Origin of the sequence: Microcoleus sp. B13-B6 (assembly GCF_036705405.1) — a bacterium.
Classification (GTDB): Bacteria; Cyanobacteriota; Cyanobacteriia; order Cyanobacteriales; family Microcoleaceae; genus Microcoleus.
The window spans coordinates 1-42,439 of the sequence record NZ_JAUBUJ010000068.1; the positions used below are offsets into that span (position 1 = coordinate 1).

Annotated in this window: 40 protein-coding genes and 3 pseudogenes; 21 read left to right on the top strand and 22 right to left on the bottom strand. The window is 44.2% G+C overall.

Annotated features, from left to right (window positions below; all coding sequences use genetic code 11):
• Nucleotides 1–29 precede the first annotated feature (29 nt).
• Entirely contained in the window at nt 30–527 is a 498-nt protein-coding gene (locus QUB35_RS25355; protein WP_333144433.1) for a DUF4058 family protein, read from the bottom strand.
• A 404-nt stretch (nt 528–931) separates the two neighbouring features.
• On the opposite strand from QUB35_RS25355, the gene bchM reads away from it, so the two are divergent.
• The gene (bchM, locus tag QUB35_RS25360; protein WP_333144434.1) at nt 932–1,618 is read left to right on the top strand and encodes a magnesium protoporphyrin IX methyltransferase; all 687 of its coding nucleotides are present in this window, start codon (nt 932–934) and stop codon (nt 1,616–1,618) included.
• A gap of 308 nt (nt 1,619–1,926) precedes the next feature.
• Here the strand turns inward: bchM and QUB35_RS25365 are convergent, their stop codons facing one another.
• Nucleotides 1,927–2,049 carry a hypothetical protein gene (locus QUB35_RS25365; RefSeq protein WP_333144435.1) on the bottom strand — a complete coding sequence of 41 codons (123 nt, stop codon included), beginning with the start codon at nt 2,047–2,049 and terminating at the stop codon, nt 1,927–1,929.
• Between the two features lie 104 nt (nt 2,050–2,153).
• Between QUB35_RS25365 and QUB35_RS39260 the strand changes: the two are divergent.
• The 3 genes and pseudogenes from QUB35_RS39260 to QUB35_RS25385 form a co-directional block, all read left to right on the top strand.
• Nucleotides 2,154–2,616 (top strand): annotated as a pseudogene (locus QUB35_RS39260) (IS607 family transposase); the annotation flags it as partial.
• A 67-nt stretch (nt 2,617–2,683) separates the two neighbouring features.
• On the top strand, nt 2,684–2,959 hold the full coding sequence (locus QUB35_RS25380; protein ID WP_333144436.1) for a hypothetical protein: 276 nt from the start codon (nt 2,684–2,686) through the stop codon (nt 2,957–2,959).
• On the top strand, nt 2,916–3,368 hold the full coding sequence (locus tag QUB35_RS25385) for a transposase family protein (RefSeq protein WP_333144437.1): 453 nt from the start codon (nt 2,916–2,918) through the stop codon (nt 3,366–3,368). Before QUB35_RS25380 ends, QUB35_RS25385 begins: the two co-directional genes overlap by 44 nt.
• 178 nt (nt 3,369–3,546) lie before the next feature.
• Here QUB35_RS25385 and QUB35_RS25390 read toward each other — a convergent pair.
• From QUB35_RS25390 to QUB35_RS25415, 6 genes and pseudogenes are all read right to left on the bottom strand, one after another.
• Nucleotides 3,547–4,748, bottom strand: a pseudogene (locus QUB35_RS25390) (ISAs1 family transposase).
• 168 nt (nt 4,749–4,916) lie between these two features.
• Nucleotides 4,917–5,087 carry a hypothetical protein gene (locus QUB35_RS25395; RefSeq protein ID WP_333144438.1) on the bottom strand — a complete coding sequence of 57 codons (171 nt, stop codon included), beginning with the start codon at nt 5,085–5,087 and terminating at the stop codon, nt 4,917–4,919.
• 211 nt (nt 5,088–5,298) lie between these two features.
• On the bottom strand, nt 5,299–6,003 hold the full coding sequence (locus QUB35_RS25400; protein ID WP_333144439.1) for a rhomboid family intramembrane serine protease: 705 nt from the start codon (nt 6,001–6,003) through the stop codon (nt 5,299–5,301).
• Nucleotides 6,004–6,680: 677 nt separating this feature from the next.
• On the bottom strand, nt 6,681–7,778 hold the full coding sequence (locus tag QUB35_RS25405; RefSeq protein ID WP_333144440.1) for a DJ-1/PfpI/YhbO family deglycase/protease: 1,098 nt from the start codon (nt 7,776–7,778) through the stop codon (nt 6,681–6,683).
• Between the two features lie 134 nt (nt 7,779–7,912).
• Complete coding sequence (locus QUB35_RS25410; RefSeq protein ID WP_333144441.1) at nt 7,913–8,671, bottom strand: SDR family oxidoreductase; 759 nt, start codon at nt 8,669–8,671, stop codon at nt 7,913–7,915.
• A gap of 257 nt (nt 8,672–8,928) precedes the next feature.
• Entirely contained in the window at nt 8,929–12,789 is a 3,861-nt protein-coding gene (locus tag QUB35_RS25415) for a PAS domain S-box protein (protein ID WP_333144442.1), read from the bottom strand.
• A gap of 239 nt (nt 12,790–13,028) precedes the next feature.
• Here QUB35_RS25415 and QUB35_RS25420 point away from each other — a divergent pair, with 239 nt between their 5' ends.
• The 4 genes from QUB35_RS25420 (at nt 13,029) to QUB35_RS25435 (ending at nt 19,461) form a co-directional block, all read left to right on the top strand.
• Complete coding sequence (locus tag QUB35_RS25420; RefSeq protein WP_333144443.1) at nt 13,029–15,209, top strand: EAL domain-containing protein; 2,181 nt, start codon at nt 13,029–13,031, stop codon at nt 15,207–15,209.
• A gap of 178 nt (nt 15,210–15,387) precedes the next feature.
• Entirely contained in the window at nt 15,388–16,332 is a 945-nt protein-coding gene (locus QUB35_RS25425; protein ID WP_333144444.1) for an NAD(P)-dependent alcohol dehydrogenase, read from the top strand.
• A gap of 200 nt (nt 16,333–16,532) precedes the next feature.
• On the top strand, nt 16,533–17,378 hold the full coding sequence (gene tatC, locus QUB35_RS25430; RefSeq protein WP_333144445.1) for a twin-arginine translocase subunit TatC: 846 nt from the start codon (nt 16,533–16,535) through the stop codon (nt 17,376–17,378).
• Nucleotides 17,379–18,048: 670 nt separating this feature from the next.
• Complete coding sequence (locus QUB35_RS25435) at nt 18,049–19,461, top strand: calcium-binding protein (RefSeq protein WP_333144446.1); 1,413 nt, start codon at nt 18,049–18,051, stop codon at nt 19,459–19,461.
• Between the two features lie 293 nt (nt 19,462–19,754).
• Here the strand turns inward: QUB35_RS25435 and QUB35_RS25440 are convergent, their stop codons facing one another.
• On the bottom strand, nt 19,755–20,063 hold the full coding sequence (locus QUB35_RS25440) for a carbon dioxide-concentrating mechanism protein CcmK (protein WP_006631236.1): 309 nt from the start codon (nt 20,061–20,063) through the stop codon (nt 19,755–19,757).
• A gap of 52 nt (nt 20,064–20,115) precedes the next feature.
• On the opposite strand from QUB35_RS25440, the gene QUB35_RS25445 reads away from it, so the two are divergent.
• Nucleotides 20,116–20,289 carry a hypothetical protein gene (locus tag QUB35_RS25445; protein WP_333144447.1) on the top strand — a complete coding sequence of 58 codons (174 nt, stop codon included), beginning with the start codon at nt 20,116–20,118 and terminating at the stop codon, nt 20,287–20,289.
• A gap of 185 nt (nt 20,290–20,474) precedes the next feature.
• On the opposite strand, the gene QUB35_RS25450 is transcribed toward QUB35_RS25445, so the two are convergent.
• A complete protein-coding gene (locus QUB35_RS25450) occupies nt 20,475–20,792 on the bottom strand; it encodes a DUF3067 family protein (RefSeq protein ID WP_190661639.1) in 318 nt (105 codons plus the stop codon).
• Between the two features lie 214 nt (nt 20,793–21,006).
• Between QUB35_RS25450 and petC the strand changes: the two genes are divergently transcribed.
• The 7 genes from petC (at nt 21,007) to QUB35_RS25485 (ending at nt 26,414) form a co-directional block, all read left to right on the top strand.
• The gene (gene petC / locus QUB35_RS25455) at nt 21,007–21,549 is read left to right on the top strand and encodes a cytochrome b6-f complex iron-sulfur subunit (RefSeq protein ID WP_333062057.1); all 543 of its coding nucleotides are present in this window, start codon (nt 21,007–21,009) and stop codon (nt 21,547–21,549) included.
• 165 nt (nt 21,550–21,714) lie between these two features.
• Nucleotides 21,715–22,704 (top strand): cytochrome f, encoded by a 990-nt coding sequence (petA, locus tag QUB35_RS25460; RefSeq protein WP_333144448.1) that lies wholly within the window; start codon nt 21,715–21,717, stop codon nt 22,702–22,704.
• Between the two features lie 295 nt (nt 22,705–22,999).
• A complete protein-coding gene (locus QUB35_RS25465; RefSeq protein ID WP_333144449.1) occupies nt 23,000–23,851 on the top strand; it encodes an alpha/beta fold hydrolase in 852 nt (283 codons plus the stop codon).
• A 160-nt stretch (nt 23,852–24,011) separates the two neighbouring features.
• Entirely contained in the window at nt 24,012–24,455 is a 444-nt protein-coding gene (gene psbQ / locus QUB35_RS25470; RefSeq protein WP_333144450.1) for a photosystem II protein PsbQ, read from the top strand.
• Nucleotides 24,456–24,558: 103 nt separating this feature from the next.
• Nucleotides 24,559–24,720 (top strand): hypothetical protein, encoded by a 162-nt coding sequence (locus QUB35_RS25475; protein ID WP_333144451.1) that lies wholly within the window; start codon nt 24,559–24,561, stop codon nt 24,718–24,720.
• Between the two features lie 32 nt (nt 24,721–24,752).
• A complete protein-coding gene (locus QUB35_RS25480) occupies nt 24,753–25,880 on the top strand; it encodes an FAD-dependent oxidoreductase (RefSeq protein ID WP_333144452.1) in 1,128 nt (375 codons plus the stop codon).
• Between the two features lie 51 nt (nt 25,881–25,931).
• On the top strand, nt 25,932–26,414 hold the full coding sequence (locus QUB35_RS25485) for a hypothetical protein (protein ID WP_333144453.1): 483 nt from the start codon (nt 25,932–25,934) through the stop codon (nt 26,412–26,414).
• A 75-nt stretch (nt 26,415–26,489) separates the two neighbouring features.
• On the opposite strand, the gene QUB35_RS25490 is transcribed toward QUB35_RS25485, so the two are convergent.
• The 6 genes from QUB35_RS25490 to QUB35_RS25515 all read right to left on the bottom strand — a co-directional run bounded on the left by QUB35_RS25490 (nt 26,490) and on the right by QUB35_RS25515 (nt 31,294).
• The gene (locus tag QUB35_RS25490) at nt 26,490–26,705 is read right to left on the bottom strand and encodes a MafI family immunity protein (RefSeq protein WP_333144454.1); all 216 of its coding nucleotides are present in this window, start codon (nt 26,703–26,705) and stop codon (nt 26,490–26,492) included.
• Between the two features lie 290 nt (nt 26,706–26,995).
• Nucleotides 26,996–27,196 carry a hypothetical protein gene (locus QUB35_RS25495; protein WP_333144455.1) on the bottom strand — a complete coding sequence of 67 codons (201 nt, stop codon included), beginning with the start codon at nt 27,194–27,196 and terminating at the stop codon, nt 26,996–26,998.
• Nucleotides 27,193–27,390, bottom strand: a complete 198-nt coding sequence (locus tag QUB35_RS25500; RefSeq protein ID WP_333144456.1) for a BrnT family toxin — start codon at nt 27,388–27,390, stop codon at nt 27,193–27,195. Before QUB35_RS25500 ends, QUB35_RS25495 begins: the two co-directional genes overlap by 4 nt.
• Before the next feature lie 84 nt (nt 27,391–27,474).
• A complete protein-coding gene (locus QUB35_RS25505) occupies nt 27,475–27,633 on the bottom strand; it encodes a BrnT family toxin (RefSeq protein WP_333144457.1) in 159 nt (52 codons plus the stop codon).
• Between the two features lie 328 nt (nt 27,634–27,961).
• Nucleotides 27,962–28,378 (bottom strand): NUDIX hydrolase, encoded by a 417-nt coding sequence (locus tag QUB35_RS25510; RefSeq protein WP_333144458.1) that lies wholly within the window; start codon nt 28,376–28,378, stop codon nt 27,962–27,964.
• Nucleotides 28,379–28,663: 285 nt separating this feature from the next.
• Entirely contained in the window at nt 28,664–31,294 is a 2,631-nt protein-coding gene (locus tag QUB35_RS25515) for a M1 family metallopeptidase (RefSeq protein WP_333144459.1), read from the bottom strand.
• Between the two features lie 691 nt (nt 31,295–31,985).
• Between QUB35_RS25515 and QUB35_RS25520 the strand changes: the two genes are divergently transcribed.
• A complete protein-coding gene (locus tag QUB35_RS25520) occupies nt 31,986–33,068 on the top strand; it encodes a class I fructose-bisphosphate aldolase (protein ID WP_333144460.1) in 1,083 nt (360 codons plus the stop codon).
• Nucleotides 33,069–33,516: 448 nt separating this feature from the next.
• Nucleotides 33,517–34,398 carry a CRISPR-associated endoribonuclease Cas6 gene (cas6, locus tag QUB35_RS25525; protein WP_333144461.1) on the top strand — a complete coding sequence of 294 codons (882 nt, stop codon included), beginning with the start codon at nt 33,517–33,519 and terminating at the stop codon, nt 34,396–34,398.
• On the opposite strand, the gene QUB35_RS25530 is transcribed toward cas6, so the two are convergent.
• The gene (locus QUB35_RS25530; RefSeq protein WP_333107428.1) at nt 34,399–34,725 is read right to left on the bottom strand and encodes an antibiotic biosynthesis monooxygenase; all 327 of its coding nucleotides are present in this window, start codon (nt 34,723–34,725) and stop codon (nt 34,399–34,401) included.
• A gap of 123 nt (nt 34,726–34,848) precedes the next feature.
• Entirely contained in the window at nt 34,849–35,832 is a 984-nt protein-coding gene (locus tag QUB35_RS25535; protein ID WP_333144462.1) for an Rpn family recombination-promoting nuclease/putative transposase, read from the bottom strand.
• Between the two features lie 170 nt (nt 35,833–36,002).
• Between QUB35_RS25535 and QUB35_RS25540 the strand changes: the two genes are divergently transcribed.
• Both QUB35_RS25540 and QUB35_RS25545 read left to right on the top strand, forming a co-directional pair.
• On the top strand, nt 36,003–36,470 hold the full coding sequence (locus tag QUB35_RS25540) for a response regulator (protein ID WP_333144463.1): 468 nt from the start codon (nt 36,003–36,005) through the stop codon (nt 36,468–36,470).
• A 100-nt stretch (nt 36,471–36,570) separates the two neighbouring features.
• A complete protein-coding gene (locus QUB35_RS25545; protein ID WP_333144464.1) occupies nt 36,571–36,864 on the top strand; it encodes a DUF2103 domain-containing protein in 294 nt (97 codons plus the stop codon).
• On the opposite strand, the gene QUB35_RS25550 is transcribed toward QUB35_RS25545, so the two are convergent.
• Entirely contained in the window at nt 36,853–37,479 is a 627-nt protein-coding gene (locus QUB35_RS25550; RefSeq protein ID WP_333144465.1) for a HEAT repeat domain-containing protein, read from the bottom strand. The genes QUB35_RS25545 and QUB35_RS25550 overlap by 12 nt on opposite strands.
• A 174-nt stretch (nt 37,480–37,653) precedes the next feature.
• Nucleotides 37,654–39,579 (bottom strand): hypothetical protein, encoded by a 1,926-nt coding sequence (locus QUB35_RS25555; protein ID WP_333144466.1) that lies wholly within the window; start codon nt 39,577–39,579, stop codon nt 37,654–37,656.
• On the opposite strand from QUB35_RS25555, the gene QUB35_RS25560 reads away from it, so the two are divergent.
• Nucleotides 39,578–39,703 (top strand): hypothetical protein, encoded by a 126-nt coding sequence (locus QUB35_RS25560; protein ID WP_333144467.1) that lies wholly within the window; start codon nt 39,578–39,580, stop codon nt 39,701–39,703. The two genes, QUB35_RS25555 and QUB35_RS25560, sit on opposite strands and share 2 nt — an antisense overlap.
• Before the next feature lie 83 nt (nt 39,704–39,786).
• Here QUB35_RS25560 and QUB35_RS25565 read toward each other — a convergent pair whose 3' ends face one another.
• Both QUB35_RS25565 and QUB35_RS25570 read right to left on the bottom strand, forming a co-directional pair.
• Nucleotides 39,787–40,086 (bottom strand): hypothetical protein, encoded by a 300-nt coding sequence (locus QUB35_RS25565; RefSeq protein ID WP_333144468.1) that lies wholly within the window; start codon nt 40,084–40,086, stop codon nt 39,787–39,789.
• Nucleotides 40,087–40,968: 882 nt separating this feature from the next.
• Nucleotides 40,969–42,303 (bottom strand): annotated as a pseudogene (locus QUB35_RS25570) (cobaltochelatase subunit CobN); the annotation flags it as partial.
• Between the last annotated feature and the right edge of the window lie 136 nt (nt 42,304–42,439).

A 42,439-nucleotide genomic window follows, 5' to 3' on the forward strand; every position in this document is an offset into this window, starting at 1 on the left:
GCGGTTATCCAGAAAAAAGGATATCCGGATTAATTTCCGGAGAATCCCCGCTGCTTTAGCACGGGGAGTGTCAAAACATCAACTATTACCAACCCAATTCCCTGGCGCAAATACGTCTCGCACTTAGAAACAAAAGCACCGCGATGAGTAGAACGATCTTTGTTGGCAGGACTTACTAATTCAATTGCACCGGCTAATACCGGGCCGGCTTCAGTGTTAAAAATACTGACTTGCACCGTTTCCGCCGCAGTTAGAAAAGGCACGCTTTGGGCTGGGGGTGACATCCAATTGTTTGGGAAATCTATTGGCAAACGAATTACCGTCTCTGGACAATCAAACTCCGGTAGAGGTTCCTCAAAAGCTGCTACATCAATTTCAATCCCAAACTGCACGTTGGGTTCGGCAAAGTAATTTGCGGGTAATTTGGCATTCAAATCCGATGCAATGTAAGTCGCCCAGGCGTTGTGAAAGGCGTGCCAGTGACGGCGAACCGACAGCGGCGGGCGGAAATGGTCTTGTAGCACCATATTTTTTTAATTTAGGGCTGATTAAAATTATCGCTAGAATGTGCGATCGGCTGAACTCGGTTTTTATGGAATTAGTTTCTAAATTCGGGATTGTTCGAGTTGCGATCGCCCGTATAAGTAAATGTAACTCAATTTAATTGGGTGGGGAGTGTCAATCGATTTTAGATTTTAGATTTTAGATTTTAGATTTTCTATTTTAGATTTGAAGAATTGAAGAATTGAAGAATTGAAGAAAGCGACCCCACGGATGAATCCGGGGGCTTGTGATAATGAGGAGCGAGCTTTTTTCTCCCTCCACGGATGAATCCGGGGGCCCCGGACTAAATTACTTTCGGTCAACAATAACTGTCGCTGCGGCTTTATAATATTTAACCGTTGGCAATCACTCAGCAGCAGGCAGATCGATGAATTTGGTAGACGACAAGACTATAGTTAGACAGTATTTTAACTCGACGGGATTCGATCGGTGGCAGCGAATTTACGGCGACGGCAAAGTCAATAAAGTTCAGCTAGACATCCGCACCGGGCACCAGAAAACGGTGGATACAGTCATCGAATGGCTGCAAGCTGACGGCAATTTACCCGGGCTTTGTGTCTGCGATGCCGGCTGCGGTGTGGGCTCTCTGAGCATTCCTCTGGCTGAGGCTGGGGCGATTGTTTGCGCTAGCGATATCTCTGAAAAGATGGTAGCAGAAGCCTACGCTCGATCGACAGCAGTTCCCGGCAAGCTCTACAACATCTCCTTCGCCGCCCAAGATTTGGAAGCTTTAACCGGCAAATTTCACACTGTTATTTGTTTGGACGTGCTGATCCACTATCCTCAAGATAAGGCTGCGGAAATGATTGCTCACCTAAGTTCGATCGCCCAATCGCGACTAATTATCAGTTTTGCCCCCAAAACTTTAGCACTCACCGCCCTCAAAAAATTTGGCGAACTTTTCCCCGGCCCGAGCAAAACTACCCGCGCTTACCAGCACCGCGAAGCTGATATTATCAAAATCCTAGAAAACAACGGTTTTGTGATTAACAGAACAGCGATGACTAGCACTAGCTTTTACTATTCTCGCTTGCTGGAAGCTGTGCGAAAATAGGTTAAAAATATCTGCCAATTCTGAGGTCAGTTTAGATCGTTTATTGGCGTAGTGGGGAGGGTTTATACAATTTGTTGGTGGGGTGGGGGCGGGTTTATATAATTTGTTGATGGGTGTCAAAAATTTTGGCGAACCCGCCCCTACATGGTAAAATCGCGGACAAATTTGTAGATACTGTCTTGACCTGTCAAGGGGTAGCAGTCAAATAAGTAGGTAAACAAAATTAATTGCCGACTGAGTTGACTTGAAACCCTTGATACCTCTAAAGAGTAACAAAGTCGGATGTGTAATTAATTTTGTGTAGGTACTTAATTAGGGTCGAAAGGCTTTTGGGACTTTAAAATCCCAAAAGCCAAATGCACCAATTTCCGCATCAAAGCACCAATAACCTGCATTTTGACCTTTCCACGACCCAATAATCGCTCGCTCATCGCTTTCAACAAAGGGGTGGATGCTGGATGATTTTTTTAGACATAGCTTAACATTCTTTCCTGATTGGGTAACTATTGAGTTGTATTATTAGAGGTAAGCAACCTTGGAGACTCAATCAGACGTGACACTTTCAATTGGAGAGGCGGCTAAGGAATTAGGTATCTCGACAAAAACACTAAGACGCTGGACTGATGCAGGAAAAATTAGGTTTGAACGCTCCCCCACTGGACAGAGACGATTCTAAGTAACCACACAAAATTAATTACATAAAAACTCCTTGCTAGGCAAGGGTTTCAGTAGAAATATTGTGTAATTAATTCGGAACTACTACTTATCTTGCGGATATCAAGCGAATCGTTCCCAGAGACTTGAACCAGGCAGATGAGCGAATTACTATCAACTATGCCAGAGTTTCCAGTCATGACAAAAAAGATGATTTAAAGCGTCAAGCTGCTGTTTGGGAATCGTTTAGTGCTGCTAACGGCTGGCAATTTGAAACAATTCAAGACTTAGGTTCTGGATTTAATTACAAGAAAAAAGGACTGACAAAGTTACTCAAACGAATTAGACATCTCCAAAAATAGTAACAGTTCGTGGTAATATCACATCATAAAGCTTTTTTGACACAGAAACATGAGCGACATACTCAATCATATTGAAGAGCATCCTAAAGAAACACAGCGATTAATGGGTCTGGATTATGAGCAGTTACAACAATTAATCCTAAACGCGGAACGATTACATCATGAAAAACAAGCTTTACTAGAATCAAAGAAAGTTAGAATTATCGCTGGTGGAGGCGGTAGAAAACCCAAACTATCTCGCTCGCGAACAAATAATTTTAACATTGGTCTATCTGAGACATATGACAACATTTCAACTTCTGGGCATCCAGTTTGGAGTAAGTGAGTCTACAGCTAATGATACATTTAACTATTGGTTGCCTCAATTGCGAGAATTGCTACCATGTAGCTTACTTGAACAAGTAAAAAAAAACGCTGCTGACTATGAAATAGTCAAGGAAATACTCACAGAATATGAATTAATAGTAGATACCTACGAACAAGTCAGAGAGAGACCTGGAACTCAGGATGAACAAGAAAAATACTTTTCAGGCAAGAAGAGTAATCATACATTTAAAAGTCAAATAATTGTCATGCCAGATGGTAGAGATATCGTTGATGTTGTGGCAGGGAAACCTGGACCTAAAAGCGATATAACTTTATTCCGAGAAGAACGCTCACGGTTTGACCCTCAACTCATATTTAAGGGAGATAAAGCTTACGTTGGAGAAGCTTTAATTACAACTCCCGGGTAAACGCATCTAAATTAAGTTGACAGAAAATCATATTTGTGCGTGAGTCTTGTTCGGGAAAAATCCTTCTTAAAACTCTTAAATCCGATGGAATTAACCCAGTAAAAATCGAGCTTTAAGAACTTCTAAATTCTCGAAGCTGAATCAATTTAGATCGGGAATCTGTTTGAGTTTTCTAGCGTTAACTGGCAGAGTTTAAGATTTGGACTAAATAATTATTATCCATTCCCGCCAGATACCGCTTCATTTTTAAACTTCCTTTAAATCCTTTTTCTTGTTTCAGTAAATTGATGGCACTCGCGACGTAGAAGAGCAAAGTTTTCAGGAAAATTATCTTTACGAATCCGACTCTTGTCTTCACAAAAAGTAACATCCCATGTCCAATGTAAGCTATTTTCAATACCCCAATGACTGCGGATTGCTTGAGAAATCTTCTCGGCATTACTGGCTAAACTACTCAAATAAAAGCCAACTTCTGTGGTTGTTTTATTCCACAAACGTCTTTCACTTACGATCATCATAACCGTTTTCAATCCAGCCCATAATGATTGATTATGAAGAGATGGAAGCTCTGAGACTGCCACCGTCCAAATTTGTCTTTTTTCAACTCGATGATGCCCGGCTTCTATTTGTTGATAATAGCTATGCTCTCTGCCACCAAACTCTTCTTTTCTAGCTAATTCAAACCAGTTTTTTACGTCTTCATGAAGAAGTTTTTGATTCCCTTTTAGCGCTAAAAGATAATCTCCTTTCTTCTTAATTATCAGCGCTGCTATTTCTTTCTGACATCCCAAAGCATTGATGGTTATTATGCTTCCAGCAATTTCTAGCACCTCTAACAAAGCCGGAATTGCCGTCACTTCGTTAGATTTCTTATTGACTTTTTTTGCCCTAAAACTAATTGATGGGATGAAGACCATGCACTGACTATATGCAATGGTTTTTGGCTGTGATTCCGGTCATAAGATTGTTTCATTGTTTTGCCATCTATGGCTAGGACTTCTAGCTCCAACTTTTGGGTTATTGAATTTATCCAACTCAAAAAACACTCTTGAAACTGCTGCGGTTCAATTCGAGCAAAGAAGGAGACTAAATGTATCATGAGAAGGAATTCCATTCGGCAGTTCTAGAAAACCTTTCAGCCATTCATATTTGGTTGTTCCATAGAGTTCTATTGCTTCCCATCCATCTGCACCGCGTCTGGACAGCTAGAATCGCAATTGCTACAATATCTATTAATAAATGCTGTTTACTTCTTTCTATTCTTGGATCGGTCAAGGTTCCAAAATGGTTTAAAAAACAAGCGTTCAATAAGTGTGTCGGGTTCGATACACCTATTGTTTTTTGTTGGGCAGTTAAAGTCGAAGTAAACCCTTTCGCCATCGATCGCACCTAATTACGCACTTGATTTAGCCCAATACTTCATCTTATCATGTTTTAGGTTGAAATTAAGATGCGTTTACCCTGGGACTCTGACTCTGACTCTGATTCTTTTGAATTGTCAACTTTGGCTGTCTCTGATTTCTGTATCAGATCGCTCGATGGTGGTTTTTATGATGTTTTACTATTACTGGGCTGTCTCTCTTGGAGCTTTTCGAGCTTTTGTTGTAATTTTTCAATCAGCTTCTGTTGGGTGAGCACAATTTTGACCAGCTCCTGGTGGCTCAACTGGTCAACCATTTCTAATTTTAGTGCTGCTGATAACTCTGACTTTTCGCTCATCTGACTACATTACCATATTGTTCGGCTCTCTGCGGAACTATTTTTACCTGAATCCTTACCTGCCAACAATGGACAATCTCAAAAACCCGCCCCGACCGGGATATTATGGTTAATCGATCGGACATGACATGAAACCACAGATAAACGCAGATAAGCGCCGATTTCCTTGGCAGTTTATCTGCGTTAATTTGCGTTCATCTGCGGTGAAAAATTAAATCTGATTATCTTCAGAAAAAAGTCCCAACAAAGGGCCGAGAATAGCGCCGAAAACAAAGCCACCGGCGTGGGCCCAGTAGGCAACTCCCCCGGATTCCATGCCGACACTTGCCGGGGCATTCAAGGAAGCCAGCCCGCTCAATGCTTGCTGTGCAAACCAAAATCCTAGAAAGAAGAAAGCGGGGACTCTGACGGTGGTAATAAAAATTCCCAATGGCAGGAGTGTCAGAACTTTAGCTTGGGGATATCTGAGAATGTAAGCTCCCATCACGCCTGCGATCGCGCCGCTAGCACCTAGGGACGGAATGGCAGATGCTGAGGAGAAAAACCACTGAGTTAGTGATGCTAAAACGCCGCAAGTAAGGTAAAATATTATAAATTTGACGTGTCCTAAACGGTCTTCTACGTTGTTGCCAAAAATCCACAAAAATAACATATTTCCGGCAATGTGAAGAAAGCCTGCGTGCAGGAATTGGGAGCTAATTAGTGTCGTCCATTCGGGAAATGGCGAAGCTGGCAGAGCAACCCGACACATATTGCTTAACTGGCAAGGAATTACGGCCCAAGAGTAGAAGAATTGCGTTAATTGTCGATCGCCCAAACTGAGTTCGTACAAAAATACTAATATGTTTGCGGCAACCAGCCCGTAGGTGACATAGGGAGTGATAGTAATGGGATTTTCATCGCGTAAGGGAACCACGGCCTTTTTTCCTCATCAAAATATTGGCAACACAGTAGCGCATTTATAGCCCAGGTGTCTCCTGTCTAAAGGAAGAGGGAACAAACCAATCGATTTTAGATTTTAGATTTTAGATTTTAGATTTAAAGAATTGAAGGATTGAAGAATTGAAGAAAGCGACCTCATATCATTTCCGGTCGAGGGATCGCGATTGTTGTAGGGGCGGGTTCACCAACAATACCTGCCAATAATTGACAATCTCAAAAACCCGCCCCGACCGGGATATTATGGTTAATCCATCGGACATGATATTACGGATATATCCGAGGGCTGGTTAATCGATTTTAGATTTTAGATTTTAGATTTTAGATTTTAAGAATTGAAGAATTGAAGAAAGCAACTTTACGGATGTATCCGGGGGCTGGTTATCGGATACTATATTTTTTTTCTGCACGGATGAATCCAGGGGCTTTTACCGCCATCGGATGCCGCAAGCTTCCTTCAAACTCGCCGTTTCCCGCTGAAACCAAAATAAAACCCTCCACCTTGCAGTTAGTTGAATATCTGCTTTTTAGTGTTGGGTTTTATTTTACCGCAAAGGCGTATATTGTAGGATTGCAGAGGAAGTTTGTAGTTGCGATATTGGTACTGGTTTTCACATCTCAACCAAACTACAAACTTATTTATCCCCTTGCTGATTACATTTTTACAGCGGGGCTAGTTGAGGGTTTAGGCGACTTAATTTCCTGGGAAGCTGCACGGGCGCGGAAGAGTTTAGCAACGACTTGTTCACACTTAGACAAATCCGATTCTATCTCTGTCAAAATGGCCGTTGATACCGGATCTGTGAACTTCACCCGCAGGTTGTTGATATCGACAACACCGGTTTGCAAATCACCTAGAGTGCTCCGCAGCAAAAACGTTTCATCGCTTCCTTGCATAGAAGCTTTTAATTTAGCGTATTTGTCAGCAATTTGGGCAGGAATTGAGGGTTTTTCACCAAAATCGTTGAGGCGACTTTCGAGAGCGATGATGTGGTGCTGTTTGTTTTGAATCATTTCTTTCAAGAGCGATCGCAAATCGCTGTCTTGGGTTTTTTCCGCATAATTTTGAAACGCTTCGCAAGCATAGCGTTCCCCTGCGAGGGCGGTATTCAAACCTTTAACAATGTCGCCTTGTGTCGAACCTCCCCAACCATTAGCTAATTTCCACCATTCTGCATTTTTGTCAGTTTCTTCGGGCAAACCGACTTCTTTTCCGCCGTAACCGAGGCGAGCCAGAATTGCGGTGGTAAATATTGCTAAATCTCCAGGTTGGCGGGAAGTGATCAAGTTGCCGTCAACTACTAAAGCTTCGTTAATGTAGTTAGCTCCGGCATTAATCATGTCTGTTTTAATTGCCAAGAAACCCGTCGCATTTTTGCCTTTCAGCAAGTCGGCTTCAATCAAAACTTGCGGGCCGTGGCAAACAGCAGCGACGAGTTTTCCTTGCTCAAATGCTTCTCGTACAAAACGTACTGTATTGGGATTAGTCCGCATCATATCAGGAGCCATCCCGCCGGGAATTATCACTGCATCGAATTCTGCGGGCAATGCTTCTGTCGTAGTTCCGTCAGCCTGCTGGGCAACTTTTCCTTGTTTCCCTGCATACTTTTCGTTTGTCCGCGAACCGAGGACAACTACATCAAAATTTGCTTGTTTTAAGGCGTTGTAAGGAACTAAAAATTCCGAATCTTCAACTCCATTTTCAATGAGTATGGCAACTCGTTTGGTGTTGGTGCCGTTATTTGTTGTCATAATCAACTTTCCTCAGACTATCTTCTAATCTAACGCTAAGTGATTGAGGGAGTTTTTAGCGTCTTGCTAAAGTGATAAATTAGTGATTTTTAAAAGGTGTCACCGTGAGCCTTTAGAGGTATTTTACAATTGTCTCAATGCACGTAAGAGGCTCCATTAATGTCGATCGTAGTCCCGGTAGCGTGCGTAGCCAAACCGGATGCTAAAAACGCGATAACATTAGCAACATCTTGAGGAGGAGCGATTTTGCCGATCGGGATATCGCGAATAATATCAGCTTCACCGAACTCCTGAATAAACTGATTAGACATTTCTGTACTGACAAATCCCGGGGCAACTGTAAAAGCCAAAATATTATCAGTCGCAAACCCTCGAGCAATGCTGCGAGTTAAAGCAACAATAGCGCCTTTAGAAGCGGCGTAGTGCAGATAATTCGGGTCATCGCCGCGAAAAGCAGCGCGACTTGCTATATTAATAATTGTACCGACCCTGCGAGTTTGAAAATGCAGAATAGATTCCCGGCACAAATCGGCAACGGCAACTAAATTAACTTGTAGAGTTTGCTGCCAAGCTGACGACCAAATATCGAACTCGTCCTCTATACCCGCTGACTGCATAATCCCCGCATTATTAACTAAAATATCAATATGGCCCCGCCATTTTAAAGCATCTCGCCACAAAGTCGAGGCCGCGTTTTCCACCATCAAATCTGCTGCTAATAAATAACAGCGATCGCCCGCAACACTTGCTGCCACCGCTTCAGCTTCTTTCTGACTGCGAAAGTAATGCAAAATCACCTCAGCCCCAGCATTAACCAGAGTCCGCACCGTCACTGCACCAATCCCTTTCGAGCCACCTGTTACTAAAATTACCTTTCCGGTTAAATCAATCATTTATCTCTCTCTTTTCTCTTTCTCTGTGACCTCTGCGCCCTCTGCGGTTAATAAAAAAATAAATCCCCTTCACACACGAAATAGAATTGCTCTATGATATAGCACATTCCATCTAAGGTGTATGCCATTTCCTTATGCTGATAGATATCTGCCACACACATCTCCAAAAACGTCCAAATCCTTTGCCCTGTTGGTGTATATTAGAAATATAGCCACTGCTTACAGCACTATAGCTTCTTTGTCATTAAACTCGATAACTACAGCGGCTTCGGCAGCAAAGGTCGAATCAGCTCCATAATTCGATCAGAATTAAAATTATTGATATAATCAGTTAGTGCTTTGGACAAACTTGCTTTGGATTCGGGAATTTGTAGAATTAATTCATTCATAACTTCGGTATCGAGATAGTAAGCGGCTTGATACATTTGTTCTAACCACTGGGGGGGCATCATGGATATATCTTCTACAGACACCGTTTCAACTAATGGTTTTTGTGGAGTTTGTTCTACGACTTCGTAGATATATTGTACTCCCAAATATTTAGCGAGTTTATCAAAAAGTTCTCTCTGCTGAAATGGCTTGCTTATAAAGTCGTTGCAGCCAGCCCTAAGAACTTTCTCTCGATCTTCTTCCAAAACACTGGCAGTTAAAGCAATAATGACAGTTTCTTGGCTCTGAGGGCGTTCTCTAATATATTTAGTAGCTGTGTAGCCATCCACGATCGGCATTCGCAGATCCATCAGAATCAGGTGTGGCCGCCAACTCTCCCACAGTGAGAGGGCCTCCACTCCGTGTTTTGCTTCTCTCACCTCAAAACCAACCGAGGTCAGGATCTCGACTAACAAGCGACGATTTTCTTCTAAATCTTCAACAATAAGAATGCGGTAAGTCGGTTGTCTGGGAGCTAAACCAATTACTCTTTGATTAATTGATTCTGGGGGTAAGGATTCTGATTGAGGTAACTGTACACCAATCTCAAAGGAAAAAGTGCTACCTCGGTTCAAAGTGCTTTTAACCTGAATCTGACCGCCCATAAGTTTGACGAGTTTTTGACTGATGGCTAAACCAAGCCCCGTGCCTTGACTCAAATTATTCCCAGCTTGGGTTTGCACAAAAACCTTAAATAATTTATCAATTTCTGTGGGCGAAATTCCCACGCCTGTATCCTCAACTTCAAAACATAGGTGACAGGATGTTTTGTCTCTTTGTGTTGCTCTTACCCGTAGGGTGACGCTTCCGTGATTGGTAAACTTAATCGCATTACCGAGCAGATTGACCAATACTTGATACAGTTTTTTCTCGTCACTATGCACAAATTGAGGAATGTCGGGATCTAGCTCGACAATTAGCTGCACTACTTTAGATTGGACTTTAACTTGGAACATTTCTTCGATAGAAGTCAGCAAACTTGTCAAATCAAACTCAGAAGGATTGAGAGTCATCCGTCCGCTCTCTATTTTGGATAAATCTAAAATATCGTTAATCAAATCCAATAAATGTTTACCGCTACGATTGACAATCTCTAAACGTTCTTGGAGAGAACGAGTCAGATTGCTCTCATAGCTCATCAATTGCGTGAATCCCAAAATTGAGTTGAGGGGGGTGCGGAGTTCGTGGCTCATATTGGCGAGGAAGACAGTCTTGGCTTGGTTTGCTTCATTTGCCTGATGAAATTCCAACTCAGCTTGTTTACGATCGCTAATGTCAATTAAATATCCCAAAATTTCTACTGGTGTACCTGAATTATCTCGAATTAGTTTAAGCTGACTGAGCATCCAGCGATAAACCCCATCGGAGCGACGAAAACGGTATTCGTGGAAGTAAAAATCATTAACGAATAGATTTGCTAAGCCATTAAGCACTGGTTTTACATCATCTGGGTGTAAGTGATTCACCCAAAATTTAGAATCTTCTAAAAACTCGCTGCTTTCGTAGCCCAATATATCTTTGATATTTTCGCTGATGAACGTTGCTCCATAATCGCCAGCAGCTTTACTGCTAAAAATGACCACGGGGCTATAGTTGAGAAGAAAGTTGAGGCGATTTGTGGTAGCTTGCAAGGCTTGCTCAGCCAGTTTTAGCTCTGTTGCGTCTTCCTGAACGGCAACATATACAGTTCCGTATTCAGGATGCTCAAACATGGATGTATGAACTCTGCACCAAAAGAGAGTTCCATCTTTCTTTCTATTCTGGACTTCATATTTCGCTTCCCCGGTCTGTTCAATTTGAGTGACGATATCTAGAACGGCTACATCTGGTGTAACCTTTGTATCGACATAATTCAAAATACCAAGGGGTTGACCTGCGAGTTCGTCCTCTGTGTAGCCAAACATAGCGTCAAAGGTAGGGTTGGTGTAGACGATCATGAGGTCTGAGGCTTTGATTAAGCACACTCCTCCTGCCATGTTATTCATAATAACGCTTTGAAGTTCTAGGGTCTTTTGAGCTTCTTTTCGAGCCGTAATTTCTTGTATTTGAGAAATAAAATGCAGTGGATTTCCCTGTCCATCTTGTACTAGCGATCCATTAAGAATAATCCAAATAATGTGTCCTTCTTTATGGAAATACCGTTTTTCCAGTTGGTAAGTTGAAATTCTTCCTGCTAATAGTTGATGTGCATAACTAAGATCGCCGTCTAAATCGTCAGGATGGGTGATGTCTTGGAAAGTTAACGCTAACAACTCTTCTGAGGAGTAGCCAAGAATCTGACATAAGGCAGGATTGACTTTAATCCAGTACCCATCAAGTGAAACGATCGCCATCCCGATAGAGGCATCTTCAAACGCATGGCGAAACTGCTCTTCACTGTTTCGTAAAGCCATCTCAATTTGTTTGCGATCGCTAATATCGCGCAAAATCACAGTAAATACCGTTTCGTCTCCCATTTCCAGCTTAGAAATAGAGGCTTCAGCCGAAAACTGCGTTCCATCTTGACGACGACCCAAAATCTCGCCTCGTTCTCCCATCCTTCGCGCTCTGCTAGAAGACTGTGCAAATTGTTTGATATGCTGCGGATGTGCATCTCTAAACTGTTCTGGCAGCAGTAAATTCAGTGGCTCCCCTAAAATATCCTCAATTTTATAGCCAAACATCTTTTCTGCCCCTTGATTAAACAGGGTAATGCGTTGAGTGCGATCGACTGAAATAATTGCATCATTGGCGATTTCTAGAATTCCCGCAAAACGAGCCTGCGATTTTTGTAAAGCATCTGTTCGTTCAGCCACAAGAATTTCTAAAGTTTCGTTAAGTTTTTTAATTTCTTTTTCCGCTTTTTGGCGCCTGTAATCTATCTGGTTTAAAGAGCGAGCCGTCCCCAAGATGAGAATTGAGAACGTGACAACCATAATAGTTGAACGCAATGTATAGCCAAAATTAACGTTATACCAGCCTAAATTTTGTCCCTGAAGAGTCAACCAGTTCACTGTCACTGGAAAGAGCGTCCCCCAAGGCAGCAACCACCGAACCATTACTCCGCCAACTAGGGGACTGGTTACTACTTGCATTAATCCTTCCTTGGGGCGGAGCCATAAAATTCCTCCATAGAGGATGAAAAAGGTGGCGATCGTGTTTACGGGTTGAGTCGTCGTAATTGTGGCCAAACGTTCAAGAATATCGACATGGAATAGGTGTGCAAATAAAGCTAGTAGAGAAATTAAAGTTGCAACACTACTAAAAATCTGAGCCAACCAAGTATCCCGTTGGGAATTTTGCCCTAACAGTAACAGTGCTAGTCCCATCAGCACAAAATTTAGGGCGGTATTTACTCCCATTCTTCCCGGATAAGGAGTCGCTGAAGACACGACATCTCGGAAAAGCCACTCATCAATACCCAGCTTCCAACCAAAAATATACTGGCTCAGCGTCAGCATACCGATGATGATTATCAATCCTGCCATCCCTTGAGCGATGCGATTGTGCAGTCGGGTTCTTTGGTACTGCAACAATCTCAAAGACACTCCAGCCAGCAAAAAGCAAATTGCCGTGTTTGCTTTCATGGTCGCAGTCATACCGGGAAAACCACTTTTGAGTAGGGAGATGTCAAATTGCCAACCCAGCAGCACGAGACATCCGATCGCAATGACGGCTAGACTTGCCATTTGAGAAATCCGCTTGTTCATAAATCGCCTGCTTGGCTTGAAACAATGTTCTTCTAATGTTAGGCGAAGCGAAGAAGGGCAACCACGAGGGGACGGCCCCTAGCCGAACTATTCAGATTTTGTATGGTTGCGCCCCCTTGCCAGCCCCATATCTCCGGGAGCGCAGGACTTCTTTGTGGGTAAACTAACTTTTTTAACCGAATAATTAAACTATACTATTTGTGCATAGGTTTATATTCCTCTAGCAGGAAACTAGGGAAATGAGTATGATTCTCCATAGAACTAGCGATAGGGTTAGCGATCGAGCTACAAACTACCGAGGCAATATTTTAATTGTTGACGATCTGCCTGATAACCTGCGTCTGCTCAGGGATACTTTGAGTGCACATGGTTATAAAGTTCGCAGTGCCACGACAGGTGCAATGGCGCTGAGAGCCGCCCAATTGCCATCGACGGAGTTAATCTTACTAGATATTAAGTTGCCCGATCAGGATGGCTATGAAGTTTGCCGAAAATTAAAATCTGATGAGCGCACCGCCGACATTCCAATAATTTTTTTGAGTGCGCTAAATGAAACTTTTAATAAGGTGCAAGGGCTGGCTGCGGGAGGGGTAGATTATATTGCTAAGCCATTTCAAGTCGAAGAAGTATTAGCTCGTGTCGAAACCCACCTAACTATCGGAAGGCTGCAACAAAAACTCCAAAAGCAGAATTTACGTCTCTTGAGAGAAATTGAAGAACGGCAACGTCTCGAAGAGTCTCTCTTTGCCGAAAAGGAATTGGCTCAAGTGACACTGCAATCCATTGGCGATGCGGTCATTACTACTGATGCCCAAGGTAATGTGAGATATTTCAATCCTATAGCTGAGCAACTGACAGGCTGGAAAAATCATGAGGTTCAAGGAGTTCCTTTCTCTACGGTATTCCTAATTGTCGAGCAAGTAACGCGAGAGCCAGTAGAGAATCCTATAAACAAGGCTCTATTAGAGGAGCGAATTGTGACCTTAGCTAACAATACTATTCTGATTTCCCATGATGGAACCGAGTATCCCATTGCTGACTCGGCAGCACCGATTCGAGACCGCGAAGGTCAAATTATCGGGGCAGTCATGGTCTTTCATGATGTTACTGAATCGCGCTATCTCACCCGTCAACTCTCTTGGGAAGAAAATCACGATGCCCTGACGGGGTTAATCAACCGTCGAAAATTTGAGCAGCAGCTAGTGGAGGCGCTCGCCTCTGTTAAAGATAGCAATCAGCAGCACGCTCTCTGTTATTTAGATTTAGATCAGTTTAAAGTCGTTAACGATACCGTAGGTCATATTGCTGGCGATGAGCTACTGCGCCAAATCACAGCACTTATTCAAAAGGGAGTCCGTGCTAATGATATGCTGGCTCGCTTGGGAGGTGATGAATTTGGTATTTTGCTCACTCAATGTTCGCTCTCTCAAGCAACCCAGATTGCCGAAAACCTCAAAGACATAGTGCATCAATTTCGGTTTATTTGGAATGGCAAAACCTTTATCATCGGAGTCAGCATTGGAGTTGTTGCTATTGACCAAACCAGCCAAAATTTGATGGAGCTTCTGGGAGCGGCTGATGCAGCTTGTTATGCCGCCAAAGCCAGAGGCCGCAACTGTGTTCATATTTATAGTCTAGATGATAGTGAACTAATTAAACAACGTGGTCAGAGGCAGTTGATTGCCCAAATCAGCCGAGCGCTGGAAACCAATCGTTTTTGTCTCTACTACCAAAAGATTGTCTCTATTACCTCTAAACCATTAGTAGAGCATTATGAGATTTTGCTCAGAATGCTGGACGAAAATGGAAAAATAGTATCTCCTGCTCAGTTTATTCCCGCCGCCGAGCGTTACGGGTTGATAACAGAAATCGATTGTTGGGTCATCGAAAAGTTTTTCTCGAACTATCACAAATTGCCTGAGAAAGATGCTGTTAGTCAAGGCTTGTATACGATCAATCTATCTGGCGCTAGCATCAGTAACAATCAGTTTATGAGGTTTTTAATCGAACAATTTTCTCGCTACCAAGTCCCCCCACAAACCATTGGTTTTGAAATCACGGAAACGGCAGCCATTGCAAACTTTGAACAAGCCAGATATTTCATGGGCGAACTCAAAAAGATTGGCTGTTGCTTTGCTTTAGATGATTTTGGCAGTGGGTTGAGTTCCTTTGCGTATCTGATAAATTTACCAGTTGATTATCTAAAAATTGATGGTGCTTTTGTCAAAAATATTAGTCATAATTTGATTTCTCAAGCGCTCGTTGAAGGGTTTAATGGTATTGCCCATGCGATGAATCTTGAAACTATAGCTGAGTTTGTCGAAGACGAGACTATTTTAGAAAAATTGCGGGAGATTGGAGTAGATTATGCTCAGGGTTATGGGATCGCGCGCCCCGTGCCTATTAATTTTAATCGCTAGCCATCGCACGCTTGCCAGCGAACCCATTGCCTCACGCCTGCCCATTGTCTGGAGGTCTCCCAGAGTCGATCGCCCGCTGCTACAAGGCTAGCTCAATTTCCTGTGTCACATTTAGATCGAATGTGCTGTAATTGTAAAGGATTGAGTGTTCTATTGGAAATAAACCGGAAAATTTGCCATGAAAGCAGTTGCGTTCGATCGCTACGGTTCAGCCGAGGAATTGCAGTACCGAGAGTTGGAAAAGCCGATCGCCAAATCCAACGAATTGTTAGTGCGAGTTCGCGCTAGCAGCGTCAATCCCGTAGACTGGAAAATCCGACAAGGACACCTGCAACTATTAACAGGATTTAACTTTCCTCGAATAGTCGGTTCTGACATCTCTGGAGTTGTCGTGGAAGTCGGCAGGGAAGTCACCAAATTTCAACCCGGAGATGAAGTTTATACTTTCTTAAATCCCATCAGTGGGGGTGCTTGTGCCGAATACGCGATCGTGCCAGAATCGGATGCCGCCTTTAAACCGAAAAACATCACTCATGCAGAAGCAGCAGGAGTACCGATCGCAGGTTTAACTGCTTTGCAATCGCTCAGGGATTTGGGCCAAATCCAAGCAGGAAACAAAGTATTGATTAACGGCGCTTCCGGCGGAGTCGGCACTTTTGCCGTGCAAGTTGCGAAAGCAATGAACGCGGAAGTAACGGGAGTTTGCAGCGCTAAAAATAGAGAATTTGTCAAGAGTTTGGGAGCGGATTTTGTTCTGGATTACGCAGAAATTGACTTTACTCAACAGCCCGAAAAATATGATATAATCTTGGATGCTGTCGGGACAAGAACATTTGCTGAATGCGAAAAAGTGCTGCAACCAGAGGGAGTTTATATCTCGACTTTGCCGAGTTTCGACAACCTCGCACCGATGTTAACGAGCTGGTTAATATCGGGCAAAAAAGCTAAATTTATTTTAGCCAATGCCAACCCCAGCGATTTAGGGGCTTTGCGGGAGTTAATAGAATCAGATAAAGTTGAGCCGATTGTCGATCGCACTTACAGCTTAGCAGAAGTAGCAGCAGCCCACGTTTACAGCGAAACCGGCCGCGCTGTCGGCAAAATTGCGATCGGCATTGAATAATGAAGGCAATACACGGATTTTGATACCCCTACACGGATTAATTATCGATCGTTCCTTCTGCTGCTGAAGTCAGAATAAAGAATGAAGAAGGAAGTCGGAGCAATTATGAAATAACTATTCTCAATTTCCAATTTCCAATTACCAATTTTCAATTACCCATTCCCTCTTCCCAATTACCCTTTACCAATTACCCATTTCCTATGACTGCTCCCTCAAACTTGGAGACATCCGAACAAGGTTCCGACAACAACCTCGAAGTAATTAGCCCGGAAAACAGCATTGCACCAATCGCAGGCGGTGCGATGGGTTCTCGCAACTTAGAAAACGAATTTCTCGACGAACTTCCCGACGAAGTTGAAATGTCTTTATTCGACCATTTAGAAGAATTGCGGCAGCGACTTTTTTACTCGCTAATTGCAGTAGTAATCGCTGTAATCGGTTGCTTTTTCACAGTTAAACCCATCGTGCAACTGCTAGAAGTACCGGCAGGGCCCGTCAAATTTCTGCAACTAGCTCCCGGCGAGTATTTCTTTGTTTCTATCGAAGTAGCCGGATACAGCGGTTTGCTCATCGCCAGTCCGTTTATTTTTTACCAGATAGCGCTGTTTGTTCTCCCCGGTTTGACTCGGAAAGAACGCAGGTTGCTGGGGCCGGTGTTTTTCGGTTCGAGTTTCCTCTTTTTGGGCGGGTTAGTCTTTGCTTACATCGCTCTGATTCCGGCGGCGCTTAATTTCTTTGTTACCTATGGGGCGGATGTTGTAGAGCAGTTGTGGTCGATCGACAAATACTTTAAATTTGTGCTGCTGTTAATGTTCAGCACCGGCTTAGCTTTTCAAATCCCGATCGTCCAAGTATTGCTCGGCGTTTTGGGCATAGTTTCTTCTAACCAAATGCTCTCCGGCTGGCGGTATGTAGTCTTGGGAGCGGCAGTTTTGGGAGCGGTTTTAACGCCTTCTACTGACCCTTTAACGCAAAGTCTTTTAGGAGGTGCGGTGCTGAGCTTGTATTTTGGCGGGGTTGGTTTGGTGAAGCTTTTAGGGCGGTGAGAATTAAGAATAGCAGACAATGTAAAAGTTACCGAACATCTGAATTTTAAAATTGTCTGCTATTTTTAGCCGAGATTGCGATTGTTGTCAACTTATCTTAAAAACATTGCTTCAGTTATTTTGAGGGCGAATTGAGTATTTACCTCTGGCAGCTTATAAAGATTGTGTAAAGCTAAGCTTTTGAGATATGTGAGTAAGTTGATTGTTTTATATTAGCATCATTGCTGATTTAGCAATTTTTCAATAACTTTTACAAATAAGAAATCCAATTCGCATTAGCAAAGTTTAGTGTGCCATGTCTGGGGCTAAGGTTTTTAGCCTAAATTCACACTATTTTTTAGGTGCTCTCGCTGGCAATCATAAGTTATTTTAATGATTAAATTTTTAAGGTTTGCATCAAGATTTCGGACGAGCCGATCCTTAGTATTCGCTTTAGAGATAACATACCGACACAGTGAAATTACTGAAAAAGAACGTAAAATTTCAGCAATAGAGTCAACCTGGCTCACTGAAGTCTAGCTATATCTTTTGAGTTTCCTGGCTGCCTAAGATAGGAGAATTGTTGGTTTTTTGGGTGGATTTTTTAGTAAGTTATTTTGAAAAATCCACACTGTAGATTTTTACCTTTTTGACGGTTTCAGTTTCTTAATCTCAATCGGAAATTAAATATATGGCACCAATACCTGGCACTTCGGGCCCTGACTACTTATACGGCGCTGGCCCTTTCATTGATAGCGATGACACCATCTATGGTCTGGCTGGCAATGACACTCTCGATGGTGATCTTGGCAGTGATAGTCTCGATGGTGGAAGTGAAGATGACCTCCTCTATGGTGGAAGTCAAGATTATCCTTCCGACGTTAATACTCTGCTTGGTGGACTTGGCAATGACAGTCTCTATGGAGGAGGCCGAGCTTATGACTTGCTCGACGGCGGAGCAGGCAATGATTATGTGCTTGGTGACTACACTGGCAATAATAATAGAGACCAGCTAACAATTGGTAACGATGACACGCTCTACGGTGGAGAAGGAAATGACACGCTCTACGGTTGGCGTGGTAGTGACATTCTATATGGCGGAGTTGGCAACGATCAACTCGACGGCGGCTTCGAGAACGATTTGCTCAATGGCGACGATGGCGATGACACTCTGTCTGATGGCAGTGGTCTCTTAGGTTATGGTGGTACCCCTGCCATCAACGGCAACGACACTCTCAACGGCGGCAGGGGTAATGACTATCTCGATGGCGGGGTTGGGAATGACTTCCTCAATGGAGGGGATGGCATCGACACAGTATCGTACATAAGTGCCAGAAGTGGTATCAATCTACAGTTGGCGCCTATCGGTGACGGGTCTGGGTTAGGTCGGGCTCTCGATGGATTCGGCGGTATAGCATCCAGGGGGGCGCCCCCGCCGATCGTAATAGAGAACGGTGTAGACTCACTCTCTGGCATTGAAGTCGTTATAGGTTCTAGTTTCAACGACACCCTAGTTGGCGGGAGTAGCAATGAAACACTCTTGGGCGGGGCCGGTAATGACTCTTTGTCGGGTCGTGCTGGGAATGACTTGCTCAATGGCGGGGATGGCATCGACACAGTATCTTACAGTTTTGGAGGAACTGGCGTCTATCTCCAGTTGGGGGCAGTCGGCGACGGGTCTGGGTTAGGTCGGGCTTCCGACGGGCAGGGCGGCATAGACTCGCTCTCCGGCATCGAAGTAGCGATAGGTTCTAGGTATAACGATACTCTCCTTGGTGGAGACGGCAGCGAAACGTTGATTGGCGGGGCCGGCGACGACTTATTGTTTGGCTTCAGTGGCGATGACTATCTCGTTGGTGGCAGAGGGGCTGACAAGTTTAGGCTTTGGAAGGGTTGGGGGACAGATACGATTGCTGACTTCAAACCAGGTGAAGATAAACTGTTGGTACGTTCTCGCGCTCCGTTGGCAGACATCACTTTTGGGTCGATTAATAATGGTTTAGATACGGAAATTCGTCAGGTTGGAAGCCCTACCGCTATAGGGATTCTGAAGGGAGTTTCGAGTGCTTCTATCATTCCTGCCCGTGATTTCATTAGTGGTTGATTGTATGGTCTGCATCGATCGATAGGTGACAACAATCGCCTAAAACCCATGAGGAATATCGCTTTTATTCGAGTCCAGATCCCCCTAAATCCCCCTTAAGAAGGGGAGTAGGGGTTGACTTTGATGTGACTCTTGTCCCCCCCTTCTTAAGGGGGGCTAGGGGGGATCTGGGCCGATCCGATGCAACCGGATTTGATATGAATTAGCCCCAAAAAATATAGAGGTGCGATCGCCCGCGCCTCTATAATTACTAAAACTTAAAATTCAACACCAAAGTTTTGTCAAAACTTTGACTACATTCGGAACTGTTCTACTTCAGGAGTGTAGCCGATCGGCAAAACGTAATCCAGATTCTCGTGGGGACGAGCAATTATGTGATACGATAGCAACTTTCCGCCATCGACCTTTTTAACTGATTCAATTCCAGCAGCAACGGCTGCTTGCACTTCAGAGACATCTCCTCGCACTATAATTGTCCAGTAGGCGCGGGTTATTTTCTCATAGCGAACTAAAGTAACACGGGCTGCTTTCACCATTGAGTCCGCAACTTCTACTGCAGCGGGAAATCCTAAGACTTCAACCATTCCCAGTGCAACACCCATTACAACATTCTCCTAAATTTCACAAGATATCTGACACTCATTGTATGTGAAATTGTTGACAGAAATTGGTTCGGATGATTTTGGTAAGCATGAAGGACGATCGCCCAAAATTAAAAAAGCCCCTAAAAAGCCCCAGAAACTGTTGCGGCATTTAAATCCCACAGTTGGCGGCGCGCAGCAAAGCCCGCCACACAAGACTTTGAATCAAAACACCTGTGCAAATTAGATGCGCCACAGCTTAGTTTCTCACCCGCGGCAAGTCGTATGATAAGCTCGCCGATCGATTTTAGGGACTTTGGGCTCAACTAATCCAGCCGCGGCGCGACACAAAACTTTAGGGAACTCCCCCAGATCCCGGCTGTGGAGTCAATCTAAAATCTAAAATCTAAAATCTAAAATCGACTGAGTGAATCAAAACTCGTCTAGCAACCACTCCGAGGCTCTTTCACCCAAATCTAGGGGAACGCTGACAGCTTTACCCAAGCGCGGGCGATCGCGAGTAGTTACGATATATTCTCTCACCTGTTCTGTGCTCCCCCAGCCGTTGAGGTAATTGGCCACCGCATCCAAATGCTCGAAATAATCAGCCTCCGTCATCGGAAAAGATGCCTGTTCTAGATATTTCCACATAACTTGCACAAAAATCTTGCCTCGTGTTCGCCGCAATCTGATATCGTAAGACTTTCCCCATTTTTCTAGCAGTAGCTGGTGTAAATCCTTGCCCGTCATGGTTGCTCCTGAGTTAATCCATTAAACAATAAAAGACAAAGTTCAAAAAATGTAATAATACTCTAATAAAGGCTGGAAGGCGCATTCTTAAAAGGAATTTTCGCGGCCTAAAATTTGTGCGAGCAGATTAACGGCAATTATCCTCCTTCCTCTGCACGTACAGGTTCGCTAACAGCTAACAAACAAACGTAACTTAAAACCGTAAAGGCAGGTCATGGCTCAATCTTCTGCTGGAAATCCCGATGTTCCCGATATGGGGCGTCGCCAATTTATGAATTTGCTGACGTTCGGTACAGTCACAGGTGTGGCACTGGGCGCACTCTATCCCGTTGTCCAATATTTTGTTCCTCCGTCGAGTGGGGCAGTTGGCGGCGGAGTCACAGCTAAAGATGCTTTGGGTAACGACATCATCGTTAGCGAATATTTGGCTTCGCACCCTGCGGGCGATCGCAGCTTAGCCCAAGGTCTCAAAGGCGACCCCACCTATGTTGTGGTGAAAGAAGACTTATCTATCGCCGACTACGGCATCAATGCAGTCTGCACTCACTTGGGTTGCGTCGTGCCTTGGAATGTTAGCGAAAACAAGTTTATCTGTCCTTGCCACGGTTCTCAATACAACAATGAGGGCAAAGTGGTGCGCGGCCCCGCGCCTTTGTCTCTGGCCCTGGCCCACGCCACTGTCGCAGATGACAAGATCGCTTTTACAACTTGGACAGAAACTGATTTCCGCACCGGCGAAGCACCTTGGTGGTCTTAAACTATTTTGGATTTTAGATTTGAGATTTTAGATAGGGGGTGAATGGTGAAAACCACAGATAAGTGCATCCCTAAACCAGTCTAATAATCCAAAATCCAAAATCCAAAATCCAAAATCCAAAATCCAAAATCCAAAATTGTCTGACCTTTGAGATTGAATACTCTAATGCCACAAACTAATTTATCTGCGATATTTCGCCGCAGTGCCAGGACGATCGCGAAAACTGCCTTAATTGCGATCGCCGCAGCAGGATTTTTCCTCACCAGCGACATCGCACTTCCCCAAGCAGCATTTGCTTACCCTTTCTGGGCTCAGCAAACAGCACCCGCTACTCCCCGCGAAGCAACAGGCCGCATTGTTTGCGCTAACTGTCACCTCGGTGCAAAAGTGACTGAAGTGGAAGTGCCGCAATCTGTTTTGCCTGACACAGTGTTTGAAGCTATTGTCAAGATTCCCTACGATACTAGCGTGCAACAAGTTGTCGGCGACGGCAGCAAAGGTGGCTTGAATATCGGCGCAGTTGTGATGTTGCCCGAAGGTTTCAAGATTGCTCCCGCTGACAGAATTCCCGAAGAAATGAAGGAAAAAGTCGGCGATCTTTACTTCCAACCTTACAGCGAAACCCAAGAAAATATTCTTTTAGTGGGCCCGGTGCCGGGAGAACAGTACAAAGAATTGGTATTCCCAGTTTTGTCGCCGAATCCGGAAACTGACAAGTCGGTTCACTACGGCAAATACCAAATTTATGTCGGAGGCAACCGCGGTCGCGGTCAGGTTTATCCTACTGGCGAAAAGAGCAATAATACTGTTTACAATGCTTCGGTAGCTGGCACCATTTCTAAGATTGCTCAACCTGAAGATGGCGGTTATCAAGTGACAATTCAACCTGCCGAAGGTGCAGCCGTTGTTGATACGATTCCCGCAGGCCCAGAACTGATTGTTACCGAAGGACAAACAGTTGCAGCAGGCGAACTTTTGACGAATAATCCTAATGTGGGCGGCTTCGGTCAAAAAGACGTGGAGATTGTGCTGCAAAGTGCCGATCGCGTTAAAGGATTGATGGCTTTCGTGGCTTTGACCATGCTGGCTCAAATTATGCTGGTTCTCAAGAAGAAACAGGTCGAAAAAGTTCAAGCTGCTGAAATGAATTTCTAAGCGCGGCTGTAATTAGTTGGGTAATACCAATTTAATGTGAAGTTGCACATATCTCGATCCCCCTAAATCCCCCTGGTTGTTGGGGAGTAGGGGTTGACTTTGAGAAGAATCTTGTCCCCCCCTTTGTAGGGGCGGTGCGACCCCTACTCCCCGTGCCCGCCCTCTTGGCTAGGGGGGATCGGATTCTACGGGGCCTCATAAAAAATTGGTATAAGGTACTCTGTGTACACCCAACTATTAGGTAAGTAGGGCGGGTAATCCCCGCCTTATTGTTTGATAAATAACCAGTAAAATAATGTCAATTGATGAGAAAATAGTTGAAGTAGGCCCGCTGCAATGGTTTTATCGGGAAACAAATCCAGTTAACGAAACTGGTAAACCGCCCGTACTGCTGCTGCACGGTTTGCCGTCCCAGAGTTTTACCTGGACTGTAATGATGCCGGATTTGGCGGCCCAGGGATTTAGATCGATCGCCCCAGATTGGGTGGGTTACGGGCGATCGACAAAACCAGACAAGCGCGACTTTGCCTACACTCCCGATGCTTTTGTTGACGCCCTCGCTGGCTTTATTCAAGCTCTAGAATTAGACCGATTTTACCTCGTTGTCCAAGGATTTTTAGCTTCAGCCGGTATTCAATACGCTTTGCGGAATCCAGATAAAATTGAGCGTTTAGCTGTCATCAATACACCAGTTTCAGCAGATATAAAATTGCCTTGGAAAATGCAGCAGTTGGGGCTGCCTTTTATTGGCGATATGATGACGCAAGACCCGCTTTTGGTTGACAGAACTCTCGAAGGTGGCAGCGGCCAGACAATATCAGACAAGGATTTAGATGTTTACCGTCGCCCGTTTTTGAAGAGTTCGGATGCAGGTCGATCGCTGATGAATACAGTCCGCAATATTCAATTGCCGCAGTCAATGGCCGAAATTGAATCCGGCTTGAAAGCATGGACTCGACCAACTTTATTTGTCTGGGGTTTGACAGACCCTTGGCTGAGTGTTGAACCTGCTAAAAAGCTAGTCGGTTCCCTGCAAAATGCAGAGTTAGTCACACTGGAACAAGCGGGGCATTATCCTCAAGAACATTGGTCAGAAAAAGTTGGCGATGCTGTGATAACTTTTCTGCGCCGCCAGGAGGTAAAATAATATTTTGTACATAACTCTCGGTGCTAGGTCAGTGAACCAGCTCATCGCCGAGCTGCATTCCCTGGCAGAGCCTTGGAACGAACACGAGCAACCCCGTACCCGCCCTGTGCCCGCTCGCAACGAGCAATCTAAAATCTAAAATCTAAAATCTAAAATCGACATGACTCGTCCCCGTTCAATTTTTGCCTTGATGATGGCGTTTTTGATGGCATTTCTGGTTAGTTGCAGTAGTGTCGAAGCAAAAGTTCCAACGACTTACACAGCAGCCCAGATCCAGCAAATTCAGCGTTATGTTCCTACCCTGACAGAGTTGCGATCGCGCATGGATAAACTGGGAACCCTAATTCAAAAACGGAATTGGGTTGATACCAGAACTTACATTCACGGGCCTCTAGGCGACTTGCGGAATGTAATGAAAACCGTCTCTGGGAGTTTGTTGCCTAGTTCTCAACAGCAAGCTGTTGATTTAACTAAGAGTTTGTTTACCGATTTGGTTAACATTGACCTTGCTGCTAAAGAGCTTGACTATGCAAAAGTCACGGCCAGCTATCAAAAAGCTGTCAATGATTTCGATACCTTCTTGCAGCTAATTCCTAAAGCTTAACTAGCCTTAACTCACATCTGGCATCCAGAACAGGCAAGATGCCTGTTCCACAAAGAAAGAATCAGTTTTCTTGTGGGGCGTATCATTGTCAAGAACAGGCAAGATGCCTGTTCCACAAAGAAAGAATCAGTTTTCTTGTGGGGCGTATCATTGTCAAAAACAGGCAAGATGCCTGTTCCACAAAGAAAGAATTAGTTTTCTTGTGGGGCGGGCATCTTGCCCGTCCGAAAAAGGTTTATATGGACAAAACCTAGGAAGCAGTTAATCTAAAATCTAAAATCTAAAATCTAAAATTGAATGGTTCGTGTTGCAATTATTGGTTGCGGTATTGTTGGGGCTTCGATCGCCTTTGAACTAAGTCAATTTCCCGAACTGAAAGTTACTGTGTTCGACAAACAGCCGCCGGCACAAGGTTCGACTGGCGCTGCACTCGGTGTTTTGATGGGAGTTATCAGCCACAAAACTAAAGGCAGAAATTGGCAGTTGAGGGAAACCAGCCTTCAGCGCTACGAAACTTTGATTCCTGAATTGGAAGCAGTTACAGGGCGAAAAATTCCTTTTAACAAACAGGGAATTTTAATGCTTTGTTCGGAGGGAGAGGATTTAAGTAAGTGGGAAAAGTTGATAGCAACTCGCCAATCTCAAGGTTGGCAATTGGAACTTTGGGATCGGGAACGAGTGCGATGTCGCTGCCCTCATCTCTATTTAAATGATAAGATTATTGCTGCGATTTATTCGCCTCAAGACCGACAAGTCGATCCGACGGCGCTAACTTTGGCTTTGGTTGAGGCTGCTAAACTCAAAGGAGTTAATTTTGAGTTTGGAGTGGAAGTTCAAGGCATTACTGAGTTGGATTCTCAGGTGTCTGAGATTCAACTCGCATCTTCCATTGCTGTCAATAAGTCTTGTGGAACAGGCATCTTGCCTGTTGCTGAAAATTTCGATCGACTAATTGTGGCGGCTGGTTTGGGTTCTGCTGCTGTGACTGCATCGTTAAATCAGTTGGTTGACATTCGCCCGGTGTTGGGACAAGCGCTGCATTTGCTGACGCCCAATCCTGTAGGAAACCCAGATTTTAGCCCGGTAATTACTTGCGATGACGTTCACATTGTCCCTGTGGGAAATCAGGAATTTTGGGTGGGGGCGACGGTGGAGTTTTCCGAAAATGGCGGGGAAATTCAGGCGAATGCTGATATGTTGGCGCAAGTGATGGCGAGGGCGACATCCCTTTATCCGGGCTTAGCATTCGCCTCAATCATCAGGAAATGGTCAGGATTGCGCCCGCGGCCGGAAGGGCGGCCGGCCCCCATTATTGAGACGCTTCCCGGTAACGATCGCGTTCTCATCGCCAGCGGCCACTATCGCAACGGTGTTCTGCTGGCCCCTGCAACAGCGCGATCGATTCGAGAAATGATTTTGCAATAATTAACAAATGTTAATATAATCAAGATAGCAATTCATATCTTACATCTAAATATGTCCGACAAACCTTTAGGTAAACCCCGCTCTTTGTGGCGACTAATTTTGCTGTCGGCAGTCAGCTTGCTGCTATATTACGGATGGTACAAATGGATTATTCAAGAAGAATTGCGTCGCTATAACGGCAGCGGTTGGTCGGGAACTCTTTGCTTGCTTCCTTTTGTTTTAGGAGTAGCCGTCCCCCAAGCTTTGCGAATATTCGACCCTGACGTTCCCGGATGGTTTGGTTGGTTTTCCTTGCTGGGTATTGCTTGGATTTACATCGTGCAGTTCAAACTTTACAACACAGTTAACGAATTGTACCGCCAAGAAGGAATCAAAGAACCGCTAACAGTTTGGTGGATTTTTGTACCCGGTTTAAATTTAGTTGTCGGCTTGCGGCAAATTCACTTTTTAAGCCAGTTTTGGGCGAGAAAACAGGGAATAGAAGTTAAGGATAACTTAGCCGAAAGTATTCCTTTCCTCTCAGCTAACGCTTAATCTGTATTCAGGCTTATGGACTTGTTGCTGCAATTTCTCTGGGATTTGCAGCGATCGCATCTACATATTCTATTCTCAAAGAGTTACGTGGACTTTTAACATCTCCCAAGTTTCCCGTTCCATGTTCAAGATATTGCCCACTTCTTGCCAAAGTTCATAAACCTTTAAATTTATGGGAATTTCTTCTTCAATGAGAATATCGCACAAAGTCTCTAACGCCAGATTCCACTCGCCCGCCTGAATATTTGAAACCATAAATTCTATTTGAGTGTCTGACAGTTGTGGTTTCACGATGTTAATGACCGAAAGCATCTAGGGTACAAGCCCCCGCATTCATTCCTTCGCAGACTCAGGACCTGGGAAATAAAAAACCTGTATCCGATGAAACTTGCCGAACGTATTTATCCGTGGGGTCAAGTCTTCAATTCTAAGATCTAAAATCTAAAATCTAAAATCGATTGACTTCATGGAGTTTACTTTCTACAAGTTTATAGTCAAACATGATCCTATCTCCTTCTGGGAGCGATAGCGATCGGGCATTATGAGCCAAGCCACTTGAGAAAAGGAACCGGGTTTCTCACCTACTCAATACTTTGAATTAGTTTAATGTTATTTCTCAGCCATTCATTGACCAAAACTTGAACCTCAATCTTTTTATGCTCAGCAATTTTAGTCACAAATTCCTCGACATCTGGTTCGAGATAAATGGGATAATGAAACGTAGCATCAGGATGGTAAAACTTGCCTTGCTCTGATGAAGAAAAGTCATACTCTGATTTCATAATTTCCTCTCTTGATAAGCTTGGGTTTCAGTCAAATTAGCTTTGCGGGCTGAAATTATCCGAATTATACAGGAGGTGCGATCGGTTTGTTCAAAGGTATGGATGACAACCCTTAAAGTTCCTGTTTCATCTAAGCCTATGGTAATCCATCTATCTTCATCTTGACCACGAATTTCAAAGGTGGTACCCGCCACGTGATTTATCCGTGGAATCAATCCAAAATCTAAAATCGAAAATCCTCAAGCCCCCGCATTTATCCGTGGGGTCGCCTCTAAAATCTAAAATCTAAAATCTAAAATCGATTGACTGTGTTCTTCATCATATATTGTTAATTGAGAACGATCGCGGAAAACAGTTGATGCCAAACGAAAATTTAATTGATGCTTGCGAATATTTTGCTTTTCTTTGGCTGGATTCCAATCAAAGTTATAATCCAAGGCAATTTATTATGGTAAACGAAGCTAGAATTAAATTATAACATAAATTATGAGTTAATGACTTCATGGAGTTTACTGCCAACAAGTTTGTAGTCAAACATGAGTTTCTCTCCTTTTGAACTCGATCGCGATCGGGTCTTATGAGCCAAGCCACTTGAGAAACGTATAGCGGAATCTTGTCTGGCGACTTAAATCCTGGTAAGTGACTCCTGGAATCGCGCACATTTTAATCTTAACATTGCTGAACTTTGACTGCACTTCCGATTCCAGCTTGTCGAGAAGTCTTAGATACCCGACTTTGTGAATAAGTCGGATATCTGGGTATTGTTCACCAGAACCTATTAGGCAAATCGGCTAAAATGAGTTTGAGTTCCGGTTCATTAACCCGCTTAATTGCTTTAGGAATACTTACCCACTGCCGCTTTCTCTTGGTAGCTTCGGGCCAAATTTCCAGAACTGCTTGCACTTCCATTAAAAATACTCCTACCAGCCAAGTACAGCCGGACTTTTGATACTCGTAAGTTCCTAGCAAATCCGGGAACACTTTACCCAACAAACCTGCTTCTTCCCAAGCTTCCTTGGCGGCGGAATCTTGGGGAGTCATGTCAGGTTCAATTAATCCTTTGGGAATCACCCAGCGCTTGCTAGCCGAAGAAGTAATCAGCATTACTTCAATTTGTCCGTCTTGAATGCGATAGGGAATTACCCCCGATTGCTCTATCAATACAGCGGTTCTTATACTCATAATTTCTGCAATATTTCAGGGTGAAAAAGCTACTGCAACTTCATCAACAGTTGACAACTCAAAAATAAAAATTGCATCCACCTTCTAGATAATTCCCCTGTTGAGACAACAAAGTGGAGAATAAAGATATTTGGTTTTTCCCCTCTGTGGAAAATAGGAAATTCCCCTGCACTCCCACTGAACAATAATATTATTATAATAACTGCGCGAAATCCTCTACCGACAAGCAGATAAAAGCCGATCGCCAATATCTGCCTTTATCTGCGCCAGTATGGGGTTTTACACCTAATCTTTCTTCGCCTTAGCCTCCAAATTCTCCATCCGACTCCTCAAATCTTGATTCTCCTTTTTCACCTGGTCTAATTCCTCCCGCAACTGCTTTACCGCTGCATCAGAACCAGCATTTTTCTGCACTCTCTGCACAGCTTCATCAGCCATGCGGCGAACGCGACCATCGGGAGTTTGGTCAGCTAAAGAACGCAAAATGCGAATGGCTTTGCGAGTTTGCATTTGTCCTAATCCCGCTACTACAGAGACTTGAGTCAAGAAAAACGTCTCTTTAGATAATTCTGCCAATCGCTGCAAAATCCGTTCTAAATTGACCTTGGTTTGACCACTCGAAATTGTACCCAAAGCTCGAATTGCAGCCAAGCGCAAAGCTTGCGGAGTACCGGCGGCTGTGTATTTCAATATTAAATTCAGCGCATCTTCCGAAGTTTTCATCTGCGCCAAACCGGAGATCGCACCCGATCGCACTACCTCATTCCACCCCTGACGCTCTTTGAGCACCAATTTTAACTCTTTCAGTACCTGTTCGTCGGTCGGTTTTTCGTCGGGGTTAGCCGCTGCAATTGAGCCCATAGCACTCGCTGCGGCGGCTTCTACATAATAGCTGTCGTCGCCTTTTTCGACGATCGATCTCAGCGCTTTATAAGTTTCGTGAGTTTGGATTTTACCCAGCGCATTCACCACAGCGCGACGAACACGAGCATCTTTATCTTTTAAACCACTTACTAAACCTTCAAAAACTTGGTCGAGTTTAATTTCAACTAACTGACCGGCAACTTCTGCCCGTACTGCCCAGAACGGCTCTTTCTTGAGAACTTCTGACAGCGTTTTCACCGCTTCCAGCCCTCCCTTCTTCGCCACAGCTTGGGCAGCGTAAATCCGCGAAACCGGGTCTGGATCGAACTGCAACTGAGCTTTTAGTTCCGCAATTCCATACTCTAAAACAACAGTCTTTAAGTATTTATTGCCGACATCAAAACTGATAAATGCAGGCTTCTCTTCGAGAGGGAAATAGAAGCTTTGCTCGCGCTCATGCACTCGGACTGTGAAAGTTTTTAGGTTCGGGGTTGAACGTGCCCAACTGTCATCGTTTGCTTCTTTTTCTGGCTTGTAACCGAAGCCGATCGGAATTTTTAGGTCAAAGACATCTTTGCTGTTGCCGTTGCCATTTTTGCTATCTTTCACCTGAGTTTGAGTGACAGTAACTTTTGCTAATTTGCTGTCACCATCCCAGGAATAAGCAACCTTATAATCTGGATGACCGCCACGATAAACGTACTGGTCAAACAAAAACATGAGATTGCGACCGGTAGCCTTTTCTATCGCCCTGAGCAAATCGATCGTTTCTACAGTTTTGTGAGCGTTATCCCGCACAAAAGTGTGAATTGCTTTGTAAAATAATTCGTCGCCCAACTCGGCGCGAATCATGTGATAGACGCAAGCACCTTTTTCGTACAAATGGCGATCGTACAATTCAATGGCTTCGCGGTAAACGTGAGTAACCATCGGGCGGCGGTAGCGGGAACTGTCTTCTGCTAAATAACTGCGGGCTTCATTTAACATATAGTAAGCCGCGTCTTCTTTGCCATATTCTTTATCAGTCCACAGCACCTCGGAATAAGAAGCCATGCCTTCTTTCAGCCAAGCGTGAGACCAATGTTTAATTACTACTAAATCACCGAACCATTGGTGAGCCAATTCGTGGGCGACTAAGCTTTCAGTACCTCGATTGTCGAGGGCGGCGCGTTCGTCTAGCAAGCACCTATCTGTTAGCAAAGTTGTCGAAGTATTTTCCATACCGCCGAAGATGAAATCATCGACGCAGACTTGAGCGTATTTGGGAAAAGGGTAAGGATAGCCAAATGCTTCCGAGAAGAATTCAATCATTTGAGGCGTTTTGCCCATGCTGCGCTTAGCGTCTGCTTCGCGGCTTCTTTCCACGTAATAATTAACTGGTTTGCCGTTCCATTCGTCTTTAATTTCGGCGAAATCTCCGACTGCTAAGGTCATTAAGTACGTCGGGTGTACCTGGGTTTGCGACCAGTGATAAATTTTCTCGTCGCCGTCGTTTTTTGTGCTAATTAATTCACCGTTGGAGATGGCAAAAAGTTGCCTGGGAACTCGCACTCGAATTTCCGAAGTTGCCAACTGTCCGGGATAGTCGAAACAGGGAAACCAGAAGCGGGAATCTTCGTCTTCGCCTTGAGTCCAAACTTGTGTTGGTTTGTCTGGATAGTTTTTGTCCGGGCCGACGAAATAAAGGCCGCGTTGGGGTTTTTCGACCGAGTATTCGATCGCAATAGTAATTGGTTGGTAAGCTTCTGTTGGTTCGTGCAGTTGAATTTGCAGCACTTCGCCGTCGCTGTCGAAATTTTGCTCGGTTTCGCCAACTTTTACCGATTCAATGTTCAAGTTGACCGCATCTAAGGTTAATTTGTCAATGCCGCTGCGGACGGGATTGATGCGGATGCTGCAAGTGCCGCGAAAGCTTTGTTTGGGAATATTCAGCACTAAGTCGAGGAAAATGTGTTCTACTTGACCAGGGCGATCGGGATTGTAATGCGGCCTGGCACCGGGCATCTCGAAGGATTTGTGAGCGTTTTCAGAATCGAAGTAAGTATTTGACATTGTGATGGCAAAGTTGTGAGTCGAGCGGCGATCGCTGGCAGCGCCGATCCGGCTGAACTGCCAGCTTATTATAGAGTAGCGCGTCCTAGCTGCTGTTGTCGCTAACTTGTTAAAAACTGGGTCTATCGTTGAGGGGATGGAAAATATGATTTTTTCGTTACAATATCACCAAGGCTAATGTCTGCAATCATCAGCCTGCAATTGAAATTGAGAGGGAAATCTGCGTCAGTAACTCAACCCTAAAGGGATTGAGCTTGTAAGAGAAATTCTTGCAAGCTGTACTGACCAGCCTAAGTCTTAATTGACTACGTTTTTTGAGTCACGACACCCCGGAATGCGTAGCTAGTTCCTTGCTCTGTCATCTGCAATTAAACAGTTTTAAAGTCACTGAAACAGTGTTGCAGGTCGAAAAAGCTCTTAAAACATTGACCGACAAGCTAACATTACCCCGAAAGGGAGGCTCAATTGAGCGAACCATTATGCGTACAGGGTTGGGAAGTTTGAGATGGTAATTGTCAAGCGCGAAAGTGCATTACAAAAGTACACCAAATTGAACAACTCCAAGGCGGTAATGGGTAAAGAAAGATTCAATGCGGTTGAAACCGCTTGTGTGATCCACGCTCGCGTAGCCGAAGTGTCATTGTCCTCTCAGGGCTAAAGCCACTGAGTTTCGCACTTACTGAGATTTTTTATGACAGCTACACTATCAGTTCCCAATTCCATCGAGTCTTGGCTGGGCGACGAAGCCGAAGACTTGCTCACCCATGAAGCAAAAGTTTCTAAAGATTTTTTGCACCTGCCGGGCCCGGATTGGGTCGATCGCATTTTTGCTCAAACCGATCGATCTCCTCAAGTTTTGCGATCGCTTCAGCAACTCTATTCTAGCGGACGCTTGGCGAATACCGGCTATTTATCCATCCTGCCAGTAGACCAAGGAATCGAACACTCGGCGGCCGCTTCTTTTGCACCAAATCCCATTTATTTTGACAGCGAAAACATCATCAAACTAGCAATCTCTGCAGGCTGCAATGCTGTCGCGACAACGCTGGGAGTTTTGGGAAGCGTATCTCGCAAGTACGCGCACAAAATCCCTTTTATTGTCAAGCTCAATCACAACGAGTTGCTGACTTATCCCAATCAATACGACCAAATAATGTTTGCTTCTGTAGAACAAGCTTGGAATTTGGGAGCAACAGCAGTCGGAGCAACAATTTATTTTGGTTCCCCGGAATCGACGCGGCAAATCCAAGAAGTTAGTCAAGCTTTTGCACAGGCTCACGAATACGGAATGGCGACTATTCTGTGGTGCTACCTCCGCAACGATATCTTTAAACAAGACCAAGATTATCACATTGCGGCAGATTTAACCGGGCAAGCAAATCACTTGGGAGTGACAATTCAAGCTGATATTATCAAGCAAAAATTGCCCGAATGCAACAACGGCTATGCAGCAGTTGCTAAAGCTAGCGAGCACAGTTACGGCAAAACCGACAAGCGCGTTTATTCGGATCTAACAACGGATCACCCGATCGATCTAACTCGCTATCAATTGCTCAACTGTTATGCGGGAAGGATGGGTTTAATTAACTCCGGCGGTGCTTCCGGGAAAAGCGATTTTGCAGAAGCAATTCGCACGGCGGTAATCAACAAGCGCGCTGGGGGATGCGGCTTAATTTCCGGCCGCAAAACTTTTCAGCGTCCCTTTGAAGAAGGCGTAAAATTGTTCCACGCCATTCAAGATGTTTATTTGTCGCCCGAAATCTCGATCGCCTAAAAATTTACCGCACTCAATATCACCACCTAAACCTAGCGTGCACCTTACGCACAAATTCCCCTAAACGTAGGGTGCACACTGTGCACCTTACGTGATTAAAATTCCTTAATCTGGCGTTGCAACTTAGCTGTAATATTAATACTATAGCAATCCTAAATCATTTGTAAAAATATGTAGGGGTAGTGCTACCCCTACTCCCCGTGCCTACCCCCTATCTATCGGGGCAACCACGGGGAGTAGGGGTCGGATTGCCCCTACAAGAATTACACGAATCATTTAGGATTGCTATAGCTGAACATATATATAGCAGTTCTCAAGCGTGGTGAGGTATGGGGTGAGTCCTATGCCCTATGCCCTATGCCCTATGCCCTATGCCCTATGCCCTATGCCCGCCAGAGCACCTCATGTTACTGAGAAAGGCGATACAGACACAGTATATAATTTAAAAATGCCCCACAGCCTTGTTTTAAACCTGCAGCCAGTTGCACCAATTCCATCTCAGTTTTTAACGGGACGGCATCTCCACGCTTTATTTTTGAACCTTGTGGGTGCTGTAGACAGCGATTTGAGCGCGTACCTGCACGACCAATCTCATGAAAAAGCTTTCACTTTAAGCCCTTTTCAAGTAAGCAGAAAAGAGGCTTACAAAAGCAGTACGCCCCAGCCACAAAAGAGAGTTTTGCCTCCGGCTTCCCGCACAATATCTCCGGCTGTACAGTGGGAACACAAGCAAGCAATTCAGGAAAATACGCCGATTTGGTGGCGAATTTCTCTGCTGGATGACAGTTTGTTCGATCGCCTAACTCAACTTTGGCAGCAACTTAATTTCGCTCGCCCTTGGCATCTCGGCCCGACAAATATATACATTACTAATATTTTGAGCGAACCGCAATCAAACCAGCCTTGGGTAAACTTTTGTACTTACGCCGAATTGTTCGATAAAGCTTCGGAAACTGAGCGCCAAATTGCTTTTAGTTTTTGCACTCCTACTAATTTTCGGCAAGGTGTATATGATAGTGCTATGCCCACTCGTGAAAGTATTTTCGGCAGTTTAGCGAATCGCTGGAACAAGTACAGCCGGATTGCGATCGAACCTACTTTCACAGAAGCTATTTTTCCCAGTTTCTTCGATATCAGAACAGAAGTTAGTACGGATTCTCGCAGTAAATTTATTGGCTGCGTCGGCGATATTAGTTACCGAATTATGGGAGATATAGCTCCTGCTACTATCAAGCAAATTAACACTTTAGCAGATTTTGCGCTTTACAGCGGAGTCGGGCGAAAGACGCCGATGGGAATGGGAATGACGCGCCGGTTGCATGATTTTTAATTATTCACCCTTGGGCTGAATTTCACTGACTATTTCATAAACATCAGTGTCTGGTATTTTCGCAAACAAAGGCGCCATCTGCTTCAATATTTCCTGATAAGCTTCGCTTTGATTGGCTGCCATATCTTCTACACTTTCCCAAAAAATGATGGCAATACCTTTGTCTGTATTGGGCAATTGCAGCAGGTATGCTCCCTTAAAACCTGTGGCATAAGTTGCAACGGCTTTTTCAAAAAGTTGTTCTGCAGCTTCAAATTTTCCTGGTTTAAATTCGCCAATGGCAACGTAGGCAAACTGATGTCGGAGAAAGTCGAGAAATTCTGACATATCTTTTTCCTCACTTAATAGCGATACACTAAGTTATATTTTACCCGATCGCCCGAAATTTGTGAATATCGCTGTTTATAAGTAGATCGACCTAAAAAAACCTCACAGCGATCGCTCTCTCTCTTATTCTGCTCTATCCAACCAAACCATTAAATCGGATAAACTAGAAAATCCGACTACCTCCTCTACCAAACTCTCTAATTGCTCAACCGATAATTCCCCAATCCGCGAAACTACATCGGGATTTACGGCTCCTACTCGTCGCTCCAGCAGACGCAAAATTAATGCTCTTTGACCTGCTCTAATCCCTTCTTGCATCCCTGCTTGACGGCCTTCTTGCATCCCTGCTTGACGGCCTTCTTGCATCAATTGAGCCCTAGCTCGCTCCAAACCTTCTTCTATACCTCTAGAAACTATTCCCCGCTGTTCTTCGATCGCCGCTTCTTGGGCTTCCATATCCTGGAACTCTTTCAAGCTTAAGTTAGCTTCATTGGCAATTTGAAAAGCTTTTTCTAGTTCTGGAACTGTTTCCATTGTGGCTGGGATTGTTTCTAGATCGGGAGTGTGCTTCATAAAATAAATCCATTTATCAGTCAAACTTGTGAGTTCATCTAACTCTTTTTTGAACTTCGGCAACTCGACAAAAAACATTTCTACTTGGAGATGGGGATAATCAAATAGTTTCTCTTTTTCTTTGAAAACGAAATGAGAAATAACATCAGGTTGTTCTTTAAACATTTCAAAATCGGTAATCGTCAAAGCAATTACTGGTTTTAATCTCGGATAACCTTCTCTAATTTTGAGTTGGTTGGCATAGGTTTTGGCTAAGTTGTAGATGACTCGTTTTTCAAAAGCGGCTACATTCAGAACTTGCATTTCAATAATTACCGTCTTGTTGCCGGTAATTCGAGCTTTGACATCCAAATAACTATCTTTGAGTCCGCTAACGGTAGCAGCCGAGTAAGGGTCAATAATTTGCCAGTCTTGGATGATTGGCTCACCGGCGTAAATTAGAGCATTTAAGAAGCTGATGAGGATGTCTTGGCTGTCGGTGGAACCAAAGATTTTTTTGAAGGCAAAGTCTGTTTTAGGGCTGATAAATTTCATGATATTTTTCTTAATCTGTTTTAGTGATTTATGAAAGATTTTGATGAAGCGCGATCGCTTGGGCGCTGCGAAAACTGGGTCGCTGCAATAGCCCACTTGAATTTATGAAAATACGGGTGGTATAAATTTAACATACAAGTAAAAATAAAACCAACATAAAAGTAACAACAATGACCAAAATATTAGTAATTGAAGACAATAACTTAATTCGAGAAACCGTATTAGAACTTCTGGCATCGCGCGGTTTTGAAGCTGTAGGCGCTGAAAATGGAAAAGTTGGTATCCAGTTAGCTGCCCAAATTCCCGATTTAATTTTGTCTGATGTCATGATGCCGGAACTAAACGGTTTTGAAGTATTCGCAGCCGTGCGATCGCACCCTGCAACTGCCAGCATTCCGTTTATTTTTATGACAGCCTCCGAAATGGAAAAAGCCCTGGAACTCAAAGCAGACGGCTATCTCCAGAAACCTTGCAGCCTAGCAGAAATGCTCGCGGCGATCGCCACTCAACTAGAAAAACCGACAGTTAGCAACCCACAACATCAAAAAGTACAGGACAATTCTGTGCCATCAAATCTCAGCTTGCGCGCCAGCAATCAAAAATCTCGGTTTGAGATTGCCTCGGTTTGCTCGCAATGACACGCACAGTAACGTTATGGATACATAAGTTGAGGGAATTTCAAATTGGTTCCCCCCAGGGGTGGCTTAGACTGGGTATGTTGAATTTGGTTAAATATTTATGAACGCACAACCCAAAGGCCGCCTTGTTTGGAATCACTCTACCCACCTTCCCGGTTTGATACCAATTTTAGAGCGCCTCACCCTAAAAATGGGCATTCAAACAGTCACACCTGGGGTCATCAACAAAGTTAAAGGACACATCCCCCGCATGACATTAAGAGTGTCAGTACCCATCCGCGGGGGATTTAAAATCATCGCCAGACAGGGCAAAACCGTACAAGAAGTCTTTATATTAACGACTCTCACTCAAGGGGACTTGGAAGAGACGATCGCCCAAACCCTAGCCAAGTGACAATATTTTCTTAGCAAGCAAAGCCCGAGCCTTAACTGAAGTAGTTTCATCGCTTTGGGTGATTTCCTCAAGTCTGGCCGAAACTTCCGCTAACCAATCCGGTTTAACAGTCGCAGCACCCGCCAAAGCTTGCAAACCCCCCGCTGCTGCGTAGCGCACCACCCATTCTGGATCTCGGGACGCTTGCAGTAGCGTTTTCACAGCGCGAAGTTGAGCATCTGCAATTTGTTCTGCCGGCATCAATTCCCAGCAAATCGTCCCCAAACCCCTAACCGCCGCCCGCCGCACGCTCAAAGCAAAGTCATTCGCCGCTGCATCGAGCAAAATCTCCAAACCCCTGGGGTCGCCAATTCCCGCCAAAGCCCGAACAGCCCAAGCTCTCGCCCCGTAATTGTAGCCGTCAAGCTGTTCTAGAAGCGGCAGCACCGCAGCTTCTCCGAGTTGAATCAGCCCGTCAACGGCGGCAACAGCGGCGCCTGGGTTGTTGTAACCGAGCACTGTAATTAAGGTAGGAATTGCTTGTTTTGAGGAAGCTGCCGCCAGTGCTTTGACTGCGTTTAACAAGCCTTCGGAAGAATCTGCTTGTTCGACAGCCTGAATTAGTTCTAATGCCATTTATTTGTAAGCTTTACCGTGACTATTGTAATTGTAGGTTGGGTCGATCGCGCGATCGAACTTTTTGCAGCGTGGGTGAGGCGCGGCGATTAACTTGAAAAGCTTACCCTGCTCGAAGTAGGACTGTCTTGGTTAAAGAGTCGAATCGGCCAAAAACTCGACTCCATACCCGCGCTAGGAATTCTTGCGCTGTGCATCCTCACCGCCTTGGCGCTTCCGATAAAACTTAGCCCAAGCATACCGCTGCGGATTTTTTTTCAGCAGATATTCCACAACTTCCCGACGCTTCTCATCTTTAGCATTTTTGACAACCTGCTTGAGTTCGGAATCTATATCTTCTGATTCAGCACCGCGTTTAATTGCCTTGTTAAACCAATCATCGCCCTGTGAATATTGACCCCGCTCATAACAAATAGCTCCCATCAAAGTGTAAGGATGATGACTCTGAGGCTGATACTCAATAGCTTTTAGCGCGCACTTTTGTGCATCATCTAATTTATCAATATCTCGGAAAGCACCGCCCCTCGTTGTTAGCAAAGCTGACTTGAGCTTATTTTCTTTGATTTGGTCGAAGTCCAGATTTTCTGTCACCTTCAATGCACTTTCCGGTTCATCTGCCTTGCGCCAATGACTGCTGGCGTTGGGCAAGTTCCATTTATTTCCAGTGCGCTCATATTCCCGATCGTAGAAAAGCGCTTCCAGCCTGTGGTAAGCCATAGCAATCTTTCCATGACTAGCTAAAAGTCCCTGTTGTATTAACTGAACAACTAACACAGGATCTAGACGCTCTTCTTTCTCCAATTTGACCATGATTGCGTAAAACGGATCGAAAGGGAAATCACGATCTATAATCCGATACTTGACCTTGAGAGCAGCAAATTCCTTTTCTTGGGCAAAAGTAATTACGTCTTCACGTCCATTCTGTTTCAGCCAATCAATATCAGCCTCACTTAAATGCTCTCCCGATTGGATTTTGGATTTCAGACTAGCAACATAGTTTTCAATAGCAAAAGTAATTACATCATCACGTCCATTCTGTTTCACCCAATCCAAATCAGCCTCACTCAACTGCTCTCCCGCTTGAATTTTGGACTTGAGACTAGCAGCATATTTGTCAAGCGCCAGAGTAATTGTCTCAGTTAGTTTACGCTTTTTCAGAAAGTTAATATCCGGCTCACCTAGCGGATTTTCTAAATCAATTTTTTTGAGAACTTTATAAAGATGGCTCGATCGTGATGAATCCTCATATTCATTAGCTTTATACTTAACTTTCAGTTCAGCAAAGTGCCGTGTCTGTTCAATCTCCAAAACAATGTTAAGCGTTTCGCTAAGTTGATACTCTTCTAGCCAGTTAAGTTCTGACTCGCTCAACTGCATATCTGCATCCAGGTTTTTCAGGATTTGATAGAGCGGACTACAGACAGATGTTTCTGCGTATTCACTAGCTTTGTACTTATCCTTGAGTTGGGCAAACTCAGCTTCCCGTACAGCTTTTTGTTGCCAAAAAATTTCTAGAGTATCAACCAGTTGGTTGTTGAACAGCCAGTTAGCCTCTACATCACTTAATATTTCTCGTGCATCCAGTTGCTTGAGGATTTGATACAAGGGGCTATCAAGTGAACAATCTGGATATTCAGTTGCTTGGTACTTAGCCTTTAGTGCAGCAAATCGCGCCATCTCTTCAACGATAGCAACTGTTTCAGTAAGCCCCTGTTGTTGCAGGTATTTAACTTCTAAGTCAGTTAGCTGATTTTCTGAGTCAAGTTTCCAAAGGATAGGATACAAAGGACTGGATAGCCGTAAATCGCGATGTCTGGCTACTTTGAACTTAGACTTGAGTTGAGAAAATTTAGCATCTAGTTTTCTTCGTTCTTCAACCTTACGTACTGGCTCTTGCTCGATAGCTTCTATTGTTTCCAAAAGCTCTTGGTTTAGTAACCAATCCCACTCGAAGTCGGTAATTGCACATTCTAAATCAGCTTTTCGCAGAATGAGATACAGAAGACTACAAGGAGATGAATCTTCATATTTTGTTGCTTGATACTTGGACTTAAGCGCTACAAAATGTTGCACCTGGACTTCAAAAGGATCGTTGCTCATGGTGAATCCCCCGATTTATACTTCTAGCCGCTACACAACCATCTCCCAGCATTCCGCGATCGCCCGCAGTCAAAACCCAAACTTTTTTAACCGAAAACTCATCCAGATGGTAATATTATTTTAACAGGTTCGGTTTCACCAACTACAGCTACAAACCTCAGTATTTTCACTGAAATTTATAAAAATTAGTACCTAAAGCCCCCTCCCTCATTTTTTGCTCATTTCCGTGCCTTGAAATATTCCCGAACTGTAGGATCGCGTCATGAGCAAAATCATGGTAATAAGTCGGTCTCCTTTTAAGCTAGTTCCTTCAAGATCGTAGCCTCCTGTTTTACAGTCTCGGAACAGTTCTTCAATACCCATCCGCTGCTTATAAGCATTGATGGCTGCCGGCAATGACCCTAAATCTGTGAGAATAAACCATGCTTCATCCACTTTCCATCCCCCGTAGTTTCTTTTCCACTTACAAGCAACATCAAATCCAGTAGCAGGCTGAGTTTTTCTCACTCTTTTACCTTGAAAATATAAAGAGGTGCCTGGTACTATTCCTAATTCATCTAACCGTTGCAAAACTAAATATTACGTTTCGATTAAGATGATTCTTTTTCAGTCTTAAACAAAAAGATACACCCTTTTCCCTCAGCCAGTTTCCCAAATCGACAGAACAAAATTCACGGTCTCCTAAAACGATGACTTTATATTTTGAAAATAATGGTAAAACTTGCTGTAAATTGGTAGTCTGTGACTCGAAGCTAGTGTTTCCCAATTTTTGCAACAGTGACCAGTATAATGGAATTGCTCTTCGCTCCCAGCTCAGGCTAACCATAAAGAGATTAAGGCGGCCCCATTGACTGCGGTCGATTGATCTTGATAAAGTTTGACCAACACGGCAATAAGTAATCAACCAATAAGTAATTAATGGGAACCAAATTAGTGAGATAGTTAAGTTCGGCAAGTCGAGAAACCTTTGTAGTTTTCTACGCCGACTTTCTGTTGTAATTGGATAGGGAACTACCCGCGAGAGCCGTTTTAATCTCACTTGTTTTTCTGATTGTATCAAGGGTAGCAAGATTCCAATCAGTTTAAATTGAGCTGAACTTAGTTGTTTTTTTAAATGAATGAGGTAGAATGTTGGTATCATTATTTTGTAGATAGGCAAGCGTGTAACAATTATGCTGCCTATCTTTTTTGAGCAGCGAATTGGCTCAATCCTTACAAAGGTATGGGTTTCAGGCTGGTTGTTACCCCCCCAGCTCGTTACCAGGCAGAGCCTGGTAACGCAGATCCGGAGGCTCTGCCTCCAATTTTCATGGAAGCGCGAGGCAGAGCCTCTGGGTATCGGTTCCCAGGCAGAGCCTAGGAACCAGTTAAATATTTAGAGTAAAAAAACTACACTGTCACCCCTTCAATTTTCTCATCAGTCAACTCATACAACTCGCGCAACTGCTGCAACTTATCCGCATCCGGCTGCCAAAAACCCCGCCCGTTAGCCTCCAACATTCGCCCTACAATATTGCGAAAAGCTTCAGGATTAGCCTCCCGCAACTTCTTCGCCATCTCTTCATCCAAAGCATAAGTATCAGCAGCCTGATCGTACACCCAACTATCAGTAAAATCAGCCGTTCCGCCCCAACCAATTAACGCCGTCATCCGCTGCGAAATTTCATAAGCGCCGCCAGAACCTTGATTTGCCATCGCGTTAGCCCACTTAGGATTTAGCAACTTAGTTCGATATTCCAAGCGCAGCAAATCTTCTAAATTGCGCGGAGTTGTATCCTGAGAAAAACTTTCTACAAAACTCGTGTTAACCTTTTTGCCACGCTGCTTTTCTGCGGCTTTCTTCAAACCGCCAGTATTCGCATAATACTCTTGAATATCAGTCAAACCGTATTCAACAGAATCAATTTCTTGAATTATGCGATCGCACCCTTGCAACAACTGAGTCAAAACCTCCGGCCTCGCTTCCCCCTTATCCTTCCTCCCGTAACTAAAAACATTGCGACTTTCCCAAGTTTTCCCCAACTCATCCCCCGATTCCCAACTACCATCAACAACCCTATCGTTAACCAAAGAACCAAAATCCCCAGCCGGATTAGAAAACAACCTTGCCGAATAATTCTGCACACCTTTTGCCTGCAAAATTAAAGCGTGTTTGCGAATAAAATTATCCGATTCCGGTTCATCAGCATCCGCCGCCCGCACGAACAAATCATCCAACAATTCAATAATATTCACAAAGCTATCACGGAAAATCCCCGAAAGATTTCCCAACACATCAATCCGGGGATGACCGACATCAGCTAACGGTTTTAATTCATAGCGAACAATGCGGCCAGTACCTTCTTTAAGAGGTTCAGCCCCCACCAATTCTAGCAGAATTCCAATAGATTCGCCCCGGGTTTTAATCGCATCCAAACCCCACAACATCACCGCCACAGTCTCAGGATATTTACCCTGTTCTTTAACGTGCTTCTCAATAATTTTCCGAGCAATTTCGCGCCCCCTTTCATAAGCAGCAGGAGAAGGCATCCGATAAGGATCTAAAGCGTGAATATTCCGACCAGTTGGCAACACCCCAGCCCCATCCCGCAACAAATCCCCACCCGGTGCCGACAGAATATATTCCCCATTCAAACCCCGCAAAAGATTAGTCAACTCATCCGTCGTTTGCAACAACAAATCCCTAACTAGCAAGCCCTCCTCAAAAACCCCATCCAACCCCTCTTGTGGCACAGGCATCTTGCCTGTGCTGATTTGTGGCACAGGCATCTTGCCTGTGCTGGTTTGTGGCACAGGCATCTTGCCTGTGCTGGTTTGTGGCACAGGCATCTTGCCTGTGCTGGTTTGTGGCACAGGCATC

Excerpts from the sequence above, each read along its gene's own strand:
- QUB35_RS25355 (WP_333144433.1), bottom strand. The coding sequence starts at position 527 with ATGGTGCTACAAGACCATTTCCGCCCGCCGCTGTCGGTTCGCCGTCAC.
- bchM (WP_333144434.1), top strand. The coding sequence starts at position 932 with ATGAATTTGGTAGACGACAAGACTATAGTTAGACAGTATTTTAACTCG.
- QUB35_RS25365 (WP_333144435.1), bottom strand. The coding sequence starts at position 2,049 with ATGAGCGAGCGATTATTGGGTCGTGGAAAGGTCAAAATGCAGGTTATT.
- QUB35_RS25380 (WP_333144436.1), top strand. The coding sequence starts at position 2,684 with ATGAGCGACATACTCAATCATATTGAAGAGCATCCTAAAGAAACACAG.
- QUB35_RS25385 (WP_333144437.1), top strand. The coding sequence starts at position 2,916 with ATGACAACATTTCAACTTCTGGGCATCCAGTTTGGAGTAAGTGAGTCT.
- QUB35_RS25395 (WP_333144438.1), bottom strand. The coding sequence starts at position 5,087 with ATGAGCGAAAAGTCAGAGTTATCAGCAGCACTAAAATTAGAAATGGTT.
- QUB35_RS25405 (WP_333144440.1), bottom strand. The coding sequence starts at position 7,778 with ATGACAACAAATAACGGCACCAACACCAAACGAGTTGCCATACTCATT.
- QUB35_RS25410 (WP_333144441.1), bottom strand. The coding sequence starts at position 8,671 with ATGATTGATTTAACCGGAAAGGTAATTTTAGTAACAGGTGGCTCGAAA.
- QUB35_RS25415 (WP_333144442.1), bottom strand. The coding sequence starts at position 12,789 with ATGAACAAGCGGATTTCTCAAATGGCAAGTCTAGCCGTCATTGCGATC.
- QUB35_RS25420 (WP_333144443.1), top strand. The coding sequence starts at position 13,029 with ATGAGTATGATTCTCCATAGAACTAGCGATAGGGTTAGCGATCGAGCT.
- QUB35_RS25425 (WP_333144444.1), top strand. The coding sequence starts at position 15,388 with ATGAAAGCAGTTGCGTTCGATCGCTACGGTTCAGCCGAGGAATTGCAG.
- tatC (WP_333144445.1), top strand. The coding sequence starts at position 16,533 with ATGACTGCTCCCTCAAACTTGGAGACATCCGAACAAGGTTCCGACAAC.
- QUB35_RS25435 (WP_333144446.1), top strand. The coding sequence starts at position 18,049 with ATGGCACCAATACCTGGCACTTCGGGCCCTGACTACTTATACGGCGCT.
- QUB35_RS25440 (WP_006631236.1), bottom strand. The coding sequence starts at position 20,063 with ATGGGTGTTGCACTGGGAATGGTTGAAGTCTTAGGATTTCCCGCTGCA.
- QUB35_RS25450 (WP_190661639.1), bottom strand. The coding sequence starts at position 20,792 with ATGACGGGCAAGGATTTACACCAGCTACTGCTAGAAAAATGGGGAAAG.
- petC (WP_333062057.1), top strand. The coding sequence starts at position 21,007 with ATGGCTCAATCTTCTGCTGGAAATCCCGATGTTCCCGATATGGGGCGT.
- petA (WP_333144448.1), top strand. The coding sequence starts at position 21,715 with ATGCCACAAACTAATTTATCTGCGATATTTCGCCGCAGTGCCAGGACG.
- QUB35_RS25465 (WP_333144449.1), top strand. The coding sequence starts at position 23,000 with ATGTCAATTGATGAGAAAATAGTTGAAGTAGGCCCGCTGCAATGGTTT.
- psbQ (WP_333144450.1), top strand. The coding sequence starts at position 24,012 with ATGACTCGTCCCCGTTCAATTTTTGCCTTGATGATGGCGTTTTTGATG.
- QUB35_RS25475 (WP_333144451.1), top strand. The coding sequence starts at position 24,559 with ATGCCTGTTCCACAAAGAAAGAATCAGTTTTCTTGTGGGGCGTATCAT.
- QUB35_RS25480 (WP_333144452.1), top strand. The coding sequence starts at position 24,753 with ATGGTTCGTGTTGCAATTATTGGTTGCGGTATTGTTGGGGCTTCGATC.
- QUB35_RS25485 (WP_333144453.1), top strand. The coding sequence starts at position 25,932 with ATGTCCGACAAACCTTTAGGTAAACCCCGCTCTTTGTGGCGACTAATT.
- QUB35_RS25495 (WP_333144455.1), bottom strand. The coding sequence starts at position 27,196 with ATGAAATCAGAGTATGACTTTTCTTCATCAGAGCAAGGCAAGTTTTAC.
- QUB35_RS25510 (WP_333144458.1), bottom strand. The coding sequence starts at position 28,378 with ATGAGTATAAGAACCGCTGTATTGATAGAGCAATCGGGGGTAATTCCC.
- QUB35_RS25515 (WP_333144459.1), bottom strand. The coding sequence starts at position 31,294 with ATGTCAAATACTTACTTCGATTCTGAAAACGCTCACAAATCCTTCGAG.
- QUB35_RS25520 (WP_333144460.1), top strand. The coding sequence starts at position 31,986 with ATGACAGCTACACTATCAGTTCCCAATTCCATCGAGTCTTGGCTGGGC.
- cas6 (WP_333144461.1), top strand. The coding sequence starts at position 33,517 with ATGCCCCACAGCCTTGTTTTAAACCTGCAGCCAGTTGCACCAATTCCA.
- QUB35_RS25530 (WP_333107428.1), bottom strand. The coding sequence starts at position 34,725 with ATGTCAGAATTTCTCGACTTTCTCCGACATCAGTTTGCCTACGTTGCC.
- QUB35_RS25535 (WP_333144462.1), bottom strand. The coding sequence starts at position 35,832 with ATGAAATTTATCAGCCCTAAAACAGACTTTGCCTTCAAAAAAATCTTT.
- QUB35_RS25540 (WP_333144463.1), top strand. The coding sequence starts at position 36,003 with ATGACCAAAATATTAGTAATTGAAGACAATAACTTAATTCGAGAAACC.
- QUB35_RS25545 (WP_333144464.1), top strand. The coding sequence starts at position 36,571 with ATGAACGCACAACCCAAAGGCCGCCTTGTTTGGAATCACTCTACCCAC.
- QUB35_RS25550 (WP_333144465.1), bottom strand. The coding sequence starts at position 37,479 with ATGGCATTAGAACTAATTCAGGCTGTCGAACAAGCAGATTCTTCCGAA.
- QUB35_RS25560 (WP_333144467.1), top strand. The coding sequence starts at position 39,578 with ATGGTGAATCCCCCGATTTATACTTCTAGCCGCTACACAACCATCTCC.
- QUB35_RS25555 (WP_333144466.1), bottom strand. The coding sequence starts at position 39,579 with ATGAGCAACGATCCTTTTGAAGTCCAGGTGCAACATTTTGTAGCGCTT.